The 57536-nt window shown below is 64.2% G+C and carries 53 protein-coding genes (2 of these 53 only partly in view); 20 read left to right on the top strand and 33 right to left on the bottom strand.

The window, feature by feature from the left end:
* A protein-coding gene (locus NZL82_RS09945; RefSeq protein ID WP_261269596.1) for a LysR family transcriptional regulator crosses the window boundary here: on the bottom strand, nt 1-32 show its 5' portion. It extends 841 nt beyond the left edge of the window; 32 of the gene's 873 nt are visible here — the first part of the coding sequence; its start codon is at nt 30-32; the stop codon falls past the left edge of the window.
* A gap of 115 nt (nt 33-147) precedes the next feature.
* On the opposite strand from NZL82_RS09945, the gene NZL82_RS09940 reads away from it, so the two are divergent.
* Genes NZL82_RS09940 through NZL82_RS09925 form a run of 4 tightly spaced genes read left to right on the top strand, consistent with a single transcriptional unit; the run spans nt 148 to nt 4864 of the window.
* The gene (locus tag NZL82_RS09940) at nt 148-2247 is read left to right on the top strand and encodes a malate synthase G (protein ID WP_261269595.1); all 2100 of its coding nucleotides are present in this window, start codon (nt 148-150) and stop codon (nt 2245-2247) included.
* A complete protein-coding gene (locus tag NZL82_RS09935) occupies nt 2247-2816 on the top strand; it encodes a gamma carbonic anhydrase family protein (RefSeq protein WP_261269594.1) in 570 nt (189 codons plus the stop codon). The genes NZL82_RS09940 and NZL82_RS09935 overlap by 1 nt, the downstream gene beginning before the upstream one ends.
* A gap of 9 nt (nt 2817-2825) precedes the next feature.
* Nucleotides 2826-3536, top strand: coding sequence for a response regulator (locus NZL82_RS09930; protein ID WP_230480527.1), 711 nt, complete (start codon nt 2826-2828; stop codon nt 3534-3536).
* Complete coding sequence (locus NZL82_RS09925; protein WP_261269593.1) at nt 3533-4864, top strand: ATP-binding protein; 1332 nt, start codon at nt 3533-3535, stop codon at nt 4862-4864. Before NZL82_RS09930 ends, NZL82_RS09925 begins: the two co-directional genes overlap by 4 nt.
* Before the next feature lie 364 nt (nt 4865-5228).
* Here NZL82_RS09925 and NZL82_RS09920 read toward each other — a convergent pair whose 3' ends face one another.
* The 10 genes from NZL82_RS09920 to NZL82_RS09875 all read right to left on the bottom strand — a co-directional run bounded on the left by NZL82_RS09920 (nt 5229) and on the right by NZL82_RS09875 (nt 19779).
* A complete protein-coding gene (locus tag NZL82_RS09920; protein WP_261269592.1) occupies nt 5229-8345 on the bottom strand; it encodes a PAS domain-containing protein in 3117 nt (1038 codons plus the stop codon).
* Between the two features lie 89 nt (nt 8346-8434).
* Nucleotides 8435-9061 (bottom strand): TIGR02281 family clan AA aspartic protease, encoded by a 627-nt coding sequence (locus NZL82_RS09915; RefSeq protein WP_261269591.1) that lies wholly within the window; start codon nt 9059-9061, stop codon nt 8435-8437.
* Between the two features lie 92 nt (nt 9062-9153).
* The gene (locus NZL82_RS09910) at nt 9154-9342 is read right to left on the bottom strand and encodes a hypothetical protein (RefSeq protein WP_261269590.1); all 189 of its coding nucleotides are present in this window, start codon (nt 9340-9342) and stop codon (nt 9154-9156) included.
* Nucleotides 9343-9436: 94 nt separating this feature from the next.
* Nucleotides 9437-10024 (bottom strand): DNA-3-methyladenine glycosylase, encoded by a 588-nt coding sequence (locus NZL82_RS09905; protein ID WP_261269589.1) that lies wholly within the window; start codon nt 10022-10024, stop codon nt 9437-9439.
* 3 nt (nt 10025-10027) lie between these two features.
* Complete coding sequence (gene treY / locus NZL82_RS09900; RefSeq protein WP_261269588.1) at nt 10028-12433, bottom strand: malto-oligosyltrehalose synthase; 2406 nt, start codon at nt 12431-12433, stop codon at nt 10028-10030.
* A 28-nt stretch (nt 12434-12461) separates the two neighbouring features.
* Nucleotides 12462-14360: a 4-alpha-glucanotransferase gene (malQ, locus tag NZL82_RS09895; RefSeq protein WP_261269587.1), complete on the bottom strand. Its 1899-nt coding sequence runs from the start codon at nt 14358-14360 to the stop codon at nt 12462-12464.
* On the bottom strand, nt 14357-16051 hold the full coding sequence (treZ, locus tag NZL82_RS09890; protein WP_261269586.1) for a malto-oligosyltrehalose trehalohydrolase: 1695 nt from the start codon (nt 16049-16051) through the stop codon (nt 14357-14359). Before treZ ends, malQ begins: the two co-directional genes overlap by 4 nt.
* The gene (gene glgX, locus NZL82_RS09885) at nt 16048-18150 is read right to left on the bottom strand and encodes a glycogen debranching protein GlgX (protein WP_261269585.1); all 2103 of its coding nucleotides are present in this window, start codon (nt 18148-18150) and stop codon (nt 16048-16050) included. Before glgX ends, treZ begins: the two co-directional genes overlap by 4 nt.
* 119 nt (nt 18151-18269) lie before the next feature.
* Nucleotides 18270-18551 (bottom strand): DUF2934 domain-containing protein, encoded by a 282-nt coding sequence (locus tag NZL82_RS09880; RefSeq protein ID WP_261269584.1) that lies wholly within the window; start codon nt 18549-18551, stop codon nt 18270-18272.
* Between the two features lie 91 nt (nt 18552-18642).
* Nucleotides 18643-19779, bottom strand: a complete 1137-nt coding sequence (locus tag NZL82_RS09875) for a Gfo/Idh/MocA family protein (protein WP_261269583.1) — start codon at nt 19777-19779, stop codon at nt 18643-18645.
* Nucleotides 19780-19912: 133 nt separating this feature from the next.
* Here NZL82_RS09875 and NZL82_RS09870 point away from each other — a divergent pair, with 133 nt between their 5' ends.
* Nucleotides 19913-21718 carry a glycoside hydrolase family 15 protein gene (locus tag NZL82_RS09870; RefSeq protein ID WP_261269582.1) on the top strand — a complete coding sequence of 602 codons (1806 nt, stop codon included), beginning with the start codon at nt 19913-19915 and terminating at the stop codon, nt 21716-21718.
* Between the two features lie 528 nt (nt 21719-22246).
* Here NZL82_RS09870 and NZL82_RS09865 read toward each other — a convergent pair.
* The 3 genes from NZL82_RS09865 to NZL82_RS09855 all read right to left on the bottom strand — a co-directional run bounded on the left by NZL82_RS09865 (nt 22247) and on the right by NZL82_RS09855 (nt 24473).
* Nucleotides 22247-22519: a DUF1488 family protein gene (locus NZL82_RS09865; protein WP_261269581.1), complete on the bottom strand. Its 273-nt coding sequence runs from the start codon at nt 22517-22519 to the stop codon at nt 22247-22249.
* 64 nt (nt 22520-22583) lie between these two features.
* A complete protein-coding gene (locus NZL82_RS09860; protein WP_261269580.1) occupies nt 22584-23015 on the bottom strand; it encodes a DUF2147 domain-containing protein in 432 nt (143 codons plus the stop codon).
* Nucleotides 23016-23138: 123 nt separating this feature from the next.
* A complete protein-coding gene (locus tag NZL82_RS09855; protein ID WP_261269579.1) occupies nt 23139-24473 on the bottom strand; it encodes an MFS transporter in 1335 nt (444 codons plus the stop codon).
* A 171-nt stretch (nt 24474-24644) separates the two neighbouring features.
* Here NZL82_RS09855 and cyoA point away from each other — a divergent pair, with 171 nt between their 5' ends.
* The 7 genes from cyoA to NZL82_RS09820 are packed head-to-tail and all read left to right on the top strand — an operon-like array spanning nt 24645 to nt 31446.
* Complete coding sequence (cyoA, locus tag NZL82_RS09850; protein ID WP_261269578.1) at nt 24645-25841, top strand: ubiquinol oxidase subunit II; 1197 nt, start codon at nt 24645-24647, stop codon at nt 25839-25841.
* 11 nt (nt 25842-25852) lie between these two features.
* Nucleotides 25853-27847, top strand: a complete 1995-nt coding sequence (gene cyoB / locus NZL82_RS09845; protein WP_261269577.1) for a cytochrome o ubiquinol oxidase subunit I — start codon at nt 25853-25855, stop codon at nt 27845-27847.
* Between the two features lie 3 nt (nt 27848-27850).
* The gene (gene cyoC, locus NZL82_RS09840; RefSeq protein WP_261269576.1) at nt 27851-28489 is read left to right on the top strand and encodes a cytochrome o ubiquinol oxidase subunit III; all 639 of its coding nucleotides are present in this window, start codon (nt 27851-27853) and stop codon (nt 28487-28489) included.
* Nucleotides 28486-28893: a cytochrome o ubiquinol oxidase subunit IV gene (cyoD, locus tag NZL82_RS09835; protein WP_405051360.1), complete on the top strand. Its 408-nt coding sequence runs from the start codon at nt 28486-28488 to the stop codon at nt 28891-28893. The genes cyoC and cyoD overlap by 4 nt, the downstream gene beginning before the upstream one ends.
* On the top strand, nt 28893-29603 hold the full coding sequence (locus tag NZL82_RS09830) for an SURF1 family protein (protein ID WP_261269575.1): 711 nt from the start codon (nt 28893-28895) through the stop codon (nt 29601-29603). Before cyoD ends, NZL82_RS09830 begins: the two co-directional genes overlap by 1 nt.
* A complete protein-coding gene (locus NZL82_RS09825; protein ID WP_405051359.1) occupies nt 29600-30913 on the top strand; it encodes an ATP-binding protein in 1314 nt (437 codons plus the stop codon). Before NZL82_RS09830 ends, NZL82_RS09825 begins: the two co-directional genes overlap by 4 nt.
* On the top strand, nt 30913-31446 hold the full coding sequence (locus NZL82_RS09820; protein WP_261269574.1) for a response regulator transcription factor: 534 nt from the start codon (nt 30913-30915) through the stop codon (nt 31444-31446). The genes NZL82_RS09825 and NZL82_RS09820 overlap by 1 nt, the downstream gene beginning before the upstream one ends.
* Nucleotides 31447-31463: 17 nt before the next feature.
* Here NZL82_RS09820 and NZL82_RS09815 read toward each other — a convergent pair whose 3' ends face one another.
* From NZL82_RS09815 to NZL82_RS09795, 5 genes are all read right to left on the bottom strand, one after another.
* Nucleotides 31464-33287 carry a DUF885 domain-containing protein gene (locus tag NZL82_RS09815; RefSeq protein WP_405051358.1) on the bottom strand — a complete coding sequence of 608 codons (1824 nt, stop codon included), beginning with the start codon at nt 33285-33287 and terminating at the stop codon, nt 31464-31466.
* 138 nt (nt 33288-33425) lie between these two features.
* Nucleotides 33426-33881 (bottom strand): hypothetical protein, encoded by a 456-nt coding sequence (locus NZL82_RS09810; protein WP_261269572.1) that lies wholly within the window; start codon nt 33879-33881, stop codon nt 33426-33428.
* Between the two features lie 53 nt (nt 33882-33934).
* A complete protein-coding gene (locus NZL82_RS09805; protein ID WP_261269571.1) occupies nt 33935-34186 on the bottom strand; it encodes a phosphatase in 252 nt (83 codons plus the stop codon).
* On the bottom strand, nt 34183-34536 hold the full coding sequence (locus NZL82_RS09800; protein ID WP_261269570.1) for a phage holin family protein: 354 nt from the start codon (nt 34534-34536) through the stop codon (nt 34183-34185). Before NZL82_RS09800 ends, NZL82_RS09805 begins: the two co-directional genes overlap by 4 nt.
* Complete coding sequence (locus NZL82_RS09795; protein WP_261269569.1) at nt 34533-35072, bottom strand: hypothetical protein; 540 nt, start codon at nt 35070-35072, stop codon at nt 34533-34535. The genes NZL82_RS09800 and NZL82_RS09795 overlap by 4 nt, the downstream gene beginning before the upstream one ends.
* Before the next feature lie 156 nt (nt 35073-35228).
* Here NZL82_RS09795 and eno point away from each other — a divergent pair, with 156 nt between their 5' ends.
* Together eno and NZL82_RS09785 are read left to right on the top strand one after the other, a co-directional pair.
* Nucleotides 35229-36509 carry a phosphopyruvate hydratase gene (gene eno / locus NZL82_RS09790; RefSeq protein ID WP_261269568.1) on the top strand — a complete coding sequence of 427 codons (1281 nt, stop codon included), beginning with the start codon at nt 35229-35231 and terminating at the stop codon, nt 36507-36509.
* A 56-nt stretch (nt 36510-36565) separates the two neighbouring features.
* Entirely contained in the window at nt 36566-36856 is a 291-nt protein-coding gene (locus NZL82_RS09785) for a septum formation initiator family protein (RefSeq protein ID WP_261269607.1), read from the top strand.
* A 37-nt stretch (nt 36857-36893) separates the two neighbouring features.
* On the opposite strand, the gene NZL82_RS09780 is transcribed toward NZL82_RS09785, so the two are convergent.
* Nucleotides 36894-37718, bottom strand: a complete 825-nt coding sequence (locus NZL82_RS09780) for an alpha/beta fold hydrolase (RefSeq protein ID WP_261269567.1) — start codon at nt 37716-37718, stop codon at nt 36894-36896.
* 238 nt (nt 37719-37956) lie between these two features.
* On the opposite strand from NZL82_RS09780, the gene NZL82_RS09775 reads away from it, so the two are divergent.
* On the top strand, nt 37957-40074 hold the full coding sequence (locus NZL82_RS09775) for a prolyl oligopeptidase family protein (protein ID WP_261269566.1): 2118 nt from the start codon (nt 37957-37959) through the stop codon (nt 40072-40074).
* Nucleotides 40075-40166: 92 nt separating this feature from the next.
* On the top strand, nt 40167-40526 hold the full coding sequence (locus NZL82_RS09770; protein WP_261269565.1) for a hypothetical protein: 360 nt from the start codon (nt 40167-40169) through the stop codon (nt 40524-40526).
* A gap of 51 nt (nt 40527-40577) precedes the next feature.
* Here NZL82_RS09770 and NZL82_RS09765 read toward each other — a convergent pair whose 3' ends face one another.
* Nucleotides 40578-41138 (bottom strand): glycine zipper 2TM domain-containing protein, encoded by a 561-nt coding sequence (locus NZL82_RS09765; protein ID WP_261269564.1) that lies wholly within the window; start codon nt 41136-41138, stop codon nt 40578-40580.
* Between the two features lie 115 nt (nt 41139-41253).
* Nucleotides 41254-43545, bottom strand: coding sequence for an ATP-dependent helicase (locus tag NZL82_RS09760; RefSeq protein ID WP_261269563.1), 2292 nt, complete (start codon nt 43543-43545; stop codon nt 41254-41256).
* Nucleotides 43546-43836: 291 nt separating this feature from the next.
* Here NZL82_RS09760 and NZL82_RS09755 point away from each other — a divergent pair, with 291 nt between their 5' ends.
* Entirely contained in the window at nt 43837-45399 is a 1563-nt protein-coding gene (locus tag NZL82_RS09755; protein ID WP_261269562.1) for an inorganic phosphate transporter, read from the top strand.
* A 69-nt stretch (nt 45400-45468) separates the two neighbouring features.
* A complete protein-coding gene (locus NZL82_RS09750; RefSeq protein ID WP_261269561.1) occupies nt 45469-46740 on the top strand; it encodes an MFS transporter in 1272 nt (423 codons plus the stop codon).
* Here NZL82_RS09750 and rsmD read toward each other — a convergent pair.
* Nucleotides 46731-47267, bottom strand: coding sequence for a 16S rRNA (guanine(966)-N(2))-methyltransferase RsmD (rsmD, locus tag NZL82_RS09745; protein WP_261269560.1), 537 nt, complete (start codon nt 47265-47267; stop codon nt 46731-46733). The genes NZL82_RS09750 and rsmD overlap by 10 nt on opposite strands.
* Nucleotides 47267-48511, bottom strand: a complete 1245-nt coding sequence (locus NZL82_RS09740; RefSeq protein WP_261269559.1) for a pseudouridine synthase — start codon at nt 48509-48511, stop codon at nt 47267-47269. The genes rsmD and NZL82_RS09740 overlap by 1 nt, the downstream gene beginning before the upstream one ends.
* Nucleotides 48512-48620: 109 nt before the next feature.
* Between NZL82_RS09740 and NZL82_RS09735 the strand changes: the two genes are divergently transcribed.
* Both NZL82_RS09735 and NZL82_RS09730 read left to right on the top strand, forming a co-directional pair.
* Complete coding sequence (locus tag NZL82_RS09735) at nt 48621-49052, top strand: response regulator (RefSeq protein WP_261269558.1); 432 nt, start codon at nt 48621-48623, stop codon at nt 49050-49052.
* 72 nt (nt 49053-49124) lie between these two features.
* Nucleotides 49125-50453, top strand: a complete 1329-nt coding sequence (locus tag NZL82_RS09730; RefSeq protein WP_261269557.1) for an AmpG family muropeptide MFS transporter — start codon at nt 49125-49127, stop codon at nt 50451-50453.
* Here NZL82_RS09730 and NZL82_RS09725 read toward each other — a convergent pair.
* From NZL82_RS09725 to NZL82_RS09685, 9 genes are all read right to left on the bottom strand, one after another.
* Nucleotides 50443-50871: a DUF6628 family protein gene (locus NZL82_RS09725; protein ID WP_261269556.1), complete on the bottom strand. Its 429-nt coding sequence runs from the start codon at nt 50869-50871 to the stop codon at nt 50443-50445. The two genes, NZL82_RS09730 and NZL82_RS09725, sit on opposite strands and share 11 nt — an antisense overlap.
* A 93-nt stretch (nt 50872-50964) precedes the next feature.
* The gene (locus NZL82_RS09720; RefSeq protein WP_261269555.1) at nt 50965-52284 is read right to left on the bottom strand and encodes a folylpolyglutamate synthase/dihydrofolate synthase family protein; all 1320 of its coding nucleotides are present in this window, start codon (nt 52282-52284) and stop codon (nt 50965-50967) included.
* A gap of 103 nt (nt 52285-52387) precedes the next feature.
* Nucleotides 52388-53242, bottom strand: a complete 855-nt coding sequence (gene accD, locus NZL82_RS09715; RefSeq protein ID WP_261269554.1) for an acetyl-CoA carboxylase, carboxyltransferase subunit beta — start codon at nt 53240-53242, stop codon at nt 52388-52390.
* Nucleotides 53239-54051, bottom strand: a complete 813-nt coding sequence (gene trpA / locus NZL82_RS09710) for a tryptophan synthase subunit alpha (protein WP_261269553.1) — start codon at nt 54049-54051, stop codon at nt 53239-53241. Before trpA ends, accD begins: the two co-directional genes overlap by 4 nt.
* Nucleotides 54048-55280: a tryptophan synthase subunit beta gene (trpB, locus tag NZL82_RS09705; protein ID WP_261269552.1), complete on the bottom strand. Its 1233-nt coding sequence runs from the start codon at nt 55278-55280 to the stop codon at nt 54048-54050. Before trpB ends, trpA begins: the two co-directional genes overlap by 4 nt.
* A 47-nt stretch (nt 55281-55327) precedes the next feature.
* Complete coding sequence (locus NZL82_RS09700) at nt 55328-55969, bottom strand: phosphoribosylanthranilate isomerase (RefSeq protein ID WP_261269551.1); 642 nt, start codon at nt 55967-55969, stop codon at nt 55328-55330.
* Nucleotides 55970-56009: 40 nt separating this feature from the next.
* Nucleotides 56010-56684: an orotidine-5'-phosphate decarboxylase gene (gene pyrF / locus NZL82_RS09695; protein ID WP_261269550.1), complete on the bottom strand. Its 675-nt coding sequence runs from the start codon at nt 56682-56684 to the stop codon at nt 56010-56012.
* 7 nt (nt 56685-56691) lie between these two features.
* Nucleotides 56692-57009 (bottom strand): hypothetical protein, encoded by a 318-nt coding sequence (locus tag NZL82_RS09690; RefSeq protein WP_261269549.1) that lies wholly within the window; start codon nt 57007-57009, stop codon nt 56692-56694.
* Between the two features lie 98 nt (nt 57010-57107).
* Nucleotides 57108-57536, bottom strand: the 3' portion of a protein-coding gene (locus tag NZL82_RS09685) for a patatin-like protein (RefSeq protein ID WP_261269548.1). It continues 1854 nt past the right edge of the window; the window shows 429 of its 2283 coding nt (coding positions 1855-2283); its start codon lies off the right edge, out of view; it ends in the stop codon at nt 57108-57110.

The following is a 57536-nucleotide window of genomic DNA, read 5'->3' as shown; positions in this document are numbered from 1 at the left end:
ACATCCACGAACAGCGCAACGTCCGGGTCCATTCGTTCCTCCGGCGATCGACAGCACTTCGATTATGCCCACTACCGAAGGGTATGGCGACTCCCTATCACCGGCATGAGAGCAGGGCGGAGTGAAGCTATGGTTGAGGAGAGCAACATGATCGATCGCTACGGCCTGTCCGTCGCACCCGCGCTGGTCCGGTTCCTCGAGGAGAAGGTGCTGCCGGGCAGCGGAATCGAACCGCGGCAATTTTGGGAAGGACTGGCCAGCATCCTGGAGTGCTTCGCGCCCGAAAACGCCGACCTACTGCGCCGTCGCGATGCTCTCCAGCAGCAGATTGACGACTGGTATCGGCAGGGTGGCGCCACCGACGGCGAGGCGCAGCGGCGTTTTCTGACAGATATCGGCTATCTGGTGCCCGAACCCGAACCCTTTGTCATTTCGCCGACCGGGGTTGATGACGAAGTCTCCCGGCTGGCGGGGCCGCAACTTGTCGTGCCGATGCTGAACGCCCGGTTCCTTCTCAACGCGGCCAATGCGCGCTGGGGCAGTCTTTACGACGCGCTTTACGGCACTGACGCGATCGCACCGCCTTCCTGTGCTCCGGGGTACGACCAAGATCGGGGAGCCGCCGTCATTCGTTGGGTGCGCGCCTTCTTGAATGACGCTCTGCCGATCGAGGGGGATTGGGCGACCATATCCGACCTGCAAACTGCGATCGGCCTGTTGCGAGAGCCAGGGCAATTTCGCGGGCGCAGCGAGAAAGGATGGCTGTTCCGCCATCATGGCCTGCACATCGAGATCGTCGTCGATGCAGCGCACCCGATCGGAAGCACCGATCCGGCGGGCATTGCCGACGTGCTGCTAGAATCCGCGCTGACCACCATCTGCGATCTGGAGGATTCCGTGGCGGCGGTCGATGCGCAGGACAAGGTCGCGGGCTATGCGCATTGGCTCGGCTTGATCAAGGGGACCCTTACCGCCCCGGTCGGGAGGGGCGGCAAAGTCGTGACCCGGCGGCTGGCACCGGATCGATCCTATCAGGGGCCGGGCGGCGAAGCGTTCACACTCCCAGGCCGCAGCCTGTTGTTCGTGCGCAATGTCGGGCATTTGATGACCACGCCCGCCATTCGCCTTCCGAACGGTGGCGAGGCCCCGGAGGGTATTGTCGACGCCGTCGTCACCAGCCTGATCGCGATGCGCGATGGGCGGAGCGGCCAGCCGCCCCGTAACGGGCGCTTCGGTTCCATCTACATCGTGAAGCCCAAGATGCATGGCCCCGAAGAGGCGGCCTTTGCAAATCGGCTGTTCGATGCGGTCGAGGATATGCTGGGGCTCGATCGACATCGAATCAAGATTGGCGTGATGGATGAGGAACGCCGGACCTCCGCCAATCTGGCGGCGTGCATCCATGCGGTGCGGCACCGGGTCGTCTTCATCAATACCGGTTTCCTCGACCGGACCGGGGATGAAATACATAGCGCGATGCAGGCCGGGCCGATGATCCGCAAAGGCGCGATGAAGGAGGCGGACTGGATCGCGGCCTATGAGGACCGGAACGTCCAGATCGGTCTGGCGTGCGGCTTTGCGGGGCGGGCGCAGATCGGGAAGGGCATGTGGGCGGCACCGGACCGTATGGCCGATATGCTGGCGCAGAAGGAGGCGCATCCGCGTTCCGGCGCGACCACCGCCTGGGTGCCGTCCCCGACCGCAGCGACGCTCCACGCGACGCATTACCACCGCGTCGACGTTTCGGCCCGCCAAGCCGCGCGAGGCGCCGAACCGGTGGCGGCGATCGAACGTCTGGTGACCCCGCCGGTGGCGCTCGCGCCCGACTGGGCCGCGCAGGATATTGCCGACGAACTCGACAACAATGCGCAAGGGCTGCTCGGCTATGTCGTCCGCTGGATCGACCAGGGTGTGGGATGTTCGAAGGTGCCCGATCTGCACGACATCGGCCTGATGGAGGATCGCGCCACGTTGCGCATCTCGTCCCAGCATATCGCCAACTGGCTGCATCACGGCATCGTCACGTCCGATCAGGTCGAGGCGGCGCTGGCCCGGATGGCGGCGAAGGTCGATGAGCAGAATCGTGACGACCCCGGCTATCGTCCGCTGCTCGGTTCCCAGGGGGACAGCCTGGCCTTGCAGGCCGCCCGCGCGTTGATTTTCGAGGGGCGCGAGCAACCGAACGGCTATACCGAGCCGCTGCTTCATCGCTATCGTCAACTCGCCAAGCAGCAGGGAACAGGCTGATGCCGCTTTACGCTATGGGCGAACATCGCCCGGTCATCGATCCGTCCGCCTGGATCGCCCCGTCGGCGGATGTCGTCGGACAGGCGATTGTCGCCGAGCAGGTCAGTCTGTGGTTCGGCGCGATCGTGCGCGCCGACAATGGCCCGATCCACATCGGCGCGCGGAGCAATGTGCAGGACGGCGCGGTCCTCCATTCCGATCCGGGCAGCCCGTTGACCATCGGGGCAGACTGCACCATCGGGCACCGCGCCATCCTGCATGGCTGTACGGTGGAGGATGGCTGCCTGATCGGCATGGGGGCGACCATATTGAACGATGCGGTGATCGGCAGCGGGTCGCTGGTCGGGGCGGGCGCGTTGGTTACGGAAGGAAAGATATTCCCGCCCCATAGCCTGATCGTCGGCGTGCCCGCCCGCGCGGTGCGAACGCTGGAGCCCGATCAAGTCGCCCGGCTTGGCCTGTCGGCGGAGGGCTATGCCGCCCGCGCCGCGCGATATGCCGTGCATCTGCAGCGGCTTGACGCGGATCAGGCCGAGCCGGTCGTTGACGTGCGCGGCCCGGCTGCCTAGCCAAGCACGGTGACCCCGCCTACCATCCTGATCGTCGAGGACGATCCCGCCCTTCGCACCCTGACCGCCCGCGCGCTTCAGGAGAACGGATTCGCCGTGAAGCTGGCCAATGCCGCGCCCGAAATGTGGCAGGCGCTTGAGGTCGGGCAGATCGACCTGATCCTGCTCGACATCATGCTGCCCGGCACCAGCGGCATCGATCTGTGTCGTCAGGTGCGTCAGAAGAATGCCGTTCCGATCATTTTCATCAGCGCCAAGGGCAGCGAGGTCGACCGCGTCGTCGGGCTGGAACTGGGGGCGGATGATTACCTCGCCAAGCCGTTCGGCACGCGCGAACTGGTGGCGCGAATTCGGGCGGTGCTGCGTCGCGGCGGTCTGGAGAATGCACCGGGCGAGCGAGAGGCGGGTATATTGGGCTTTGACGGCTGGACCGCGAACCTGCCGCGTCGCGAGCTGATGTCGCCCTCGGGCGCGCAGGTGGAATTGACCGGTGCCGAGTTCGATCTGCTGGTCGCCTTCCTCGACAATGCGCAGCGGGTCGTGGCGCGCGAGCGGCTGATCGAATTGTCGCGCGCGCGGATCGGGGACAGTTCGGATCGCAGCATCGACGTGTTGGTCAGCCGTCTGCGTCGCAAATTATCGGGGGCTGGGGGAGCCGCCCCCATCGTCACGGTCCGCGGGGTCGGCTATATGCTCAACGTGCCGGTGGAGCGGCGGTGATCCGCCCGTCGGTCGGCCTGCTCGGCCGGATCGTCGCGATCCTGCTGCTGGCGGTGACGATCGAGTTTGCGGTCTCCACCTATCTCTACGAGCGCGCCAGCCATGTCTCGGTCCGTGACGACGAGGCACGGCGGCTGGCGGAGCATCTGATCGTCGCGCGCCGCGTCCTGAACGAGCGTCCCCGGATCGAGCGCCCCGAAGTGGCCGGGGAGCTGACCACCGACCGCTATATCGTCAGCTGGTCGGCGGAGGCGCCGCCCCGGCCCACCATTGCGCCGGCGATGGACAGCATGCGACGCCAGATCGTCGACTGGGAACCGTCGCTGGCGGCGACCGACATTCACCTGCGCCTGACCTCGCCGGGACGGACCTCGGTCGTGTCGGGGGATTTGCGCCTGGACGATGGCTCGTTGCTCAGCTTCCGAATGCGGGAGGGGGTTCGCACCCTCGACCTCGCCTTCGGGCGCGTGCTGCTCGCGCTTATCCCCGCGATCGCGTTGATGTTGCTCAGCGGGGCGCTGATCGGGCGTATCCTTCATCCGCTGCGAACGCTCGCTCGCGCCGCCGACACATTGGGACGCGGACAAAGCGGGGGCCAGGGAGCGGCCCTTCTCGTCCCCGAACGTGGGCCCGGCGAGGTTCGTCACGTCACCCGCGCGTTTAACCGGATGCAGGCACGAATCGGTCGGTTGATCGACGAGCGAACCCGTGCCCTGGCGGCGGTCGGCCATGACCTGCGCACGCCGCTCGCACGATTGCGTCTTCGCGCCGACGCGATCCAAGACGACGACGTTCGCGAGGCCATCGGTACCGACATCGAAGAGATGGAGGCGATGGTTTCCTCGCTTCTGGCCTTTCTGGGCGGCGAGGGCGATGCCGAGCAACCCGAACTGACCGACTTGGCGATCCTCTGCGCCAATCTCGCCGATGATGCCGCGGATCATGGCCGGGACGTTCGCTATGTCGGTCCCGACCATTTCGACTGTCGCCTGCGCCGCTTCGGCATGAAGCGCGCGCTCACCAACCTGGTCGAAAATGCACTCCATTACGGCGAGCACGCGATCATCACCTTAAGGGCCGATCCGGCGGACGATGTATCTATCCGTGTCGAAGACGACGGCCCCGGCATCCCGGAAGAGTCGCTTGAACTGGTGCTGGAACCCTTCGTCCGGCTGGACACCGCGCGGCGGCGCGACACCGTGGGGTTTGGTTTAGGTCTGTCCATCGTCGCGCGGGTCGTCGCGGCGGAAGGCGGCGAACTGACCCTCGCCAACCGCCCGGAGGGGGGGCTTTGCGCGGAAATTCGACTTCCGCATTGTCGGACATGATTTGTCACGTTTTCGCTGCACGACAGCAAAACTCGCAGCGTATCTACTGAGTGCAGAAGCTGGACGCCGTCGCAATGGCGCGATGGAAGGTCCGGCTTCGCCGGATAGGTGTTCGCCGCCCGCCAACGAAGCGGTGACGGACAGCGTTTTGGGTTGTGACATCACTCGGGAGATAGCCGATGACGATGGAGTTCGATTTGACCGCGCTGGAATTGCAGGGTGCCCTGCTCGTGTTGGCGGTGATCATCACCTTCGCCGCTATCGAGGGCTGGAAGGCCCGCTAACCGACTTCAAGGTTTCGCAAGGGTTCCGCTGCCGCCCCCCTCCGGCATGAACCCGACCGGAAAGGGGTAGGCGACCCGGCTCACGGCCGGGTCGTCTGCTCCATAATCTCCAACTGATCACGAATGGCGGCAATCAGCCGATGCGACGAATAGGGCTTGGTCAGTAGTGCGGCGCCCATGTCCGCCGCTTCCACCGCCATGCCGCCATCCCCCGTCGCGAAGACCACCGACAAGGTCGGGCGGAGCTGGCGAGAGCGCTTGGCAAGCTCGATACCCGACTCGCCGGGCAGGTTGAGGTCGGTCACGAGCACGTCGATCTGCGCGGTCTGAAGCGCGGTCATCGCCTCTTCCGCCGTGACCGCATGCACCACGACGAAACCCGCATCCTGCAAGGCTTCGGCGGTGTTGGCGCGGATCAGATCGTCATCCTCGACTAGCAGGATCGTGCGCCCGTCGTGCATTGGTCGGGGGGAGGGTTCTTCCGGAGCCCTAACCTCACGCCCACTTTTGTCCTGCGATACGCCGGGCGAGGCCATCCGGCGCTGCTTCTGGTTGCCCAGCACATGGCGGAACTTCCGCGCTAGGGCTTCGCGGGTATAGGGCTTGGACAGCAGCTCGACACCCTTGTCGAGGCGACCGCCATGAACGATCGAATTTTCGGTATAGCCAGAGGTAAACAGAACCGCGATGTCGGGTAGGCGTTCGCGCGCCTTGCGGGCCAGTTCGGGGCTTTTGAGCGTGCCGGGCATGACGACATCGGTAAAGAGCATGTCGATCGGAATGCCGCTTTCGATGACGTTGAGCGCACTTTGTGCGTCCACCGCCTTCAAGACGCGATAGCCCAGGTCGGACAGCAATTCGACCACGGTGGCGCGCACTTCCGCATCGTCCTCGACGACCAGCACTGTTTCCGAACCGCCGGTGATCGGGCCGGTGTCGACCGCGACCTCGACGTCCTCCGCTTCCATCGCGCGGGGCAGATAGAGCTTGATCGTCGTGCCATGGCCGATCTCGGAATAGATCTTCACATGGCCGCCCGACTGCTTGACGAAGCCATAGACCATCGACAGCCCGAGCCCCGATCCCTTGCCCTCGCCCTTGGTCGAGAAAAAGGGTTCGAAGACCTTTTCGATGATGTCGTCCGACATGCCGCTGCCTGTGTCGGACACGGCGAGCATGACATATTGCCCCGGCGTCACCTCGTCATGGCTGCGGGCATATTCGTCGTCGAGATGGGCATTGCTCAACTCGATGGTCAGCTTGCCCTGACCCTCCATGGCATCGCGTGCGTTGATCGCGAGGTTCAGCAGCGCATTTTCGATCTGGTTGGGATCGATGAAGGTGTTCCACAGACCGCCACCGACGATCGTCTCGATCTCCACGCCTTCGCCGATCGCGCGGCGGAGCATATCGTCCATCCCCTGGACGAAACGGGTGACGTTGACGACCTTGGGCTCCAAGGCCTGCCGCCGTCCGAGGGCCAGCAATTGCGCCGCGAGCTTCGACCCGCGCGAGACGCCGGCCATCGCATTGGCGACCCGCTGTTCGGCGCGGTCGTTGCCGGCGACGTCCTTGCCCAGCAGTTGAAGATTGCCCGAGACGACTTGGAGGAGATTGTTGAAGTCGTGCGCGACGCCGCCGGTCAGCTTGCCGATCGTCTCCATCTTCTGGGCTTGGGCCAGCGCCTGTTCAGCCTGGCGGCGTTCGCTGATCTCTTCGATGACGCGGGTCTCCAGCGTCTCGTTGAGCTGGCGAAGTTGCGCCTCGGCACGCTCGCGGTGATGGACCTGTCGAGCCAGCACATTGGCCTGGTCGCGGAGCGCCTGCTCGGCGGCGCGCTGTTCGGTGATGTCGGTATGGACGCCGACCCATTCGATCAACTCGCCGTCCGCCCCGATGATCGGCAGCGCACGGATCGCATAGGTACGCCATTCGCCATCGTGACGGCGGACGCGATGTTCGTGGACGAACATGCCCTTGACCGCGACCGCCTCATTCCAGGCGACGATCGAAGCCTCGGCATCGTCGGGGTGAACCGCGTTCGCCCAGCCGAAGCCCTGATAGTCTTCATAGGTCTGCCCGGTGATCGCCGCCCATCCGGGTTGTTCGCCGACCATCCGACCATCCGCGCTGTTGGTCCACAGCACGCCGTGCACCGCATCCATTGCCGCGCGAAAACGGCGATTGCTGCGCTCGATCGCTTCGGCGTGGCGCATCCGTTCGTCCACGTCGAAGACCAGGATATGGAAGCCGATCACGCTGCCCGCCGCATCGCGGCGCGGGATGTAACGCGTCTCTGCGCGCCGCCGAGTGCCGTCACGGTGGTGCAGATGCACATCGGCCACCACGTCTTCACCGGCAAGCGCACGCTCGATCAGCGGCAGACGATCGGCATAATCAGCCTCTGTCAGGACATCGCCGATCCGCGTGCCGACCATAGCCTCGGGATCGATGCCGAGAAATTCGCGATAATGGTTGTTGGCGAAGCGATAGCGCTGGTCCCGGTCCACGAACGCGACCAGCACCGGCATCGAATCGGTGATCGTCCGCAATTCCGCTTCGCTCTCGGCCAGCCGTCGCTCCGCCGCGACCCGGCCCGTATTCTCGACGACGGTGCACATAACCCCGCCGACATCACCCTCGTTGAAATAGACCGGCGTGTAATAGAGGTCGAACACCACCTCTTCCTGAACGCCCGCCCGCGTGACGATCATCTTCTGATCGCGATAGGCGATCTCCTCGCCCTGGAAACCGCGCTCCAATATGTCACGGTTCCAGTCCCAGATTTCCGGCCAGACATCCGCCACGAGGCCGCCGAACGCTGCCGGGTGACGGGCACCTGCGATGGCCCGATAGGCGTCATTATAGATCATGACATGGGAATCGCCCCACATCAGTACCTTGGCGATGGGCGAATGCACGATGTTGGCGACCGTAGTCCGCAATTCACCCGGCCATTCGCACATCGAGCCGAGCGGCGTCGTCGACCAATCAAGGTCGCGCACCCGCTGCCCGCATTCGCCGCCACCGACCAGCCAGGCCTTCAGGTCCGCGGGCACGCTTTCGGCGCGCAGCCGGTCGATCGCGGCGAGCAGCAACGCCTGCTCACTCGGAAACTGGCCCGTATCCAAGGCGTGGGTAACATATCGGTCGAGCTGCGGCGGGAGCGACAGCATGCGCGACTGGGAAGTGGTCATGGTTTCCGGCATGAGAAAGCTACATCTTCAAGTCAATCGGCACGGAGGCCAATCACGCTGATTTCCGTCAGATTTCAGCCCGGTGAACCTCATGCGCGCTCGGCGGGCATTTGGGGATGATGGGGCTCCAGGATCAGGGTCGATCCCTCCACCCGCCAACTTTTCAGTCGGGAAAGGAAGTTCATCCCCAGGACATCCGTCTCTCCGAATGCCGCCGACACCACCACCGGCACATTATCGGCGCGGATCGTCCCGATACGTAGCGACTGGACGCGCCCCGTCTGCGCCCGGATCATGCCGTTCGCGGTATTGAGCACCACCGGAAAGACGGGCGCGGAGGGGCGCAATCCGGCGGCGCGCGCGGTTTCCGTCGACAGCGCGGTCAGGGTCGCGCCGCTATCCACGAGCATCCGGCGGGTCACGCCATCGATCGTCACGCGCGCCCAGAAATGACCGTCCGGCGCCATGCGAATGCGCACGGTATCCCCGACGACGCTCTGATCCTGAAGATTGAGGATCTGCATCGCCCGCTGGATATAGGGATCGAACTGCTCGCGTTGTTGCAGCACGACGAACAGCAGGCCCGCCAGCAACACCCAACTGACCAGATTGATCGCCACGCGGAGGACCGGCACACGGCGTGCGACGATACCGGCGACGACGACCGCGATGACGATGATGACCAGGGGCGTCGGAACGCCCAGATCGGCAAACATGATTGTCCGAAGTCCTTGATCGACCCGAAGACCGGGTCCTGAGGACAGATGTTTAGCCGATCCTGTGTGTACAATAGCTGACCGCGGGAAAATCAGCCCTGGTCGTGCATGCCCACTTCCGACGCGCTGAAACGACGCCCCCCGTACCAGCGGCGAAAGCTTCCATCCGGCTGCCGGTAATATAGGGCACCGTCATGGCGGACCGGTGCGCCGAGAGAACGATAGGCTGCCCAAATGCCATAGACCATGGCGACCACCGCCAGGACCTTGATCCACTCCATCGACTCGCCCTTTTTCTTGTTATGAAGCGAGGCTGATTAGAAATATGGTCGGTATCAAGAAAATAAGTTTTTGCAGTGCGGCCAAAATATGGCTTCAGTCATGGTGCAATGCAGCGCTTTCATCAGGGAACTGGCGGCTGAGCCAAGGCGAATGTTTCAGACCATAGCGTCGCATCCGGTCCGCGGCCTTGGAAATCCCGATCCGCGGTCCGGTCATGATCTGGGGCGATTCACCGGCATCCGTCAGGAGGAACGGCAGCTCGTTCAGCGAGGCACCGTCGAGCGTCAGATCAATAGCCAGCGCGGTACAAAGCCGTCCGGGACCGGAACATAGGAGCCGGGACGCCATCTCCACGCCCCGTCTTTGCCGCATCACGTCCAGACCGAAACGCGGCTCGATCGCGCGGATGAGGACCGCGCTACCCGGCGTGCCGCAAACGATGTTCAGGCAGCGATGCAGGCCATATATGCGATAGACATAGGCGCGGCCGACCGGCCCGAACATCGCCGCATTGCGCCGTGTTCGGCCGACAAAGCTGTGCGAGGCAGGATCGGCCGCGTCATAGGCTTCGGTCTCCACGATCGGGCCGCCAACGCCATCGACGGTCAGGATCACCCCGATCAACGCCTGGGCCACGGCGTCGACATCCTGCGTGTAGAAATTCGGGGGCAGGGCCTGCACGACTTAGCCTGGATTGGAGAGCGAGCGCATTTCGTACCACACGGGCTTGTCCCTCAAAAGGTCAGCGACACGCTTCGACCCTTCGGGCAGCAGGACCTCCGTATCGCGCCAATCCACAAATCCATCCGCGTCCGCCAATCCCGCCAGCCGCAATCCGAAGACGCAGAGAAGCGTGCTGTCTTCACGCCGCCGTTCGAACCCGATTGCGCAGTCGCGACCATGGCCGGTGATCGAAAGAGGCCGATATTCGCCAGCGGTGAAGAGTTCAGGGTTCTTGCCTCTCAAGGCAAGAAGATCGGCGATCAGCGCTTGCTTGGCGACGCTGCAATCCGTCAGCGCGGCTTCGCGGGCTTCATAATCCACCGGTCGGCGATTGTCCGGATCGACGAGGCTCAGGTCGGCGAATTCGGTTCCCTGATAGCAATCGGGAATGCCGGGCGCCGTATAGCGCAAGGCGACTTGAACCAATGAGTTTGCCTCCGCCGCCGCACCGATACGGGTCAGCAGGGCTTCAACCCCTTCGCGGAAAGCGGCACCCGCCTCCTCCTCGATCAAGGTCTTGGCGAGCGCGTTGCAGCGGGCCTCATAATCGGTATCGGGCGCTTCCCAAGAGGATCGCAGCTTGGCTTCGCGCAGCGCCTTTTCCTGCCATGCTGCGATACGCTCGGCGAAGTCGCCCATGTCCTCGGGGGCAGGCCATGCGCCGACCAGCGTCTGGATCAGCATATACCAGTCGGCGGGATCGATCCCTTCCGAAAGCGACAAGGTCTGTCGCTGCCAAAGCTCGATCTGCTCGCGCCATGTATCGGGTATTGCGCTCAGCACTGCCAATCGTGCGCGAACATCCTCGCCGCGCTTATGGTCATGGGTCGCGGTGGTGAGCATGGCGTGGGGAAAGCGCTTGGCCCGACCCGCCATGCGATCATGAAAGGCGGCGACCGACAGGCTCAGCCGCCCGGCGTCGAAGCCCACATCATTGCGCGAAAGCAGAATGGCGTGGCGATAAAAGGCGGTGTCCTCTACCGCCTTTGCCGCGATGGGCGCGGACAATTGCTGGAACCGCCTGACGGCGTCCGCCAGCAGGACGCGGTCGCCCGGCCCGCGACCGGACAGCCATTCCAGCACGCGGTCCACGACAAACCCCTCACCCGGCGGCACGTGGCGCTCGACGCGCTGGCGAACTGCGGCACGAACCGGTTCATCGGTGGCGGGGGCGTTCGGGCCATAGGTTCGATAGACCGGAAAGACCCAGAGCAATCGTTCGATCGCCCGACGCAGCATCGCAGTAGTGATCGCGCCGGTCAGATCGGGCACAGAGGCAAGCAGCGCCGCGAAGGAGGCAACGCACTGATCCATCTGCCCCGCAAATTGCCAGACCAGCAGATCCTGCCGCGCCTGTAGTTCCTCGGGCCTGAATTCGACCGGTCGACCGCTCAACTGGCCCCATAATTCGCCGAGCGGGCGCGTCCCTTCCGGGGCATGGAGAAGCGCGGCGACCTCTTCCATGAAGTCGTATCCGCTGGTTCCGTCGACGCCCCAATCATCGCCCATCGCCTCGTCGGCGGCGAGGATTTTCTCGACCACGATATAGGCGCGATTGCCGTCGTCTCGATCGAGGGCGTCGAAGCGTGCACGCAAGGTTCGGCAATATCCGATCGGATCATTCAGCCCGTCGACATGATCGATCCGCACGCCATCGATCAGCCCCTCGCGATAGAGGCGAAAATACAGAGCGTGGCTTTCCTCGAAAACCTCGTCATCTTCGACGCGCAGTCCGGCAAGATCGTTGATCGTGAAGAAGCGCCGCCAGTTGAGTTCGTCATTCGACACCCGCCATGAGGCGAGGCGGTAATGCTGGCGCTCCAGCAATTCGGCTAAGTCCGCCGTCTCTGCCCCGTCCTGATCCTCGTCGCGGATCGGCAGCCTGTGTTCCCCATAGGCGACGATCCAGGCGCGTCCATCCTGGCGTTCGACCATGATCTGTCCGTCGGCGATGACCTTCGCCAGGGGATCACCCAAGATCGGCAGAACGAGTTTCCTCGACCAGTCTATATCGAAGAAGCGCGCATAGCGGCTGGCCTGGCCATGGGTCAGCACGTCGTCCCACCAGCGATTGCCGCCGCCCGCCACGCCCATATGGTTCGGAACGATATCGATGATGACGCCCATACCGCGGCGGCGGGCCGCTTCGGACAGGCTGCGGAACGCCGCTTCGCCACCCAGTTCGGGGTTGATCCGTGTTGGATCGATCACGTCATATCCATGCATCGACCCGGCCGCCGCGGTGGTGATCGGCGAGGCATAGACATGGCTGATTCCCAGCCGATCCAGATAGGGTAGCAAGGCCTCCGCCCTCGCGAAGGGGAAGTCCTTGTGGAACTGGAAACGATAAGTGGCGCGCGGCGTCATGGGCGCAATCCTTTGGGCAAGAAGCGGATCAGCGGGCGTTGAGAGTGGCGATACGGCGCGCCGCATCGGGGTCGGCCAGGCAAGTGGCGAGATCGCCGGGGAGGCGACGGCGCCAATTGGGATGTTCGTCCGTGGTGCCGGGCAGATTGGGCTGCTCCTCCAGCGCCAGCAAATCCTCGACCGGCACGATGGCAAGTGGACAGGGCGTCGAGGCCACCGCGTGGATCGCCGCTTCGACGACCGGGGTCGCATCGTCGGGCTGAGGTGTGCCCTGACCAACCATATCCCAGAGTGACGTTCGTTCCTTGCCGCGGTTTTGTTCGTCGTCGGGAGAAACGGGCTTTCCGGCGATCCGAGCCCGCCACGTCAGGTCGCGGCCCTGCCACCAACCCGCGACGGTCGGGATGTCATGGGTCGCGGTCATCGCAATCGCCTGTTCGTCCCAGCGTTCGGGAGGCGTGAACCCGCCATGCTGATCGCGTTCGAACGGCAGGACGCGCATGCCCAGCATCCCGGCACCAGCCATCACGTCGCGGAAGCCGGGTGGGACGGTGCCCAGATCCTCACCGATCACGATCGCACCGCGCCCGCCATTGGCGCGGTGCGCCTCGATCTTCAGGATGCGCAGCATGTCGGCGAACGGCATCGCCAGATAGGCACCCTGATCGGCAGGGGCTCCATCGGGAACGACCCAGAGGCGACAAAGCCCCAACGCATGATCGATACGAATGCCGCCAGCATGGGCGAAGACGGCGCGGAGGGTGTCGATGAAGGGCGCGAAACCCTGACGCCGCAGCGCGAAGGGGGAGAGGGCGGTAATCCCCCAATTCTGCCCGTCCGGCCCCAGGGGATCGGGGGGGGCGCCGATCGACAGGCCGGTCAACAAATCCTGTGGTCGGCTCCAGCCGTCGGCGCCGTTGGCCGCGACCCCGATCGCAAGGTCGGCGATCAGCCCGATCGCCATGCCGCTTTGTCGTGCCGCTTCCGCCGCTGCCTCCAGCGCGCGCTCCGCATGCCACTGCGCAAAGGCATGGAAGCGGATGGCATCCTCATGCTCCTCGGCGAAGCGCGCCACGGCGTCCCCGTTTGGATCGCGATAGGCGACTGGCCAGTCGGGCCAGCCGGCGGCGCGGTCGCGCTGATGGAAATAGGCGTGCAGCGTGTCGTAAAGCGCCTGCGCCGCCAGCCGTTCGCCCGCCTGTCGCCGCCATTCGGCAAAGGCCTGCTCTTCCGACCCCGAAAGCCGATCATAGGCCAATCGCAAATCCCGCATCCGGTCGGGCGCGGCGCTGGGCCAGTCGATCAGGTCATCGTCTTGCGGGACGGGCTCGCCAGCGGGCGCGAGCCAGATGTTCCGGAACAGGCGGCTCGACGGGGCATAGGGGCTGAACCGGCTCGCATCCGCCGGGAACAGCGCATGAACCGGACTGATCGCCAGCGCGGCGGCCCCGGCCCGCCCCAATGTCGAGGCGGCGGCGGCGAGGCTGGCGAAGTCGCCATAAGTCCCGCCCCCTTCGCGCAGGGAAGGGATCTGGACCGCGCTTCCCCAATGCCGTCCCGACGGGGGAGCGGGGCATCGCGGCGGCGCGATGGCGAGCGTCAGCGCACGCCCCGCCTGTTCCAGTCTGTGATAGCCGCATATCGCCTGCACCGGCAGGCGAACGCCATCTTGATGCTCTTCCAGCATCACCGACAGGGTCGCACCGTCTTCCCGCGTCAACTGCGCGGCTCCGGCCCGCCACCCATGCGGCAGTGCGACACTCTGTTCCGCATCGCCCGAGACGAAGGTCACTTCCCCCGTTTCGATGTCCAACCGTTCGAGGATGGCCGACAGCACATCGTCGGATACGCGTTGTGTCTTCCCCTTGGCGTCTTCCCATTCGAGCGACAGTCCAGCCGCCTCGGCGCGGGCGTGAAGATCGCTCATGTCGCGATCCATGCCGCGAAGCGATCGGCTTCACGGAAGATCAGGTCGCCGTCATCGCCATTGGGGAGGACGGGCGTATCGCTGAGGTCGATGGCGATGGTCAGGATCGCGCCGCCCGCCATTCGCCAGCGCGCCTTGACCCCTGCGGTGCCATGGACGTCCGCCGCCAGACCGACCGCGCCTTGCAAGCGCGGTACGATGTGGGCGCAACGCAGGCTCAGCAATTCGCGATACAATGCACGCCATTCGCCGGCGGCAGGACCCGGTTTGGGGATCGACGCCTCGAAGGTTGCGAGGGCGTTGGGGTCCGGGATTTTCTCGCGCGCTTTCGCGTCGGCAAAGGCGTCGAATTTGGCGAATTCGCGGCGTCGCCCTTCACGCACCGCGTCGGCAAGTTCGTCGTGGAAATCGGTGAAGAACAGGAACGGGCTCTCGCTCCCTTCATCCTCGCCCATGAACAACAGGGGTATCTGTGGGCCGAGCAGCAGTAAGGCCGTGGCGGCGCGCAGCTTGTCACGGTCGGTCAGGTGGATCAGCCGCTCGCCCATGGCCCGGTTGCCGACCTGATCGTGATTTTGCAGAAAGGCGACGAAGGCCGTGCTCGGCAAATGGCCGGAGGGCTTGCCACGGGGCGCGCCGTCATGATTGGCCGAGCCTTCGCCCTGATATATGAACCCGTCTTTCAGACAGCGGGCGAGGCGTTCCGCCGGGCGATCCGCAAAGTCGCCATAATAGGCGCTCGTCTCGCCGGTCAAAAGGACGTGCAGGACATTGTGGAAGTCGTCGTTCCACTGCGCGTCATAGCGTCCCGGCCCCAGCCGCTCGGCATCGTTCTTCTCGTTCTCCAGCACCAGATGGACATGGCGTTCGGGCAGGGCAGCACGGATTTCGGTCGCCATGCGATCAAGAAAGCCGTCATTGGCGATGGCATGAACCGCGTCGAAGCGCAGTCCGTCGATCCGATAGTCGCGCAACCACATCAGCGCGTTATCGACGAAGAAGCGGTGCACCGGGTCCGCATCGACCGCCACCGCCCCGCCCCAGGGCGTGTCCACGTCCGGGTCGAAGAAGGCGCTGGCATAGGCGTTCAGGTAATTTCCGTCGGGCCCGAAGTGATTATACACCACGTCGAGGAAGACGGAGACGCCCAGCGCATGGGCGCTGTCCACCAGCGTCTTCAACTCGGCGGGTGAGCCATAAGGCTCCGCCACGGCATAAGGCAGCACGCCGTCATAACCCCAGTTGCGCGTGCCTCCGAACGTGTTGACCGGCATCAGTTCGATCGCGGTGATCCCGGACGCGGCGATGGCAGGCAGGCTATCGCGGATGCCCGCAAAGCCGCCTAACGCGCCCGCATGGACCTCCAACAGGACCGTTTCCTCCCACGGCCGTCCGCGCCATTCGGTCGCACTCCAGGCAAAGGCCGGGTCGACGACCACGCTCCAGCCATGGACGCCGCCGGACTGTAGACGCGAGGCGGGATCGGGCACCGCCAGCTCGGCATCCAGCCGGAAGCGATAGCGCGTCCCCGCTCCGGCAGGCGCGTCGGCGTGGAACCAGCCTTCGCCATCGCGGCGCATGGGAACCGAGGGAGCACCATCGATTTCCAGCGTCACCGCGTCCCGGTCCGGCGCCCAGAGGCGAAAGACGGTGTCCGCGCCCTCGCGTAGTTGGGGGCCCCAATGCGTCATGCCGCGACCACATTGCGCCAGGTGATCAGCACCGCGCTCTGCGGCCCGACTTCATAGCTGTCGTCAATCTCGACTTCGCCCTGTTCGGGCTTGGCGCTGTCGATCAGGACGGTGCGGGTGGCGTGGGGCGGGGGCAGGGTGAAGGTGATCGGATCGGGCGAGGCGTTGAGCAGCAGCGATACCGCCTCCACCGATCCATCCTCGATCGCGGTGGCGCGCCGCATCATCAGCGCGCGGCCCTCGGGATTGTCCCAATCCTCTGGGCTCAGCTGTTCACCGCGCTCGTCCCACCATTCGATGTCGTTGATGCCATGGCCCGGCGTATCCTGACCGTACAGGAAGTGCGGCGCGCGCAGGACCTGATAGCGGCGGCGCAATTCGGCCAGCCTGGCGGTGAAGGCGATCATCGTCTCGCCCTCCTCCGACGCCGCGGCCTTCCAATCGAGCCAGCTGATCTCGTTATCCTGGCAATAGGCGTTGTTGTTGCCCTGCTGAGTCCGGCCGAACTCGTCCCCCGCCACGATCATCGGCGTTCCAAGCGACACGAACAAGGTGGTCATCATCGACCGCATCACGCGCCCGCGTGCGGCGTTGATGCTTTCGTCCTCGGTCGGCCCTTCGGCGCCCCAGTTGCGGGAATAGTTTTCGGAATGGCCGTCGCGATTGTCTTCCTTGTTCGCTTCGTTGTGGCGCTCCTCGTACATCACGGTATCGGCCAAAGTGAAACCGTCATGCGCCGCGAGCATGTTGAGGCTGGCCCAGGGGCGCCGCGCCCGGCGGTCGAACAGGTCGCCCGAGCCGGACAGCCGCGCCGCGAGTTCGCCGCGCTGCCCCGCGTCGCCGCGCCAGAACTTGCGGACGGTGTCCCGATATTTGTCGTTCCACTCCGAGAAGCCAGGCGGAAAGTTGCCAAGCTGATAGCCGCCCGGGCCCACATCCCATGGTTCGGTCAGGAGCTTGAGACGGCCCAGAACCGGGTCCTGCCGAAGCACGTCGAAAAAGGCCGAGCCGGGGTCGAACCCGTCCGCCTCACGCCCCAGCGTCAAGCCCAGGTCGAAGCGGAAGCCGTCCACGCCGAAGCTGGTCGCCCAGTAACGCAGCGAGTCCGCCACCATCTGAATGACCCGCGCCTTGGACAGGTTCAGCGTGTTGCCGGTACCGGTATCGTTGATGGTGTAGCGTGGCTGATCCTGTACCAGCCGATAATAGCTGGCATTGTCGAGGCCGCGCCAGGACAGGGTCGGGCCCTTTTCCGAGCCTTCGCAGGTGTGGTTGTAGACGACGTCGAGGATAACCTCGATCCCCGCCTTATGGAGCCGGTGCACCGCCCGGCGCAGCTCGTCCTGGGTATCGCTCGCAAAATAGGCCTGCTCCGGGGCGAAGAAGCCCAGCGTGTTATAGCCCCAATAGTTGCGCAGCCCCTTTTCCTGAAGGAAGCGATCCTGTGTGAAGCTATGGATCGGCAGCAACTCGATCGCCGTGACGCCGATCCGCTTCAGATGCTTGATGACCGCCGGGTGGCCGAGTCCGGCATACGTGCCGCGCTCACGCGGGGGCACAAGGTCCATCAGCTTGGTCAGGCCCTTGACATGCGCTTCGTAAATGACCGTCTCGGACCAGGGGGTGTTCGGTTTGACGTCGCGCGACCAGTCGAAATGATCGTCCACCACGACCGCCTTGGGCATGGCGGCGGCACTGTCCCGCTTGTCGAAGCTGAGATCTTCCTTCTTGGACCGGATCTGATAGCCGTGCAGCGCATCGGTCCACTTGATCTCGCCATGCAGCTTGCGCGCATAGGGGTCGAGAAGCAGCTTGTTGGGGTTGAAACGATGGCCCGCCTCCGGCTCATAGCGGCCATGCGCGCGGTATCCGTATAATAGGCCGGGGCCGACATCGGGCAGATAGCCGTGCCATACCTCATCGGTGCACTCAGGAAGCGTGTAGCGCTTGAGTTCGCGCTTGCCCTGGGGATCGAACACGCAAAGCTCGATCCTGTCGGCATTGGCCGAGAATACGGCGAAATTCACGCCTTCACCGTCGAAGGTGGCGCCCAGCGGATGGGCGGAACCGGAAAGAATCTGGTCGGGCAATGCGGTCAAGGAAGCTCTCCGGCAAAAGTCGGACGACTATGCGACAGGTCAACACGGCAGGATTGCGGAACACGCGGGGAGAGGCCCCGACGACCGCCGTTAAGGTGGCGCATCATCGGGGCAAATCGTCAGCCCGGTTTGGCGACCCGTGGCTTTCGCGTCTTGGGCTTGGCGCCAGGTTCCGAAGTTTCCGCCTCCGACGGGGCGGACGCAACGGCCTTTTTCCGACGTGGCGCGGCCGCTTTCGGCTTGGCGGCATCCTCCGTCACCGGTGCCGAGGTCTCGTCGGAAGCCGGCGTGAACTCGCGTTCGGCCATCTCCCAATGTTCACGGTCGCGCCCATGCGGCTCGCCCTCAGCCTGCCAGATGTCATAGGCCCGTTGGCGAAGCTTTTCGTCCCGATCTTCCACCGTCACCTCCCTAACGTAACACCAGATATGTCATCGCGAGCGTAACGATTGATGCCGTTATTCCGCTCCGCGTAAAATGGCCTAATTGCGATCAATGCGCGCCGGTCGGCGATTTCGCCTTCACGGGCTCCGGCGGACTGACTGCCGATAGGGTCTGGCGCTGGCTCGCCGGGTCGATACGGCGGGTGCGGGTGAACGGCGGCAGCTCCACGCGCCCACCGGTTTGCAACGCCTTGACGATGCCTTCGATCACGCGAAGGTCCGACAATCCCTCTTCGGCGTCCGGCTCGGGATCGCGATCGTTTAGGATACAATCGGAGAAATAGCGCATCTCGCCGCCGAAGTGATCGGTATGCTTGAATTTCTCATGGCTCTGCTTGTCGCCGATCGTGACATTCTGTTCGATTGCCGACTGAAAGCCATAGGCCGGACTCATATGGATCGAGCCCTTCATGCCCGCCACGATCAGGCTGTCGATATTGTTCATCACATAGCTGACGGTGAAGCTGGCCAGCTTGTCGCCCGGCATCCGCAATACCACCGCAAAGGTATCGTCGAGGTCGCCCAGCCCGGCGCTCGGCTGTCGCGTGGCGACCGCGCTCTCGACCGCGACGGGCTCGGCACCGAAGAGATAGCGGATGGCGTTGATGGGGTAGGGCGCCATGTCGAGCAACGGCCCGGCTTCCAGCCCATGCTTGGCGCGGTGATTGTCGGGATCGAGCTTCTGCCCGAAGCAGGAAGTGAAGCCGACCAATTCACCCAGTTCGCCGTTCCGGATCTTCTCGATCGCATCCAGCGTGCCGGGCTCGAAGTGGAGGCGATAGGCGGTCATCAGCTTTGCGGTCGAGCGGCGCTCTGCATCCTGAATGGCGCGTGCCTTCTCGACCGAAATCTCGAGCGGCTTTTCGCAAAGGACGTGAATGCCAGCTTCCAGCGCCGGTATCGCGAACTCTGCATGACGCCAATTGGGAGTGCCGAGATAGATGGCGTCACAGACATTGGCGGTCAGCAGCTTGTCGAACTCGGCATAGGAGTAGACATGCTCGACGCCATATTTCTTGGCGAGAAGGCGACCCTTTTCGGCGTCGCCGGTGACGATGGCGGTCAGTTCGGAGTTGCCGGTGTGGCTGATGCCGGGGAGCATCGCCGACTGAGTGATGTCGCCCGCGCCGACAACGGCATAGCGAACTTTTTTCGAACCGAATCCCAATGCCGATGCCAGGCTCATGCCGATGCTCCCAAATGTCGATACGGATGCTGCAACGCGCAAATGCCAGGAAGGTCCCACGGAGACTTAATGCATTTGGCGAGTTTCCAGAGACTAACCTGCATCATTACCCATATCTGGAGCGAGCATCCCCGTGACATTGCCCGATCAGCATGCCGATCCGCTCCGTGACGCCGACGGGTTCCTGGATCTGGAAAATTATGCCGCGCTGGGCGATGGGCGCAGCGTCGCCTTGAGCGGTGCGGACGGTTCGATCGACTGGTGGTGCGTGCCCAATATGGACTCCGCGCCGTTGTTCGACCGACTGCTGGATGGTGAGCGTGGCGGATGCTTTTCGATCACCCCGGTCGAGCCCTTCACCGTCGCGCGCACCTACCGCCCCGACAGCAATGTGCTGGAGACGATCTTCACCACCGCAAGCGGTCGCGCCAAGCTGGTCGAGTCGATCAACAGCGGGCCGGCGGGGCGTTTGCCTTGGGCGGAATTGGCGCGGCGGGTGGAAGGGCTGGACGGACATGTCCGCTTCGCGATCACGCTGCGCTTCAGCCGAAGGGCGGACACGGTCAGCCCTTATTTCGCGCCGGCGGGTGGGCATAATGTTTTTCACGTCGACCGGGTGCTCGGCATATTTCGCCACTGTGCGCATGTGACCATCGACCGGGTCGAGGATGGGTTGGTGACCGGCACGGCGGCGGTCGGGCCGGGTGACCGGGCCCGCATCGCGATCATCGCGGGCGAGGACGAGCCCCTGGTCTGTCAGGACATCGAACAGATCGACGCACGGATCGACCTCTCGGACTTCGAATGGCGGCAATGGTCGGGCAATTTGAAGGTACCGGACCTGCACCGCGACCGCATCCTGCGGAGCGCGCTCGCGCTCAAACTGCTTCTCTACTCACCGACTGGCGCGATCACCGCCGCGGCGACGACCTCTTTACCGGAGGGGATCGGAGGCTCCAAGAACTACGACTATCGCTACGCGTGGGTCCGGGATGCAGGCTATACGATCAAGGCGTTCCTGCGCATCGGCGCTTATGGCGAAGCGAAGGCGGCGTTTACCTGGTTGCTCAAGCGTCTGGGAGAGGGCGAGCCGCAGGTCTGCTACACGCTGGAGGGGCAGCCCGTGCCCGCCGAGCAGGAGATTGCGGTATCCGGTTATCGCCATTCCCGCCCCGTCAGGGTCGGAAATCTGGCCGGCAGCCAGCATCAGCACGGCATTTACGGCGATATTTTCGAGACGGCGAGCCGTTTCGTGGCGTGCGGCAATTTTCTCGACACTTCCAGCGCCGAGACCTTGTCACATTTGGCGGACAGCTGCGCCGATCGCTGGCGCCTGCCCGACGCTGGCATATGGGAACTGCCCGAGCAGCGCCACTATACCATGTCGAAGATCAGTTGCTGGCAGGCGCTGGCGCGCGCGGTGGAACTGGCCGACGAGGGGCAAATCCCCACGACCTGCCGCGACCGATGGGCACGCGAACGCGACAGGATCGAAGCGTGGATCGGCGAACATTGCTGGTCGGAAAAGCGCGGCGCCTATCTGATGCATCCCGACAGTGACGCTCTCGACGCCAGCCTGGCGCTGGCGGTGCGGTTTCGCTTCGACGGGCAGGACCGTTTGGCGCGGACGCTCGACGCACTCGACCGGGAATTGGGTGAGGGGGCGTTCCACTATCGCTATTCCGGCGTCCATAAGGAGGAGGCGTGCTTCCTCGCCTGCACCTTCTGGATGATCGAGGCGCGTGCGATTCTGGGCCAGCATGACGCAGCGAAGGCTGCGTTCGACGCCGCGACAGAGGCGCTCGATAGCCGGGGCTGCGGGCTCTATGCGGAGATGATCGATGCCGGGACCGGCCATTATCTGGGCAACATGCCGCAAGGATTGACCCACCTCGCCGTCATCCAGGCGGCTGCGACTCTGGCTGGCGAAGAGCTCTGAGATATGGCGGTCGGCTGTGGGATAGTAGCGAACCGAGTTCACAATCGTCGGGAACAAGCCCTTCCGGACGAAGGGAGAGGCCGCATGCGTAAGCCTCGCGCGACTGGTCAACCTCGGATTTAGCGTCCCATTTGGCCGGAATCGATGCTTCTGATCTAGGCCACCGCGCGCTCTGGCCCCTTCCACCCGCTTCGACGCAATCTGGGCGGATGCGCTGGCCTTCTCTCGATACGCAGGTCATGTCGGTCGGCAGCGGAATCTCGCGTATCGAACCTCGCACGCGCCGTGCGAAGCGATGCCGTGTGAAGGGTCTGGATCATCGGATCACCGCATCCAAAGTCCTCGCGGTCGGTCGGCACATCATCCGATAAAGGGCAGCGAGGGCGCGCTGCGCGCGACCAAAAACAGCTGTAACACCGTCTAAAACATAGGGCTATCACCAGTTGACGACCAGCATCGCGCACATTTGCCGCAATTTGCTGGCCGTCATTCGCGTCTTGATCGACCCGCTGGCCCGGCGGGCGTGCGTCAGTCGAGATCGTTCTCGCTGACGACAATCAACGTTTGCTCCATATTCCGACCGAGCGCCGTCAGGGCTGCCTCCAATATGTCATCGGAATAGCGTTCAAACAGTTCAACGGCATCGCCATCCGGGACGTCGCCGCTCAGTGCTTCGAGCAAATCATATTGCACGGCGAACTGGTATTCCTCGCCCTCCACCTCTCCGACGAATTCGACCTGCCGTTCGGAGACATTGTCCTCGACCGTATCCTTGATGACCGTTAGCGCATCGTCAGCCATGGTGTTCCTTCCCTATTGCCTGGGTCCGGGACGCGGCAGACGGGCTCCGGTTCCATCGCCTTCATCATTTGACGCGCTGCCAACGTTGCTCGCGGCATCCCAGCCGGCCGAAAAGGCAACCCTCGCCGACCAGTGTCCTGGCGTCGATCTGGGTGATGGTACCCTCGACCTCGCGCCCGATATCGGGGATGAAGACGGTCCCGGCCCAACGACCCGGTTCCTCCTCCTCGAAGTCGGCGAATAGCTGTGTACCGACCAGCCGGTCGGTGCCGCCACGCGCGGCGTCGGCCTTGGCCTGCTCGCTGGCCCAGACGACCGTTCCGCACATCAGCTGCGCGTCCCGACCACGCCCGCATGGCGCGAAGCGAACCTGTACAGTCTTCGAAGGGTTGGCCCAGATACCGGCCGGGACACGCGCATCCGCCACGCCCGAGATCATCGCCACACCGGTGGTCGCCACAGCGAGCAAGGCGATGCGCCAGTTGCTTATCCTCATATCGGCTCTACTCCCAGCCCAGTCCCATTCGTCGGGAATGTAGGAAGCGAAACGCACAAAGCAAAACGGCCAGTGGATCGCTCCACCGGCCGTTTCTTTGGAAAGCGTGCTAGAGGCGCCCGATCAGGAAGCGCGCTTGGCCAGTTCCTTGTTGATACCCAGCGCGGCCAACGTGCCGACGGCCCCCGACAGCAGATAGACGCCGACCGACAGCAAACCGAAATTGCTCGACAGCAGCAGCGCGGCCAGTGGGGCGAAGCCGGCACCCAGCAGCCATGCCAGGTCCGAAGTGATCGCGGCACCGGTATAGCGACGCAACGGCGAGAAGCCCGAGTTGATGACGCCCGACGACTGACCGAAGCCCAGACCAAGAAGCAGGAAGCCGAGCACGATATAGATCGTCTCGCCGATGCCGCCCTGATCCAGAAGCTGCGGCGCGAAGCCCGCATAGGCAGCGATCGCGGCGGCCGAGAAGCCCAGCAGGGTGCGACGCCCGACACGGTCGGCGATCTTGCCCGAGGCGAGGATCGCGAACACACCGACGATGCTGCCGATGATCTCGATCATCATGAAGTCTTGCGGCTTTTCGCGGTTGAACAGCACGACCCAGGACAGCGGGAACACCGTCACGATGTGGAACATCGCGAAGCTGGCGAGCGGCGCGAACGCGCCGAGGATGACGGTGCGACCCTCGGTGCTCAGCGTCTCGCCGACCGGCGCGGGCTGAAGCTCGCGGGTCTCGAACAGGCGCTGGAATTCCGGCGTCGCCACGATCCGCAGGCGGGCGAACAGCGCCACGACGTTGATCGCGAAGGCGACGAAGAACGGATAGCGCCAGCCCCAATCCAGGAAGTCTGCGGTGCTCAGCGTCGTCAGGAAGAATGCGAACAGCCCGTTGGCGACCAGCAGGCCGAGGGGGGCGCCCAGCTGCGGGATCATCGCGTACCAGCCGCGACGGCGCTCCGGCGCGTTCAACGACAGGAGCGACGGCAGGCCGTCCCAGGCGCCGCCCAGCGCCAGCCCCTGCATGATCCGAAAGATACCGAGCAGGACGGCGGCCGACGTGCCGATCTGCGCATAGCCGGGCAGGAAGGCGATCGCCATGGTCGATCCGCCCAGCAGGAACAGCGCGATGGTCAGCTTGACCCCGCGTCCCAGATTACGATCGACCGCCATGAAGATGAAGGTGCCGATCGGGCGCGCGATGAACGCCAGCGAGAACAGGGCGAACGAATAGAGCGTGCCGGTCAGCGCATCGACATAGGGGAAGATGAGCGACGGGAAAACCAGCACCGAGGCGATGGCGTAGACGAAGAAGTCGAAGAACTCCGACGTACGCCCGATGATGACGCCGATGGCGATGTCGCCCGGTGCGACATGGTGCGGATCGCGGGCATTGACCAGCCGCGCGTCCCGCTCAAGGGGCGTCGAGGTCGATGCGGTTAACTCTGCGCTCATCGGCTGCCAGTCCTGACTTCTTCCAAGTTATTGAGGCAGGTCGGTTGCGGTGCAAAAAGACCGCGCATGACCGCCATTCTGCTGCGCCTATGCGCCTTTCGATCGTCCGGGGGGATTGGACAAACTGTCCAATGTGCGCAGGTGCAGCAAAGGCGTAGCGGCCCTTCCCATATGTCTCATTCGTCGAGCCTTGCGCGCCTGCGCCCTCTTCGCTGGGCCGCCTTGCCCCTCCTGGCCATGCTGGGGGGATGCGACGCGGTCGTGCTCAACCCTGCCGGTGACGTCGCCGTGCAGCAACGCGATCTGGTGCTGATCGCAACTGCCCTGATGCTGCTCATCATCATTCCGGTGATGGCGCTCACGGTGCTGTTCGCCTGGCGCTATCGCAAGAGCAACACGCAAGCCGAATATGATCCCGAATTCGACCATTCGACGATGCTCGAACTGGTGATCTGGTCGGCCCCGCTGCTGATCATCATCTGCCTGGGCGCAGTGACGTGGACGAGCACCCATCTGCTCGATCCCTATCGCCCGATCGAGCGGACCGCGCCGGGCCAGGCGATCGCTGCGGGCGTCAAGCCGCTGGAGGTCCAAGTCGTCGCGCTCGACTGGAAATGGCTGTTCATCTATCCGGAGCAGGGTATCGCGACGGTCAACGAACTGGCGCTGCCGGTCGATCGCCCGGTCGAGTTCCGCCTGACCGGAACCTCGGTCATGAACGCCTTCTACATCCCGGCGATGGCGGGCATGATCTATACCATGCCCGGCATGGAGACGAAGCTTCATGCGGTCCTGAACCGCGAGGGCACGTTCAAGGGCCTGTCGTCGCACTATAGCGGCGCGGGCTTCTCCGGCATGCACTTCCCGGTCTACGCATTGCAGTCGAGCGGCTTCGACCAGTGGGTCGACAAGGTCCGGTCTTCGCAGGCAGGGCAGCAGAAGGGGCAGGGGCAGTTGACCCGCGCGTCCTTCCTGACCATCGAAAAGCCGAGCGAATATGTGCCCGCCATGTACTTCAACGGCGTGCAGGGCGGATTGTTCGACCGCGTGGTCAATCGCTGCGTCGCGGACAACACGCCGTGCATGTCGGACGTGATGATGCACGATCGGATGACCGGTGGCGGCGATCCCCACAAGATGAAGGTCGGCGAGGGTAATCCGCCGGTCAACAACACCGGGCCGATGCACGGTGAGCGGACCAAGGGCGCGCTCGAAAAGTCGCCCGAGGAAATCCAGACCTCGCCGCATCAGAGCAAGGAGCCTGTGCCCTCGAACGGCGTGCAGGAACCGGGCGAGATGAAGAATCGCCGCATGTCCTTCCTTTCCATCCCGCAGACCCCCGGCCATGCCGGCGCGGGTCGCGGCTGAGGCACGCCATCATGGACAACATCATAAAGACCATCTTCGGACGGCTATCGATCGAGTCGCTACCGATCCACGAGCCCATCGTCGTCGGCACCTTCCTGGGTGTCGCAGTCGGCGGTATCGCGGTGTTGGCGCTCATCACCAAGTTCAAGCTGTGGGGCTATCTCTGGAAGGAGTGGTTCACCACCGTCGATCACAAGCGCATCGGGATCATGTACATGATCCTGGGCATCGTGATGCTGCTGCGCGGCTTTGCCGACGCGCTGATGATGCGCGGGCAGCAGGCGATCGCCTTCGGTGACAATCAGGGCTTCTTGAACTCGCACCACTATGATCAGGTGTTCACCGCCCACGGCGTCATCATGATCTTCTTCGTGGCGATGCCGATCATCACCGGCCTGATGAACTATGTGGTGCCGCTCCAGATCGGTGCGCGCGACGTGTCCTTCCCGTATCTCAACAATCTGAGCTTCTGGATGACCGCGGGCGGCGTTGTGCTGGTCATGGCGTCGCTGTTCATCGGCGAGTTCGCGCGGACCGGCTGGCTGGCCTTCCCACCGCTGTCGGAACTGGACTTCAGTCCCGATGTCGGCGTCGATTATTATATCTGGGCACTCCAGGTGGCCGGTGTCGGTACGACTCTGTCGGGCATCAACCTGATCGCGACCATCATCAAGATGCGCGCGCCGGGCATGACCATGATGAAGCTGCCGGTGTTCTGCTGGACCTCGCTGTGCGCGAACGTCCTGATCGTCGCGAGCTTCCCCGTGCTGACCGCCACGCTCGTGCTGCTGTCGCTCGACCGCTATGTCGGCACCAACTTCTTCACGAACAATCTCGGCGGCAACCCGATGATGTACGTGAACCTGATCTGGATCTGGGGCCACCCCGAGGTTTACATCCTGATCCTGCCGCTGTTCGGCGTGTTCTCGGAAGTCACCTCGACCTTCTCGGGCAAGCGTCTGTTCGGCTATACGTCGATGGTCTACGCCACGATCGTCATCACGATCCTGTCGTACCTAGTGTGGCTGCACCACTTCTTCACCATGGGTTCGGGCGCGAGCGTCAACTCGTTCTTCGGCATCACCACTATGGTGATCTCGATCCCGACGGGGGCGAAGATCTTCAACTGGCTGTTCACCATGTACAAGGGGCGCATCCGGTTCGAGCTGCCGATGATGTGGACCATCGCGTTCATGCTGACCTTTACCATCGGTGGCATGACCGGCGTTCTGCTGGCCGTTCCGCCCGCCGACTTCGTGCTGCATAATTCGCTGTTCCTGATCGCGCACTTCCATAACGTGATCATCGGCGGCGTGCTGTTCGGCGCCTTTGCCGCGATCAACTACTGGTGGCCCAAGGCCTTCGGGTTCAAGCTCAACCAGTTCTGGGGCAAGGTGTCGTTCTGGCTGTGGGTCATCGGCTTCTGGGTCGCCTTCACGCCGCTCTACATCATGGGTCTGATGGGTGTGACGCGTCGCCTCCATCACTTCGACGATCCGTCGCTGCAGATTTACTTCGTCGTCGCGCTGCTGGGTGCGCTGATGATCGCGGGCGGCATCGGGGCCTTCCTGGTTCAGATCGGCGTGTCGATCTGGAAGAAGGAAGAACTGCGCGACGTGACGGGCGATCCCTGGGACGGCCGTACGCTGGAGTGGGCGACCTCGTCGCCGCCGCCGGATTACAACTTCGCGTTCACGCCCGTCATCCATGAGCTGGATGCCTGGTACGACATGAAGGACAAGAAGGCGCAGGCACCGATCGAAGGCTACCGGGCGATCCACATGCCCAAGAACACGGGCACCGGCGTCATCATCGCCGGCCTGTCGACCGCCGCCGGTTTCGGCATGATCTGGTACATGTGGTGGCTCGCCGCTCTCGGCCTGATCGGTGTCGTCGTCGTCGCCATCTGGCACACGTTCAACTATGACCGCGATTACTACATCCCCGTCGATGAAGTCGTGGCAACGGAAAACGAGCGGCGCCGCCTGCTCGGTCAGGGGGCCTGATCCATGTCGACCGACGTTCTGAGCGCCGATCCGGCAAAGAACCCGACCTATTATCTGGTCGAGGACGAGGTTCATCATCACGAATCCGGTGGCTCGACCGCCATCGGCTTCTGGATGTACCTGATGAGCGACTGCCTCATCTTCGCCATCCTGTTCGCCACCTATGGCGTGTTGGGCACCAGCTATGCGGGCGGGCCGACCCCGCGGGAGATTTTTGAGCTCCCGCTGGTTGCGCTCAACACCTCGATGCTGCTGCTGTCGTCGATCACCTATGGCTTCGCCATGATCGCGATGGAGAAGAACCAGAAGTCGAACACCCTGATCTGGCTGGGCATCACCGGCCTGTTCGGTCTCGCCTTCTTGTCGATCGAGCTCTACGAATTCGCCAACCTCATCCATGAGGGCGCGGGTCCGCAGCGTTCGGCCTTCCTGTCGTCCTTCTTCACGCTGGTCGGCACGCACGGTCTGCACGTCACCTTCGGTTCGATCTGGCTGGTCACGCTGATGGTCCAGGTCGGCCGCTTCGGCCTGATCGAGGCGAACAAGCGGCGCCTGATGTGCCTGTCGATGTTCTGGCACTTCCTGGACGTTGTCTGGATCGGCGTCTTCACCTTTGTCTATCTGCTGGGAGTTCTCCGTTGAGCGCTCATCCTCCCCATGGTCATGGCGATCACGCCAATCTGGACCATGACCTCCACGCACATGGCGACACGCATGGTCACGGCTCGATGAAGGGCTATATGATCGGGTTCGTGCTGTCGGTGATCCTGACGGCCATCCCGTTCTGGGCGGTCATGACCGGCGCGCTGGGCGATACCCAGACGACCGCGCTCGTCATCATGGGTCTGGCCTTCGTCCAGATCGTCGTCCACATGATCTACTTCCTCCACATGAACACCAAGTCGGAGGGTGGCTGGACGATGATGGCGCTGGTGTTTACCGCCGTGCTGGTCGTCATCACGCTGAGCGGGTCGATCTGGGTCATGTATCACATGAACAGCAACATGATGCCGGACATGGCCGCCCAGATGGGCGGTGGCATGTAATGACGGAGGCCGGCACGAGTGGTGAGCGGCGCGGCCGCTCGCCGCTGGTGTTGGCGATCCTGACCGCGATCGGTGTCGCGCTGATCGCGGCGTTTGTTTCTCTCGGCGTATGGCAGTTGCAGCGCCGGCTATGGAAGCTGGACCTGATCGCCAAGGTCGATGCACGGCTCCACGCACCCGCCGTCATAGCGCCCCCTTTCGCTGATCCTGAAGACGTTTATCGACGGGTGACCGCAACAGGCGTCTTTCGCAACGATCGGGAAAGCTTCGTTCAGGCAGTGACCGAGCGGGGCCCAGGTTACTGGGTCCTGACGCCGCTGGTGACCCCGCGCTTCACCATCCTCGTCAATCGCGGTTTCGTGCCAGCTGAGCGCCGCAAGGCGCATGACCGGCCCGGCGGAACGGTTCGCGTCACAGGGTTGATCCGGATGAGTGAGCCCAAGGGCGCATTCCTCCGCTCGAATGATCCGGCTGCCGATCGCTGGTATTCGCGGGATGTTCCGGCCATCGCGGCGGCCAAGGATTTGGGTCGGGTCGCGCCCTACTTCATTGATGCCGATGCGATGGCCAATCCCGGCGGGTATCCGGTCGGCGGGCTTACGGTCGTCGCCTTTCGCAACAGCCATCTGTCCTACGCGCTGACCTGGTTTGCGCTGGCCATCCTGACCGGTGTCGGTCTGGTCATCCTTTGGCGGCGAGGACGGGAGTGACACCCGGCGTTCCGCCGTTCCTGCCCTTCACGGTCCGCCCGCGAGAACCGGACGTGACCGCCGGGACGGCCAATATGCGGCAATTGATCCACCTGCGCTGGATGGCGGTGGTGGGACAGTTGGTGACGATCCTGATCGTCAATCGGGTCATGGGGGTTCAGCTTCCGGTCGCGGCGATGATGGGCGTGCTGGCCATGGCGGTGGCGATCAACCTGCTCAGTCATTTTCGCCTTCGCTTCCACCGCATCACCAATACCGAATTGCTGTTCGCGCTGATGTTCGATGTGGGCACGCTGACGTTGCAGCTCTTCCTCGCGGGCGGGGCGACCAACCCGTTCATTTCGCTCTATCTGATCCAGGTGGTACTCGGTGCCGTCCTGCTGGAGACATGGTCCGCCTGGGCGCTGGCGGGGATAACCGGTGTCTGCTTCGGGCTATTGTCGCTCCATCATCGGCCACTGGCATTCCCGCCATGGCTGTTTGGGGATATTGCGGGGCTTCACACGCTGGGCAATTGGCTGGGCTTTGCGTTGGTGGCCGGGCTGCTGATCCTGTTCGTCACCCGGATCAGCCACAATTTGCGCCAGAGCGCGGCGCGCCTTGCCGACCTACGCGAACAGGCGTCGGAGGAGGAGCATATCGTACGCATGGGCTTGCTCGCGTCGGGCGCGGCGCATGAGCTCGGCACCCCGCTTGCCAGCCTGTCGGTGATCCTCAGCGACTGGCGGCGAGTGCCCAAGCTTCGCGACGATAGCGAACTCATGGGAGAGATTGCGGAGATGCAGGCGGAGGTGCAGCGCTGCAAGGCGATCGTGACCCGCATCCTGCAATCGGCCGGGGAACCGCGCGGCGAGGCCGCGGAACTGTCGGAGGTCGGGCGGTTCATCGACGCGATCGTCGGCGAATGGCGGCAAAGCCATGCTCAGGTCGTGCTGGATTATCAGCGGACCGACGACGATGCCACGATCGTCTCCGACCCGGCGATCAAACAGGCGGTCTGGAACGTCCTCGACAATGCGGCGGAGGCATCACCGCGCTGGGTCGGGCTGACCGTTGCGCGCGAAGGCGGCGCGGTGGCCGTGCGGGTCACCGATCGCGGGCCGGGCTTCACCTCCACGACGCTATCGCAGGTCGGACGCCCCCAGCAATCGACCAAGGGTGAGGGGCATGGTGTCGGCCTGTTCCTGGTGTCGAGCGTCGTTCGCAAGCTGGGTGGGCGGGTGGAAGCCGGCAATCGCCCGGAGGGTGGCGCGGTCGTCACGCTGACACTACCTCTGAGCATGATCGGCTTATCGGATCGGGAGGCATGATGGACGAAGAACGATCGCTCGTGATCGTCGAGGATGACGAGACCTTTGCACGCACGCTGCAGCGGTCTTTCGAGCGGCGCGGCTATCGTGTCTGGGTCGCGCAGAGCCCGGATGCGCTGGTCGCCATCCTGTCGGAGACGACACCGCGTTATGCCGTGGTCGATCTGAAGCTCGGACAGGCGTCCGGTCTCGCCTGCGTGCAGACATTGCACGCGCATGATCCGGAAATGCTGATCGTGGTCCTGACCGGCTTTGCGAGTATCGCGACCGCTGTCGAGGCGATCAAGCTGGGGGCATGCCACTATCTCGCCAAACCCTCCAATACCGACGACATCGAGGCGGCCTTTCACAAGGCGGCAGGCGATACGACCACGGCGATCACCGACCGCCCGAGCTCGATCAAGACCCTTGAATGGGAGCGGATCAACGAGACGCTGGCCGAAACCAACTTCAACATCTCCGAAACCGCGCGGCGGCTCGGGATGCACCGGCGGACGCTGGCTCGGAAGCTGGAAAAGCGCCACGTCCCCTGACGTGGCGCTCTTGCCGATCAGCCGCGCCGCTTCTCCGCCGCGATCCAGTCCGCGATCTTCTTTTCCAGGACCGGCATCGGCAGTGCACCCGTGTCCAGTACCTCCGCATGGAACCGACGCGGATCGAATTTCGAACCAAGTTCCGCCCTGGCCTGCGCCTTGAGGCGGCTGATCGTCAGTTGGCCGATCTTATACGCCAGCGCTTGACCGGGGATGGCGATATAGCGCTCGACCTCGGCAGTCGCGTCGGTGCGGGCCATGGGGGAGTTGGCGAGCATATAGTCGATCGCCTGATCGCGCGTCCAACCCTTGGCATGGATACCCGTATCGACGACCAGGCGCATCGCGCGCAGCATCTCGTCATTCAGGCCGCCCATACGCTGATAGGGGTCGGTCTCCATACCCAGTTCCGGCCATAGGGTTTCGGCATAAAGCGCCCAGCCCTCCGCATAAGCGGTATTGCCACCGAACCGCATGAAGGCGGGAAGTGCGGCATTCTCTTGCGCCAGGCTGATCTGAAAGTGATGCCCCGGCACTGCCTCGTGCAGATAGAGGGTCTCCATCTCCCACATATAGCGCGAGGGCAGGTCGTAGGTGTTGTAGTAGAAGACACCGGGCCGTGCGCCATCCGGCGTGCCGCCCTGATAGGAGCCGCCCGCGTCGGTCTTTTCCTTGAAAGCTGGAACGGGGCGAATTTCGAGCCGCGTCTTGGGGATCAGCGAGAATTGCTCGCGAATGCGCGCGTCGACACGCCGCCCGATCGCCTCGTAACCCTCGCGAAGCTGTGCGGCCGATTTGGGCTGGAAGCGCGGATCGGTGCGTAGGAAAGTGAAGAATTCGGGCAGGCTGCCCTTGAACCCGACCGCCTGTTTCTGGACTTCCATGGCCTTCAGGATGCGGGCGACTTCGGACAGGCCGAGCTGATGTACCGCGTCCGCCTGGAGGGGCAGGGTGGTGTTCTGTTCGATCAGATATGAATAAAGCTTGGCACCACCCGGCATTCCGACGAGACCGACCGACTCTCTGGCGGCGGGAAGATAGGTGTCGGCCAGGAACGTCCGCATCCGTTTCTCGGCAGGAATGATGACGTCGCGAATCTGAGCGGCATAGGTGGCCTTGAGGCGCGTCTGCTCGCCCGCTGGAATGGCGGCGGGGAAGCGCTTGACCGGGCCATAGAAGGTCGAATCCTCGACCGTTCCCGCCAGCAGATTGTCGAACTGGGCGATCATGTTGCGCACGACCAGCTTGGGCTGGACGACGCCCGTCGCCATGCCTTGCCGGAACCGCCCGATCGCCTCGTCGAGCAGATGGGCATATTCGACATTGCGCTTCAGATTATTGTCATAGTCCGCCACCGTATTGAACGGGGCCGCGCCCTGGCCCGTTGCGAATTCGGGATAGAAGGTCTGGATGCCGAAGAAATGGTCCATCGGCCGCACGATGATCAGCGCGACCAGGGCGGGGTCAAAGCCTTTCAGCGTCGTCTCGGTCTGCTGGCGAAATACGTCATAGGCGATCTGGTTCGTCGGCGTGAGCTTGGCCCGATCGATCTGATCCAGGCGCTTTAGGTCGTTCTCGGCCGCCGCGCGTTCCGCAGCGATATACGCGTCCGAGAAAAAGTCGCCGATGCGATCGGCCCGCCGCATATCGCCCCGGAACAACCCGTTGATCGGGTTGCGCGCCAAGCTGGCTTCGTCGCTGTCATGGAAAAGCTGCTTCAGCCGGGCGTCCTGTTGACCTTCGCCGGGCTGTGCGGGAGAGGGGGGAATGGCTTGCGCCGCAAGCGGCGTGGCAGGCAGCGCCAAGGAGGCGAGAAGGGCGGCGAGGGGGAGGTGGCGCAAACGAGTATCCCGTTCAAAAGCTGACGAACCGCCTTGGTAGAAAGCCCGTCCGTCGCCCGCAAGCCACCGTCTGCCGCCCTTCACCGCAAAGGGCGCACCGCGTCCATCGTGGATCGCGAGGCGCCCTTCATGGCATCATCAGATGGCCGGTTCGGATGACGACTTGTTCGTTGCCGCCTTGGCCGCGGCCGAACCTGCGTTGCTTGCCGCCTTGACGACATCGTCGAACAACGAACGGGCGCGATCCTTCGCTGCGTCCTTGGTGAGCCCTGCATCTTCCAGCTCGCGCAGGCCGGCTTCGCGTGCCGCCTGCGTCGCCTGACGCACGGTCTCGCCCAGCTTCTTGCCAAGCGGGGCCAGCAATTCCTTCTCGCGCGACGAACGGGGGAGCAATGCCCCCGCGATCACACCGACGGCGAGACCGCCGACCAGAATGCCGAGCGGGTTGGCTTCGATGGTCTGCGCGGTCTTATGCGCCAGTTCACCTGCCTTGTCCTTGGCATCGTGATAGGCCTGCGATGCCGTTTCGCGACCATGATCCAGCTTCTCGCGGAAGCGGTCATTTTGCTGTTCGTTCTGGGTTTCGGTGGTCATTGCGAACATCCTTCTGGGCTATGTCGCCGATGGTTGCCCATCGGCGGGCCAAATCAGCGCTTGCGCTTGAACAGGCGGGCGATCCGCCGACGATTGAGCAACAGGCCAAGAACCGCGACTCCGCCGGCGACGGCCGCCGGGTTGCTCTTTGCGCAGTCCAGGCTCGACTTTACGGCGGACATCCCGGCTTCCTTGGCTTGCGACGCCAGGGCATGGGGTTCCAACCGGGCCTGCAAGCGAGAGGCGGTCTGGTTCATCCGCTCACGGGCGGCAGCGGCGCGAACCTCGGCTTCGACGACGGTCATGCTGCTCCTCCCGTCAGGCGGGACTTGCCGATCATGGCCAGCACACCCGCCGCAACCAGCACCACGCCGACGACGATCAACGTCGCCCCCAGCGGACCGGTCGCCGGTGCCAAGGCGAAGATCAGCCCGACGAGCAGGGCGATCAGTGCCGCCAGTGCCAATACGGCCGCGGCCCCAATGAAGATCGCGGCGCTACGATAACGCGCGATCTTGTCCGAGGCCCGTGCCTTGGCCAGATCGATTTCGGCCGTGATATAGGACCGGCCGTCATCAACCAGCTGTGACACCAGCGACGTCAGCGTTTCCGGGTCCTGCCGCGTTGCCGACAAGGGGGCGGTGACCCTGGTCACGCCGCAGTGTCGGCCGATGGGCGGGCTTCCACGCCCGACTGAACGACGCGCGCCAGCACGAAGCCCAGCGCGGCGGCAATGCCGATCGCGACCGCCGGGCTCTTCGCCACGAAGGCGCGGGCGTCGCCGATCAGTTCCTCGACATCCTTGTCCTTGATCGCACCCGAGAAGGATGTGACGGTATCGGCGGCCGAACGGGCATATTGACCATATTGGGCGCCCAGCTTTTCATCGACCTGACCGGCGGCATCGTTCAGGAGCTGCGCGACCTGATCGAGCGCGGAACCGGCCTTGGCCTTGCCGTCGCCGGCGAGTGCGTAGACCTTGTCCACCGCCTGCTGCTGGACCTTGGAGGCGCCTTCCTTCACCTGCTGCTTGGCATCCGACAGGGTCGCCTTGCTCTTTGTGGAATCTTCGGCGTCGAACGTGCCGGGCGCCGCGTCGGGCGCGGCCACTTCGGGCGCGACCGCGACGTTGCCGCCGAAGTTGGGCGTAACGTCCTGCGACAGTGGGAAGTTATTGTCCGTGTCGGCCATGGGAAACCCTTTCCTCTTTGGCCCGGATGACCGGGCAGTGCGCCTCTTAACCCCGGCAGCGGAACCACGGTTCCATGCTTTCCCGCAATTGCCCTTCGCGCGGTCACACGATAGAGCCCGCCGGGACCTTCAAGGCTGATGTAGGAGCATCGTTACGTGACCGCAATCATCGACATCCATGCGCGGCAAATCCTGGACAGCCGGGGCAATCCGACCGTCGAAGTGGACGTTCTGCTCGACGATGGCAGCTTCGGCCGCGCCGCCGTCCCCTCGGGTGCATCGACCGGCGCGCATGAAGCAGTCGAGAAGCGCGACGGCGACAAGAGCCGCTGGATGGGCAAGGGCGTCGAAGCCGCCGTCGAGGCGGTGAACGACGAGATCGCCGATGCGATCATCGGGCTGGATGCGGAAGACCAGGCCGATCTGGATCGCACGATGATCGAGCTGGACGGCACCGAGAATAAGGGCCGGCTGGGCGCGAACGCGATCCTGGGCGTCAGCCTTGCGGCGGCCAAGGCCGCTGCCGAGGCACGCGGCCTGCCGCTGTATAAATATGTCGGGGGCGTCTCGGCCCACCTGCTGCCCGTACCGATGATGAACATCATCAACGGTGGCGAGCATGCCGACAATCCGATCGACTTCCAGGAATTCATGATCATGCCGGTCGGCGCGACCAGCATCATGGAAGCGGTCCGTTGCGGTTCGGAGATCTTCCACACGCTGAAGAAGGCGCTGCACGACAAGGGTCTGGCGACCGGCGTGGGTGACGAGGGCGGCTTCGCCCCGAACATCGCCTCGACCACCGAAGCGCTCGACTTCATCATGGCGTCGGTTGAGAAGGCCGGGTACAAGCCCGGCGACGACGTGATGATCGCGCTCGACTGCGCCGCGACCGAGTTCTTCAAGGACGGCAAGTACAATATCTCGGGCGAAGGCAAGATCCTGTCGAGCCATGAGATGGCCGAATATCTCGCCAATTTGACCCGCAACTACCCGATCCTGTCGATCGAGGACGGCATGGCCGAGGACGATTGGGAAGGGTGGAAGGCGCTGACCGACATGATCGGCGACAAGGTTCAGCTGGTCGGCGACGATCTGTTCGTCACCAACCCCAAGCGTCTGAAGCAGGGCATCGACGGCGGCTACGCCAACTCGCTGCTGGTCAAGGTCAACCAGATCGGCACGCTGACCGAGACACTGGAGGCGGTGTCGCTGGCGCAGCGTTCGCGCTACACGGCGGTCATGTCGCACCGTTCGGGCGAGACCGAGGATGCGACCATCGCCGATCTGGCGGTGGCCACGAACTGCGGTCAGATCAAGACGGGCTCGCTCGCTCGCTCGGACCGGCTCGCCAAGTACAACCAGCTGATCCGTATCGAGGAAGAGCTGGGCGATTCGGCGCGCTATGCGGGCCGTGACGTGTTGATACGCGCTTGAAATTGAAGGGTGTCGGTACGACAATGGCGATCGTGACCAGAAAGCCGACGCCCTTCATGCGGACCATGCGGCGGGCAGCCCTGCCCGCCCTTGGGTTGACGATCGTTGCGTTCTTCGGCGCCTATGCGGTGCTGGGGCGCAACGGTCTGCTCGCTTATGGCGAGTATCAGCGCCAGCTGGTGAAACGCGAACAGGATTATGCCGCGCTCGACAAGAAGCGGACGATCCTCAAGAACCGCGTCGCCTTGCTCGACCCGGACCATGCCAATCCCGACATGGTCGACGAAATGGTGCGCAAGGAACTGAACGTCGCCCATCCGGACGAAGTGATCGTCCCGCTGAAATAGGAAGGGCGGCCTGGGTATCCGGGCCGCCCTTTTGCTGTCAGCGGCCCAGGAACGTCAGCAGATCGCCGGTCAGGCGATCGCTATGCGTGACGTTCAGGCCGTGCGGCGCACCGTCATATTCGACCAATTGCGAATGGGCGATCCCGGCCGCCGCTGCCCGGCCCGCCGGATCGATGGGCACGGTCTGATCACCCGTGCCGTGAACAATCAGCGTCGGCACGCGGAAGGCCGACAGGTCCGGCCGGAAATCGGTCTGGCTGAACGCTTCGGCACAGGCCAGGGTAGGCTTCAGGCCCGCCTGCATCGCGACGCTGGTCGCCCAGTCCAGCACCTCGTCGCTCACCGGGCTGGTGATATAGCCGACACCGAAAAACTGCTTGAAGAAGGTGTGGCGCAGGAAATGCGCGCGATCGTCACGCAGGCCCTGACCGATCTGGTCGAACACCGACTGGTCGGTACCCTGCGGATTATCGTCGGTCTTGGGCATATAGGGCACGACCGAGGCGATCAGTCCTGCGGCGATGACGCCCTTTCCGTCATGACGGCTCATATAGCGCGCAACTTCGCCACCGCCCATCGAGAAGCCGATGATCGCTGCGTCGCGCGCGCCGGTCGCTTCCAGAACATCGGCCAGATCGTCGGACAACGTGTCATAGTCATAGCCCGACCAAGGCTGTCCCGAGCGCCCGAAGCCGCGCCGGTCATAGGCGATGGCGCGGAAACCAGCTTCCGCAAGCGCCATCATCTGCGCATCCCACATATCGGCGGACAGAGGCCAGCCGTGGAGGAGGACGACCGGACGACCTTCGCCCCAATCCTTGACATAGATGTCGGTACCGTCGCGGGTTTTTACATATGGCATCGTCTGCTCCTGAGCATTCGTGCGGGGAATGAGCAGGCTGAACGGACCGGTGGGTAAGCCGTTCCGTCTGCGTGACGGAAGCACACTGCCCCAAATGCCATCGATTTCAGCGGCTTCGCCTGTGGAATAACGGAACGCCAGCGAGCGACATAATTGGGAAAAGCCTTGGGGAAGCATTGCCAGCCCCGCGTGATGAAGTCACATTCCGCCCACCAGAGTGTAGGACGGAGCATAACGAATGCGGGGATGGCGGTGGATGCTGGCGGGCTCGATGCTGGCCAGCCAGCTTGTGACGGGAGCGGCGATGGCGCAGACGAACCAGATGACCGAGAATGATCCCTATATCTGGCTGGAGGACAAGGACGGGCCCAAATCGCTCGCCTGGGTGGAGGCTGAGAATGCCAAAACCCTGCCGCGTCTTCAGAACGATCCGCGCTACCAGAGCTTTTATGGCGAGGCGCTCGCCATCGCATCCGCCAAGGATCGCATTCCAATGCCGGGCCAGATGTATGGCCGGATCGTCAATTTCTGGCGCGATGCGGACCATCCGCAGGGTCTGTGGCGCTGGACGACGGAGGAGGATTACGCCTCGGCCAATCCACATTGGACGACGTTGCTCGACCTCGACGCGCTCAGCAAGGCGGAGGGAAAGAAATGGGTCTGGAAAGGTGTCAATTGCCTCAGTCCCGAAGATCGCCTGTGCCTGGTCGCCTTGTCGGAAGGCGGTGAGGACGCGATCGAATATCGCGAGTTCGACATGCAGACCGGGCACTTCGTGCCGGGTGGCTTCCGCCTGTCGACGTCCAAGCAAGGAGCGGCATGGCTCGACAAGGATACGCTGCTGGTCAGCCGCGACTGGGGAGAGGGCACGCTGACCAAGTCCAGCTATCCCTTTGTCGTGAAGATGGTGAAGCGCGGGACGCCGCTGTCGCAGGCGACCGAAATCTTCCGGGGCGCGCCGACGGACGAACTGGGCACCTATGCGGGTGTGCTCACCGACGCCAAGGGCAACCGTGCCGTGGTGATTGAGCGGCGGCAGACCTTCTTCGGCGGCGACAAGCTGCTTTGGACGCCCAAGGGCGGCGCCAAGCCGCTCACGATGCCGGCGCGCGCGTTCCCCGCAGGCATGGTTGATGGCCGCGTGATCTTCCAGACTAGCGACGCCTGGGGTGACCATCCCGCCGGGTCGGTCGTCTGGGCGCCGCTGTCGGAACTGGAGTCCGGGACGATCGCACCTCAGGCGTTGTTCACGCCTACCGACCGTCAGGCGGTGGAAGGCGTCTCCACCACCAGGGATCGGGTGGTCGTCTCCTATATCGACAATGTCCGCGGCCGGGCGAGCGTCTTCGCGCCGCAGGAAAGCGGATGGTCTTCGGCGACGGTACAGGTGCCGGACAATATGGCAGTTGATGTGGTCAGCACCAGCGACCGCTCCGACATCGTCTACCTGTCCACGGCGGGCTTCACCACGCCGACCGTCCTATCACGCTTTGACGCCAGCCGTCCTGGCGCACCGCGGGTGTTGAAGACTCTTCCTGCCCGTTTCGACGCGGCCGGTACCACGGTCCACCAATATGAAGCGACCTCGACCGACGGGACCAAAATCCCCTACTTCGTCGTGCTGCCCAAGGGTGCGAAGCTGGACGGAAGCACACCGACGCTGATGACCGCCTATGGCGGGTTCGAAATTGCGCGGCTGCCCACCTATCTGGGATCGACCGGCAAGATCTGGACGGAGCGGGGCGGCGCCTATGTGCTGGCCAATATCCGGGGTGGTGGCGAGTTCGGGCCCAAATGGCATGATGCCGGTCGCAAGACCAAGCGGCAGATCATCTATGACGATTTCGCATCGGTGGCGAAGGATCTGTTCACGCGGAAGATCACCAGTCCCCAAAAGCTGGGTATCTATGGCGGCTCGAACGGCGGCCTGCTGATGGGGGTCGAACTGACCCAGCATCCCGAATTGTGGAAGGCGGTGACCATCCAGGTCCCGCTGCTCGACATGGTGCGGTACCAGAAGATTGCGGCGGGCGATTCGTGGAAGGACGAATATGGCTCGATCGACGTCCCCGAAGAAGCAGCGTTCCTCCGCAAGATTTCGCCCTATGCCAATATCCGCAAAGGCGTGGCCTATCCCGAGCCCTATATCTGGACGACGACCAAGGACGACCGGGTCGGGCCGCAGCATGCGCGCAAATTCGCCGCGCGCCTGTCCGAATATGGCATCCCCTATCTTTTCTATGAGGATACGGCGGGTGGTCATTCGGGCGACGCCGACATCGCGCAGGGTGCCCGGTTGAGCGCCCAGCAAATGGTCTATTTCGCGCAAAAACTGATGGATACGCCCAAGCAGTGAGGGCCGGAGGCCGGGCGCTGGTGCCGCCCGGCCTTTGCCTGTATGACCTATGCGTAAATATAGGTCTTGCTGCGGTGCGGCAGGATGGGCAAATGCAAGGCATGACCGATATGACGACGACCGAGCGCCGTCCGGCTGAGCCGGCGGCAGGCGCTCCCGCCATCATCTTCGAAGCGATTGTCAAGATGCAGGCAGTGTCTGCCATGTACAATCGCGGGGAAGTGGTGCTGGCGCCTCATGTGATCTTTACGCGTCACGATGAGCTATATGTCGATGCGACGACCATCGAGCGTGATGGAAAGCCACCGCGCGAGGAAAAAATGGGGACCTTCAAGCTGGCGGGGCTGGGCTCGTTGCGGCTGACACCGCGCCGCTTCACCGCCAGCGCCTTATTCGAGCGCGATGCGGACAAATATCGTGACGCCGCACTGATGATGGTAGAGCCCGCCTGATCCTTTCCGGGCAGCGCCGCCCCACACATGATGGGAGCGGCGGCGATCCCGTCAGCGGCAGCGAACCTGATTCTGGTCGATCGAACGTCCGGCCAGCGCGCCGCCTGCCGCGCCGAGCAACGTCGCGATGGTGCTGCTCCGCCCGCCGACGAGATTGCCCAGGATACCGCCCGCGGCACCGCCGATGATCAGGCCGGTCGTCCCGTCCGAACGGCGGCAGTAATAGCGTCCATCGGTTCCTGCATAGACACGGTCCTGCGGCTGCAGCACACGTTCGCGATATTGCGGACCGTCGCGATAATCGCCCACGGGATCATAATAGGGCTCGGCATTGCTGTTATAACCATCGGCCGGGATCGGGGGCGCGACACGATAGCCGCCGGGCCCGCCGGGTGGCGGAGCGGGGCGATAGTCGCCGTCATCATAGCCGCCCCGTTCACGACGGGACTGGTATAGGTCGACCTCTTGCCGATAGATTTGATATTCGCGATCGAAACGGGCCTGCGCCGCGCGGAACCGCGCATCGTCGGCGGCAGATTGCGCGGCGGCGGGAACGGCCGTAGTGATGACGGCGGTCGTGATTGCAGCGATGGCCAGATGACGAAAGCCCATCGATCCTATCCTCCATGCCCGGACAATCGGGCGATGCGACCGATACGGCTGCGAATTGATATGGTTCCTGAACGGGCTTCCGCCCCGGTCGCCGAAGATTACCTACGCCGATCGCTCATCCCTTGGTGACGAAGCTGTCCATCACGCGCTTGCGGCCCGCTTGTTCGAAATCGATCTCCAGCTTGTTGCCCTCGATCGTCGCGATCTGTCCGTAACCGAATTTCTGGTGAAAGACCCGTTCGCCCAGGCTGAGGTCGTCGCGGCCCTTTTGGCCCAGTCCCACGGAGGGCGCCCGCGACTCAACCACGCGCGCGTTCCGGCCCGGCACCCCCTGCGGGCTGGCGGCGGCGCGCTGCCACCCCGGCCCCCGGCCGGTCCCTCGTGCAACATCGGCAAAGGGATCGGCATGTTCGGACCAGTTGGCCCGCCACAGGCTTTCGCCCCCGGTCATGCTGGTTTCGCTGTCGATGTGCTCCGGCGGGAGTTCGCCAACGAACCGGCTGGGCAGGCTGGAGGTCCACTGGCCATAGATGCGGCGGTTGGCCGCATGCAGGATCACCGCCTTGCGACGCGCGCGAGTGATGGCGACATAAGCAAGCCGTCGTTCCTCTTCCAGACTGCGGGTGCCGCCTTCGTCAATGGCGCGTTGCGAAGGAAACAGCCCTTCCTCCCATCCCGCCAGGAAAACGGTATCAAATTCCAGGCCCTTGGCGGCGTGGATCGTCATGATCGTCACCTCGGGTTCCCGTTGGTCGCCGTCCCGGTCCATGACCAGCGAAACATGCTCCAGAAAGGCGCCGAGCGACTCGTAATCCTCCATGGCGCGCACGAGTTCGGAAAGATTCTCCAGCCGCCCGGCCGCTTCGGCGGATTTTTCATTCTGATACATCGCGGTGTAGCCGCTCTCGTCCAGCATCTGCCGGGCAAGTTCGGGATGGGCAAGGTCGCGGGCCATGTCGCGCCACCGGGCGATGTCGCCGACCAGATTGCCCAGACTGCGGCGCGCCTGCGGCGTCAGTTCGTCGGTGTCGAGGATACGGGCCGAGGCGATCGTCAACGGCAATCCTTCCGTTCGGGCAAGTTGGTGAATCTTTGCCAAAGCCTTGTCACCCAGGCCGCGCTTGGGGACATTGACGATCCGTTCGAACGCCAGATCGTCCGACGGCTGGTTGACGATGCGCAGATAGGCGAGCGCGTCGCGGATTTCGGCGCGTTCGTAGAAGCGGAAGCCTCCGACGATGCGGTACGGCATGCCGATCGCGATGAAGCGATCTTCGAATTCGCGTGTCTGGTGCGACGCGCGAACCAGAATGGCGATGTCGCCATAGGATGTGCCGGAGCGCTTCGCCGCCTCGATCTCCTCACCGACACGCCGTGCTTCCTCGGGACCGTCCCATACGCCGAGCACGCGAACCTTTTCGCCCACATCCAATTCAGTCCAGAGGGTCTTGCCCAAACGCCCGCCATTGTTGGCGATCACGCCCGATGCTGCGCCCAGGATATGGGGCGTGGAACGGTAATTCTGTTCCAGCCGGATGACCTTTGCGCCGGGAAAATCCCGCTCGAACCGCAGGATATTCTCGACCTGCGCACCGCGCCACGAATAGATGGATTGGTCGTCATCGCCCACACAGGCGATATTCTTGCGCGCCTGCGCAAGCATCCGAAGCCAGAGATATTGGACGCTGTTGGTGTCCTGATACTCGTCGACCATGATGTAGCGGAAACGCTGCTGATAATGCTCCAGCACGTCGTGATGGGTCTTCAATATGGTCAACATGTGGAGCAGCAGATCGCCGAAGTCGCAGGCGTTCACGCTGCGCAGCCGCTCCTGATACTGCCGGTAGAGTTCGGCGCCTTGCCCGTTGGCGTAACGCTCTGCCTCGCCCGCGTCGATGTCGCCGGGCACCAGCCCCTTATTTTTCCATTCGTCGATCAGGCCGCCCAGCGCGCGGGCGGGGAAGCGCTTTTCGTCGATGTCCGCGGCGACGATCAACTGCTTGAGCAGACGAAGTTGATCGTCGGTGTCCAGGATCGTGAAGTTGGATTGCAGCCCGACCAGTTCGGCATGGCGTCGCAACATCTTCGCGCCGATGGCGTGGAACGTGCCTAGCCACGGCATCCCCTCCACCGCGTCGCCGACCAGCCGACCGACCCGCTCCCGCATCTCGCGCGCCGCCTTGTTGGTGAAGGTGACGGACAGGATCTCAAAAGGCCAGGCTTTGCGCGTGTAGAGCAAATGCGCCAACCGCGCGGTCAGCGCCGCCGTCTTGCCCGTACCCGCCCCCGCCAGAACCAGGACCGGTCCGTCCGTGGTCAGGACCGCCTCTCGCTGCGCCGGGTTGAGTGTCCGCAGATAGGGATAATCGGCGAGCTGGGCGGCGGTATCGGGGTGGGCAGGAGTCATCGCGAACAGTTAGGGAACGTTTGCAGGCGGGGCAACCATCCAGTGCGCATCGGAAGAATTGTTTCCCCGGCTGCGAGCCTTACCGAACCCGATCCTTCTGGGCATTGCCGCTTCAGAATGCGACCTGCAAACTCCGCGACACGTTCCGGGATGGGAATACGCCAAGTCTGGCGTCATCAAAGTGTCACCGGAGAAGCGCAACGGGGGATCACCATGACATCCTTTGCACTCGCCGGTGGCCAATCCGAATCGCGCGCTCGTGGTCCCCGTCTCGATGCCAGCCTTCATCCCATGGGGCGCTGGATATTCGCGGGCCTGTTGGTCGGCGGGCTGGCCTATGCCGGCTACAGCATCGCGCTGGACACGGCGCGGGTCGGAGAGCCGATGGCGATCGGCGTCTTCGCCTTCCTGGGCCTTGCGCTATTGATCGCGCTGGGGTTCGAATTCGTGAACGGCTTTCACGACACCGCGAATGCGGTCGCGACGGTGATCTATACCCATTCCATGCCCGCGCCGCTGGCGGTGGTCTGGTCCGGCTTCTTCAATTTCCTTGGGGTGCTCTGCTCGACGGGAGCAGTGGCCTATTCGATCATCACGCTTTTGCCGATCGATCTGATGCTGCACGTCGGGTCGGGGGCGGGCTTTGCGATGATCTTCGCGCTGCTATTGGCGGCAGTGCTGTGGAATTTGGCGACATGGGCGGTCGGCCTGCCCAATTCGTCCAGCCATGCGCTGATCGGATCGATCCTGGGCGTAGGGCTCGCCAACCAGATGCTGTCCACCATTCCCGGCACGTCGGGGGTGGACATGGCACAGGTGCAGAAGGTGCTATCCGCGCTGCTGTTCAGTCCGCTGATCGGTTTCGGTGCTGCCCTGCTGCTTCTGCTTGTCATGAAGCGTTTCCTGCGCAACGAACGGCTGTATCGCGAGCCCGAAGGCGATACGCCGCCGCCGCGTGGCATTCGCGCACTGTTGATCTTCACCTGTACGGCGGTCAGCTTCGCGCATGGCGGCAATGATGGGCAAAAGGGCATGGGTCTCATTATGCTCATCCTTATCGGCTGCGCGCCGACCGCCTATGCGTTGAACCGGACGTTGCCGGAAAGCGCTATGCCCGCATTCGTACGAAGCGCGCAGACCGGCTCCGCTGCCTATGCCGCCCATGGCGCGGGCGGAAATCCCACCATCGACCAGGCTCGTGCGATCGTCGTCGCCGGCGTCCGCGCCAAGGCGGTAGACAAGCCCGAAGTCTATACCGGCCTTTCCGTCCTTTCCCGCGACATTGGCGAGCGGATCGGCAATTACGGGGCGCTCAGCCGCGTGCCCGCCGCAATCGTACCCAATTTGCGCAACGACATGTATCTCGTCCTCGATACGACGCGCATGATCACGAAGAGCGAGACGGCCAAGAGCCGCTTCACCGCAACCGAGATCGAATCGCTCAACGGTTATGCCACACAGCTGGAGCGAGGCACGCGGTATATTCCCCTGTGGGTAAAGGTGACCGTCGCGCTGGCGCTTGGCCTTGGCACCATGGTGGGATGGAAACGGATCGTGACGACGGTCGGAGAACGGATCGGCAAGACGCATCTGACCTATGGCATGGGAGCCGCGGCCGAGTTGACCACCGCCGCGACGATCATGATCGCGGAGTTTATGGGGCGGCCCGTGTCCACCACCCATATCCTGACGTCCGGCGTGGCGGGCGCGTCGGTCGCCAACGGAGCGGGGCTTCAGGTTCGTACGATCCGCAACATGATCCTGGCCTGGGTCCTGACCCTGCCGGCCGCGATGCTGCTTTCCGGCTTGCTCTACTGGATGCTGCTGGGTTTGGCTGGCGTGGTCGCGCACTAAGTCCGCGATCGAGGCGTTCTGGTCGGGATAGGCCTTTACGTATTCGTTTCGTTTCTGCACGGGCGAAGCATGACTCACGCATCGCCACCGTCGCACCGCCATATCCTGCTGGCCAGCCTGACCGGTACGGCGGTCGAGTTCTATGACTTCTACATCTATGCGACGGCGGCGGCGCTGGTCTTCGGACCGCTATTCTTTCCGGCGTCATCCGCGACCGCCCAGTTGCTGCTATCCTATGCCAGCTTCGGCCTGGCCTTTGTCGCGCGCCCCGTGGGTGCGATTGCCTTTGGTCATTTCGGCGACCGAGTGGGCCGCAAGTCGACCTTGGTCGCCAGCCTGATGCTGATGGGGGGATCGACCGTCGCCATCGCCTTCCTGCCGACCTATGCGCAGGCGGGTTGGATCGCGCCGCTACTCTTGTGCATCGCGCGATTGGGGCAGGGGCTCGGTCTGGGGGGCGAATGGGGTGGTGCTGCCCTGCTGGCCGTCGAGAACGCGCCGCCGGGGCGCCGCAACACCTGGGGCATGTTTCCTCCGCTCGGCGCGCCGGTAGGCTTCATCCTGGCCAATGGCTTCTTCCTGTTGCTGGGCCTTGTCCTGACTGACGCGCAGTTCCGCGCCTGGGGCTGGCGGCTGCCGTTCCTGGCAAGCGCGGTGCTGGTGATGCTGGGGCTTTGGGTTCGGCTTCGTCTGACCGAAACGCATGACTTTACCGAGGCCAAGCGGTCCGAAGCCTTGCCCCGTATTCCTTTCGCGACATTGGTGCAGGATCATGGCCGCGCGCTGCTGGCCGGGACCGGCGGCGTGGTTGCCTGCTTCGCGATCTTCTATCTCGCGACGGCCTTCGCGCTTGGATATGGCACGACCGTCCTGAACTATCCGCGCGAGGCATTTCTAGGCATTCAGCTCATCGCGATCCTGTTCCTGGCGCTGGGGGTCATCATCTCCAGCGTGATGGCGGACCGTCGCGGAGCCCCCGCCATGCTGACCTTGGGCTTTGCGGGTTGCGTTCTGGTCGGCCTCGTCATGGGGCCGATGCTGGGTGCAGGATCGCTGGTCGTGGTGTTCGTTTGGCTCGCGCTCGCGCTGTTCGTAATGGGCTTTGCCTATGGTCCGCTCGGCGGATGGCTGCCCGCGCTGTTCCCAGCCGGTGTGCGCTATACGGGGGTGTCGATGACGTTCAATCTGGGTGGGATCATCGGCGGCGCGCTCGCCCCCATCGCCGCGCAGGCTCTGACCGAGCGTGGCGGGCTGAACTTTGTCGGCGGCTATCTGGTCGCCGCCGGTCTGCTCAGCCTCGCCGGGCTTGCCCTGATGCGCGGGAAAAGCGTTCAGGCCTGACGCAGCAGGGTCAGCCGAGCCTTGCCGTGGACGCGTGAGGCGTCGACGGTGAAGCCCGCCAGTTCGACTTCCTCTTGCTTGGCGGTTTCGATGCTGATCCACGTTCCGGCACCGACCCAGCCGAGCCGCGCCAGCTTGTCGAGCGCCACGCTCCCCGCACCGGTGCCATAAGGTGGGTCCATCAAGATCAGGTCCAGCGGCTGGCGAGCGGGCCCCAGCGCCATGACCGAGGCGGCGCGGACGTCCGCCTTGGCACCCAGCTTTTCGAGATTGGCGCGGAGGGCGTCCAGCACGCCGCGATCCTGCTCGACGAACAGACAGGACGCCGCCCCGCGCGACAAGGCCTCGATCCCCAGCGCGCCCGAGCCCGCGAAGAAATCGCCCACGGCCAGGCCGTCGAAATCACCCAGCCGAGCCGTCAGCATCGAGAACAACGCCTCCCGCGTCCGATCGGCGGTCGGGCGGGTGACGTCACCCTTTGGCGCGACGAGCGGGCGACCCCGCCATTGTCCAGCAATCACCCGCATCAACGATCTCCCCGCGGGCGGCCGGGCCGCGATCCGCCGCCGCCGCCCGGTCGACCACCAGGCCGCCCGGAAGGCCGATCGCCATTCCGCCCGTCGGATCTGGGACGCGCTGGACCCCGTGGGCTGGGGGAAGCGCCGCGCTCGGTCCGGTCCCCACGCTCCATACGACCTTCGGTCGGCCGCTTGCCGTATGGCTTTCGTTCGCCGGAATTTGCTCGGCCCGTCGGGCGGTCGCCACCGCGCTCATTCGGGGCAAACCGCCCTTGACGTGCATTCGGCGAGGCGGCGGCGCGTCCCGGACGCTCGCTGCGGTCCTGGCGATCATCGGCCCGTGGGGGGCGCTTAGCGAAGGGTTTCGCCCGGTCGCCCTGGTTTGCGGAGGGGCGTGGGCTGCGCGCGGGGACGGCGTCCCGGCGTACCTCGCCGTCCCGCTCCGTGCGGGCACGCGCCGGTGCGGTTCGTGTCGGGGGCGTGCGGAAGCCTGCGCGTGGTGCCGGCCGTACGGCATCGGCAGGGATGCCGCCCTCCAACGTCTTGCGGAACTCGACGATCTCGTATCCCTTCACCTCACCGATTTCACCGGCCGGGAGATCGCCGAGCAGGAACGGGCCATAGCGTAGCCGAATCAACCGGCTGACCTGCAACCCCAGATGTTCGAGAACGCGGCGGACTTCGCGATTCTTGCCCTCTCGCAGGGTCATCTCGATCCAGACATTGGCCCCGGTCCGTCGTTCCAGATTGGCGTCGATCTGGCCATAGCGGATCCCGTCGATCTCGACCCCGTGGATCAGTTCCTCGAGCTGCGCCTGCGTGATGTCGCCATAGGCGCGCGCGCGATAGGTCCGCTCGACGCCGGTGGCGGGCAGCTCCAACTGGCGCTTGAAGCCGCCATCGGTGGTCAGCAGCAACAACCCCTCGGTATTGAGGTCGAGCCGTCCGACCGGCACCAGCCGGGGCAGGTCCGCGGGCAGCCGGTCATAGATGGTCGGCCGCCCCTTGGGATCGCGTTCTGTCACCAGCAGGCCGTTAGGCTTGTGATAGAGGAACAGTCGGGTCGGCTCGGGCGCGGCGACCGGCTGTCCGTCGACGGTGATGCCGTCGAGCGAGGAAAGCAGGGTCGCTGGCGTGTCGATCGCGACGCCGTTCAGGGCGATACGCCCCTCGGCGATCATCCGCTCGACCTCTCGACGCGATGCGACACCGGCCCGGGCCAGCAGCTTGGCGATACGTTGATCTGATGTCATGATCGACGCTGATACATAGGGTGTAGGCCAAAGGAAATTAATTGCGTCGTTTCTGCCGGACAAAGCGTTACGGCGATGAGTGGGGCAAGAAAGACGGGCCGATAGAGGGATGAAATTCTTCGGGCGGAAAAAGCGGCAGCTGGTCAGGCTGCTTGTGGTCGAAGACGAACCGCTGGTCGCCTTCGACACCGAGCATGTGCTGAGCGATGCCGATTACGAAGTGGTGGGGACGGTCGACCGGGTCAGCAAGGCCATCACGCTCATCGAAGGCGGTACCGCGATCGACCTTGTCTTGGCCGATGTGCAATTGGCGGACGGCAGTGGCGTCGATGTCGCCAGGGCGGCGCACGAACGCGATATTCCCGTCCTGTTCCTTACGGGCACGCCGCCGGATGGCGTGGAAAATCTCGCCGAGGGGATATTGATGAAGCCTTATGGCGCGCGGGACTTGCTTGGCGCCATTGCCGCGATCGAGGAACGCCGGACCGGCAAGGCGCCCAGTCGCTTGCCCGCCGGTTTCCGATTGTTCGCCCGCGCCTGATCCGCGCCCCGTTGCCCGGCGAGGGCAAGCGCATTACGGTCCGCGCTTTGCGATAGGGCGGGTCTGTTTCATATGGCGAGTGCGCGTTGGCTGGACGGAGTGCGGCCCTATGTCGAGGCGGCCCCGCTGGCCTCTCTGGCACTCGGCATATCCTCCGCCTTCCCGCTGACGATGATCAACGCGACGCTGGCCAGCCGGTTGGCGGAAGCGGGGATCGAGAAGAAGAGCGTCACGGCTTTCGCGCTCGTCATCCTGGCCTATAATTTCAAATTTCTCTGGGCCTGGATCGTCGAGGGCGTGAAAATCCCCGTGCTGCATCGGCTCGGCCAGCGTGTGTCCTGGCTGTTCGTCGTCGCGGCACTGGTCTGTCTTGCGGCGGTCGGCCTGGGGCTGACCGATCCGCGCGTTTCCCTAGCGCAAACGGCCTTGGCCGCCATCGCACTGGGGGTTGCGGGCGCGACTTTCGACATCGTGATCGACGCCTATCGCATCGAACTTCTCGAACCCCGTCAGCTCGGCGTAGGGGCGGGCATGGGCCAATATGGCTGGCGCATCGGCTCTGCGCTGGTGGCATCGCTGTCGCTGGTCGTGGCAACGCGGGCGGGATGGAGCGTCGCCTATCTCGTCAGTTGCGCCTTCGCCTTGCCCGCGATCCTGACCGCCCTCGTCATGGGTGAGCCCGCGCGTCATAGCGAGATCACGGCGAAACGACCGACCGAAGGAATCGTCCGGGCCGTGGTGGGCCCATTCGCCGAATTCTTCCGGCGTCAGGGCGCGGCCATCATCCTGGCGTTCATCCTCGTCCACAAGATCGGCGACACGTTGGCCAATCTGACGTTTCGGCTGCTGTTCAACGACTTGGGCTTCAGCAAGGACGAGATTGCGCTCTATGACGTCGGGGTCGGTTTCTGGGCGCTCTTGGTGGGTGTCTTCGTCGGCGGCGTTCTATACGCGCGGCTGGGCATGAAGCGGTCGGTCATCATCAGCCTGATCCTGATGGCGGTGTCCAACCTGTCCTTTGCCGGTCTCGCGGCGCTCGGCCATTCCAATTGGGGCATGGCGGGCGCGATCGGGTTCGAGAATTTCTCCAGTGGAATCGGCGGCGTGACGGTAGTGGCCTATTTCTCCGCCTTGACCGATCTGCGTTTCACCGCTGCGCAATATGCCCTGATCTCCGCGGCGGCTAGCATCGTCGGGCGAATCCTCAGTGGGACGACCGCCGGGGCATTGGTCGAGCGGTTCGGTTATGTCGACTTCTATCTACTTACGACCATCGCCGCGGTGCCGGGGGTCATCCTGTTCTGGTGGATGGCGCGCTCCGGCCTGGTCGACCGCTCAATCGGTAGCGCGGGCGTCGCAGGAGAGGGCGACGCCCGTCGCGAGGTGCCCGTTACCCAGTGATCGGGCGCCCCTCATCGGCAAAGGCGGCGCTGACGGCGGCCGCGCTGGCGAGTACGCCGTCCACCCGCCGCACGCCGAGCAGGTCGCTCATCAGATAGCGCGCCTTGTCCGGCGCCCTTTCCATCTGCGCCAATATGGTGATGAGCGCGGCTTCGGCAGCGGTCATTCGGGCGCAGCAGCACGGCGCGATCGCGATCTGGCCCGAAGCATGCGCGGCGAGATCGGCCATCAACGTCCGCATGAGCAACAAGGGCCGCCGGAAGTCCTGGCCAAAGACGGTGAACAGCGTATGCGCGGCGCGTGCATCCCCCAGGCCGTGGGCGCCCATCCGACGTACCGCGAACAACGCTATCCGCGCATAGGGGCAGGCCGGCAGCATGTGGGGAAGCGTGGTGGAAAGGGTCGTGGTTTCGGCCATCGGCTGGGACTCCGTGATGATGGAGCCCATGCTAATTGCTCGCTATTGATAGTCAATCGCAAATAAAGGGGTTTGCTGCGGCGCTTCGTCGCATCATTGCGGCACTTCGTCATTGAGCGCCAACACATGCCCTGCGAGATACAACGACCCGGCGATCAGAACACGGACCGGCTTCTGAAAGCGATGGGCGATCACCTTCAGAGCCTCTGCCGGATCGGCTGCCGCGAGCGCCTCGATACCAAGTTGCCGCGCTTGGCTTGCCAGTTCCTCGGGGGCGTGGGTGGCGTGATCGGGGACTGGTACCGTCACGATGAAATCGACCATCGCGCCCAGCTTCTGCAGGACCGGCCCTGCTTCCTTGTTCGCCAGCATTCCCAACACCAGAGCGCTCGGCCCCTGCGATTGCCAGTGCATCATGGCACGGGCGACGGGGCCGGCCGCCGAGGGATTGTGCGCGCCATCGAGCCAGCAGCTGCTCCCCCCGGGGAGGCGGGCGGTCAGAGGGCCATCATCCAGGGGCTGCATGCGGGCGGGCCAGTGGGTTTGCGTCGCCGCAGCCTGCAAAGCTTCGTCGGGAATGGACAGCTTGTCCTGGTGCCGGATCATCGCCGTCGCCAGCGCGAGATTCCGCGCTTGATGCCCGCCGATCAGGGCGGGGCGGGGCAGGGTGATCTCTCCCCGCTCGTCGCGATAATCGACCTTGCCCGGCCGGGAACGACTGAACCAATCCCGACCACGCGACACCAAAGGCGTACCGGCGTTTGCCGCCACCTGCGCGATCGCCTCGTGGAGAGATCGTGGATAGTCCATCGTGACGAGCGGTGTCCCGGCCTTGGCGATGCCCGCCTTCTCCCGCGCGATGCCGATCAGACTGCGGCCCAGAAACGCCTCATGATCGATGCCGAGCGCCGCGATCCCGCAGACGGCGGGCGGAGGCAGGATGTTCGTTGCGTCCAGACGCCCGCCCAGACCGACCTCGATGATCGTCGCAGCCGCCGGCGTACGCGCGAAGGCCAGAAAGGCCGCCGCCGTCGTCACCTCGAAGAAGCTGGCCCCGATCCCCTCGGCCTGGCCAAGCACCTCATCCAACAGGGCGGCGAGGGCGTCGTCCTCGATCAAATCGCCTGCGATGCGAATACGCTCGTTGAAGCGCACCAGATGCGGGCTCGAATAGACATGGACGCGCCGACCGGACGCCTCGATCGCGGTACGCAGAAAGGCGCAGGTCGAACCCTTGCCGTTGGTACCGGCAACGTGAAAGACGGGGGGCAGATGGTTCTGCGGATCGCCCAACCGTGCCAGCAATTGCGTGATCCGCTCCAGCCCCAATATGTCCGCTCCGGGCGACAGCGACCACAGTCGATCGAGCTGCGCCTGTACGGCCGGGTTTTGGGAGCGGGCATGATCGGGCATCGGCCGGTCTCGCATAGGGGCGGGGGATATGAAAGGGGCGGACCTCTCGGCCCGCCCTTCTAAAGACATCGCCCTTCAAAGGCGACGCTCGCGACTGTTCGGATCAGGCGGCTTTGCGCGATCCCGTCAGATAGCCGATGACGGTCGCCAGACGCTCGCGCAGATCGTGGCGGTGGACGACCATGTCGAGCATGCCGTGGTCGAGATAATATTCGGACGTCTGGAAATCGTCGGGCAGCTTTTCGCGGATCGTGTTCTCGATCACCCGGCGGCCGGTGAAGGCCAAGGTCGCCTTCGGCTCGGCGATCTGGACGTCGCCCAGCATGGCATAGGCGGCCATCACGCCGCCCGAGGTCGGATCGGTCAGCACGACGATATAGGGCAGGCCCGCATCGTGCAGCATCTGGATCGCGACAGTGGTGCGCGGCATCTGCATCAGGCTGAGGATACCCTCCTGCATCCGCGCGCCGCCCGATGCGGTGAAGATGACATAGGGGCATTGGTCGGCAATCGCCGCCTCGACCCCGCGCACAAAGGCTTCGCCCACCGCAAGGCCCATCGAGCCGCCCATGAAGGCGAAATCCTGTACCCCAATCACGACCTTGTGACCCAGGATCGTGCCACGCGCATTGACGAGCGCGTCATTCTCCGCCGCATTGGCGCGGGCGGCCTTCAACCGGTCGGCATAGCGCTTTGAGTCGCGGAACTTGAGCGGATCCTCCGGTACCTTGGCGGCGGGAAGCTCGTTGCAGCTCCCTTCGTCCAGCAGGTGACGGAAGCGTGCCTTGGGACCGATACGATCATGATGGTCGCACTTGGGGCAGACGTTCAGATTGTCTTCCAATTCCTTGGTGAAGACCATCTGCCCGCATCCCCTGCACTTGTGCCAGAGATTGTCGGGCGTTTCCCGCTTGGCGACGAAGGGGATGACGTTACGGACGCTGTTGAGCCAGCTCATGCGAGTTCCTTGCGTGCATCGGCCAGTGCCGACGACAGAGTTTCGATATAGGCCCGGACCGGTGCCGGTGCAGCGGCACCATGTTCGCCGACCAGATCGACGATGGCGGAACCGACCACGACGCCGTCCGCCACGCGACCGATCGCCGCGGCCTGTTCAGGCGTGCGGACGCCGAAGCCGACCGCGACGGGCAACTGCGTCGCCGCCTTCAACCGGGCAGCCGCCTCTTCGATCGAGGATTGCGCGGCCTGTTGCTGTCCGGTGATCCCCGCGACCGAGACATAATAGAGAAAACCATCGGCGCCGGTCAGGATCGTCGGGAGACGGGCGGCGTCGCTGGTCGGGGTGGCAAGCCGGATCGACGCCACACCCTCGGCGCGCAGCGCGACGCCCAAGGCATCGTCTTCCTCGGCAGGAACGTCGACGCAGATCACGCCGTCCACTCCGGCTTCGGACGCAGCCTTGGCGAACCACTCGGGGCCGCGCACCGTCATCGGATTGGCATAGCCCATCAGGACCAACGGCACGTCCGGATGACGTTCGCGAAAGGCCGAAGCGATCGACAGGACGTCGGCGGTGCGGGTGCCAGCGCCCAGGCTGCGGATGTTCGCCTTCTGAATGGCGGGCCCGTCCGCCATCGGATCGGTGAAGGGCATGCCGAGTTCGATCACATCGGCTCCGCCCTGGACCAGGGCGTCGAGGATCGCGGCAGTATCGCCCGGCGTCGGGTCGCCCGCCGTCACGAAGGTCACCAACGCGGCGCGGCCAGACTGGGCACAGCGCGCGAAGCGGTCGGCGATCCGGCTCACATCTTCACTCCCATGGCATCGGCAACGGTGAAGATGTCCTTGTCGCCACGCCCCGAGATGTTGACGAGTGCGATCTGGTCGCGATCCATCGACGGCGCGCGCTTGATCAGACCCGCCAGCGCATGGCTGCTTTCGAGAGCGGGAATGATCCCCTCAATCTTGCAGCAAAGCTGGAATGCCTCCAGTGCCTCGGTATCGGTGATCCCCTCATAGACCACGCGGCCGGTATCGTTCAGCCAGCTATGCTCGGGCCCGATGCCCGGATAGTCGAGACCTGCCGAGATCGAATGCGCCTCAGTGATCTGGCCATCCTCGTCCTGAAGCAGATAAGTCTTGTTTCCGTGCAGTATGCCGGGCTTGCCGCCGGTCAGGCTGGCGGCGTGTTGCGTGGTGGCAAGGCCATGGCCTGCCGCCTCAATCCCGAGCATCGCGACGTCGGGATCGTCGAGGAACGGATGGAAAAGGCCGATCGCATTCGACCCGCCCCCGACCGCCGCGATGAGCAGGTCGGGGAGGCGGCCTTCCGCCTCCATGATCTGACGGCGCGATTCGGTTCCGATCACCGACTGGAAGTCGCGCACCATCTCTGGATAGGGATGCGGTCCCGCCGCTGTGCCGATGATGTAGAACGTGTCATGGACATTGGCGACCCAGTCGCGCAGCGCCTCGTTCATCGCGTCCTTGAGCGTCTGTGCGCCCGACGTCACCGGGCGCACTTCCGCGCCGAGCAGCTTCATGCGGAAGACATTGGGCGCCTGCCGCTCGATATCGCGTGCACCCATGAAAATGGTGCAGGGCAGGCCGAAACGCGCGGCAACCGTCGCGGTGGCGACGCCATGCTGGCCGGCGCCCGTCTCGGCGATGATCCTCGTCTTGCCCATCCGCTTGGCAAGCAGGATCTGGCCGATGCAGTTGTTGATCTTGTGCGCGCCGGTGTGGTTCAGTTCCTCGCGTTTGAAATAGACCTTGGGCCCCTTGCCTTCGGGCGCGGTCTCGCGGAGCATCGCGGTCAGCCGTTCCGCATAATACATCGGGCTGGGACGCCCGACATAATGGGTCATCAGGCCGTCGAATTCGGCCTGGAAAGCCGGGTCGACCTGCGCCGCGCGATATTCGCGTTCGAGGTCGAGGATCAGCGGCATCAGCGTCTCGGCGACGTAGCGGCCGCCGAATTCACCGAAATGGCCGCGCTCGTCGGGCTGGGCGCGGAAGGAGTTGGGGGCGTTCATTTCGTATCCCTTGAGCATCTGCGGGGCGAGCCCTGCAAACGATCCTGTCACTGATTTGTCGCAACGGCTTTAAGGAACGCGGCGATCTTGTCCATATCCTTGACGCCGGGCGCGCTTTCCACGCCGGACGAAACATCGACCAGCGGCGCGCCCGTACGGCGTATGGCTTCGGCAACGTTGCCCGCATCCAGTCCACCCGACAGCGCCCAGCGCAAGGGATGCCGAACGCCGTCGAGCAGGCTCCAGTCGAACCGCAATCCCATGCCTCCGGGCAGCGAGGCCTCGTCCGGCGTCTTCGCGTCATACAGGATCAGGGTGGCGGCACCGGCATAGTCGCGCGCCTTGTCCACATCGTCACGCACCTTGATGGCGACCGCGGCCCAGACCTCCTTATCGAACCGGGCACGGATCGCCGCCACGCGGGCGGGGGCCGTGCGATGAAGCTGGATGGCGTCGAGAGTCCCTGCCCGAACGGCGGCTTCGAGCAATTGGTCGTCGGGATCGACGAAGACGCCGACTCGTCGGACGTGATCCGGCACCCGCCCCGCGAGCCCGGCGGCGGCATCGAAGGTCAGATGCCGGGGCGAGGCCGGGAAGAAGACGAAGCCGACATGGCTCGCCCCGCCGCCCAGTGCCGCGTCGAGCGTCGCGGTCGTGGTCAGTCCGCAAATCTTGGCAGTGGTCGGCATGGCCTGTTCCGGGATGAGAGGAAATCGACGGAGAAAGGCGTCAAAGCGTGGCGGCAATGGCCCGTGCGGCGGCGTCGGGATCATCGGCCTGGGTGATGGGGCGACCGATGACCAGGATGGACGCGCCCGCGTCCACCGCAGCACGCGGGGTAACCACCCGCTTCTGGTCGCCGACCACGCCATTGGCCGGGCGGACGCCCGGGACCACGAAGAAGCCCTTCGGCCAAGCTTTCCGTGCCGCTGCGACTTCTTCGCCGGAGCAGACGATGCCGTCTACGCCCGCCTCCGCCGCCAGATCGGCGAGGCGACGGACATGATCGGCGGGGCTCCCGGTCACGCCGGTATCGGTCAGGTCGGTGGCATCCAGGCTGGTGAGCATGGTGACGGCCACGACCTTGGTTCCCGTCGGTGCTGCCGCCTTGGCATCCTCCAGCATCGCACGACCGCCCGCCGCATGAACCGTCAGGATCGCAGGCGCGAGCGGACCCAGCGACTGCACCGCCTTAGCGACGGTATTGGGAATGTCGTGCAGCTTCAGGTCGAGGAAGATCGGCAGGCCGATATGCGCCATCTCCCGCACGCCCGTGGCGCCATGCGCGCAGAAGAACTCCAGGCCGAGCTTCAGGCCGCCGACATGATGACGCACCTTTTGCGCCAGCGCCTGCGCGCGGGCCAGATCGGGCGTGTCGATCGCGACATAGATGCGATTGCTCATAAGGGGATCAGACCATGGGCTGGGTGGAAAGGGGGGCGGGCTCGACCGGGGCGGCATAGAGGCCGGTCTCGGTCGAGGAGGTGGCGGTCGCCAGCGCGCGTTCGGTTGCGTTCAACCGCTGCCGCAAGCGCCAGCGCGCCGCATGCTGCCAGATGAGCGTGGGGACCAGCCCGAGCAGAAAGGTCAGGAACAGCAGAAGCGGCAGGTTCACATCCGCCACCAGGCCGCCAACCAGCCGGATCGGCACAGTCGTCCAATTGCCCAGCGTGAAGGCCGCGGCCAGGAAGGCCAGCAGGCACCAGAACAGCATTTTCAGGAACTGCATGCGCTTCTCCGCCTAACCTATAACCGAACCGCCCAAGAGGCGGCCGGACATCGCTTGCGCGACGCGGTCTAGCCGCGTTGGTCCGGCATGACCAGCCTTCAGCCGATCTCGCGGCGAAGCGAGGCGATCAGCGGTGCGATCGCGGTGAGGCGATCCTCTTCTTCGTTCAGGATCGCCACGAAAGCTCGCCGCTTGAAGGCCGCGACCGCACCGGGTTTGAGGCGGATGGTCGGGGGGAGGGTGGAAACGGCGATGTCGATCATCCTCTCCGCGCCATGCAGCCGTCCCCAGAGATAGTCGTTCTCGCGGTAGCTGCGACTGAAGAACGCCCCGAAGGTCAGGAATTGAATGCCCTTCAGCGTCGCTTCCGCGCCGCCCGAGCGGATCGCGGTCGCGTCGTCGGGGGATATGCGATCGACCTTGATCGGGTCGAACTCGTCCAGACCCTCGCCCTGCAGAAGCGGTAGGGTCGCCACGTCGAAATAGGGGAAGCCAAGATAGGTCAGCAACAATGTGCGCCGCGCCGC

The sequence above is a fragment of the Sphingomonas sp. LC-1 genome, assembly GCF_025371035.1.
In the GTDB taxonomy this organism is placed as follows: Bacteria; Pseudomonadota; Alphaproteobacteria; order Sphingomonadales; family Sphingomonadaceae; genus Sphingomonas; species Sphingomonas sanguinis_E.
This window is presented reverse-complemented; position numbering and strand designations above follow the sequence as displayed.

Coding starts and splice junctions, on each gene's coding strand:
- NZL82_RS09810 (WP_261269572.1), bottom strand. CDS start 33,881: ATGACCACCGAAACCCAGAACGAACAGCAAAATGACCGCTTCCGCGAG.
- NZL82_RS09770 (WP_261269565.1), top strand. CDS start 40,167: ATGCAAGGCATGACCGATATGACGACGACCGAGCGCCGTCCGGCTGAG.
- NZL82_RS09875 (WP_261269583.1), bottom strand. CDS start 19,779: ATGAGCCTGGCATCGGCATTGGGATTCGGTTCGAAAAAAGTTCGCTAT.
- NZL82_RS09690 (WP_261269549.1), bottom strand. CDS start 57,009: ATGCAGTTCCTGAAAATGCTGTTCTGGTGCCTGCTGGCCTTCCTGGCC.
- malQ (WP_261269587.1), bottom strand. CDS start 14,360: ATGAGCGATCTTCACGCCCGCGCCGAGGCGGCTGGACTGTCGCTCGAA.
- NZL82_RS09730 (WP_261269557.1), top strand. CDS start 49,125: ATGGCGAGTGCGCGTTGGCTGGACGGAGTGCGGCCCTATGTCGAGGCG.
- cyoA (WP_261269578.1), top strand. CDS start 24,645: ATGTCTCATTCGTCGAGCCTTGCGCGCCTGCGCCCTCTTCGCTGGGCC.
- NZL82_RS09830 (WP_261269575.1), top strand. CDS start 28,893: ATGACGGAGGCCGGCACGAGTGGTGAGCGGCGCGGCCGCTCGCCGCTG.
- NZL82_RS09820 (WP_261269574.1), top strand. CDS start 30,913: ATGGACGAAGAACGATCGCTCGTGATCGTCGAGGATGACGAGACCTTT.
- NZL82_RS09935 (WP_261269594.1), top strand. CDS start 2,247: ATGCCGCTTTACGCTATGGGCGAACATCGCCCGGTCATCGATCCGTCC.
- treY (WP_261269588.1), bottom strand. CDS start 12,433: ATGACGCCGCGCGCCACTTATCGTTTCCAGTTCCACAAGGACTTCCCC.
- cyoB (WP_261269577.1), top strand. CDS start 25,853: ATGGACAACATCATAAAGACCATCTTCGGACGGCTATCGATCGAGTCG.
- pyrF (WP_261269550.1), bottom strand. CDS start 56,684: ATGAGCAATCGCATCTATGTCGCGATCGACACGCCCGATCTGGCCCGC.
- NZL82_RS09785 (WP_261269607.1), top strand. CDS start 36,566: ATGCGGACCATGCGGCGGGCAGCCCTGCCCGCCCTTGGGTTGACGATC.
- NZL82_RS09915 (WP_261269591.1), bottom strand. CDS start 9,061: ATGTTTGCCGATCTGGGCGTTCCGACGCCCCTGGTCATCATCGTCATC.
- NZL82_RS09920 (WP_261269592.1), bottom strand. CDS start 8,345: ATGACCACTTCCCAGTCGCGCATGCTGTCGCTCCCGCCGCAGCTCGAC.
- NZL82_RS09760 (WP_261269563.1), bottom strand. CDS start 43,545: ATGACTCCTGCCCACCCCGATACCGCCGCCCAGCTCGCCGATTATCCC.
- NZL82_RS09725 (WP_261269556.1), bottom strand. CDS start 50,871: ATGGCCGAAACCACGACCCTTTCCACCACGCTTCCCCACATGCTGCCG.
- NZL82_RS09775 (WP_261269566.1), top strand. CDS start 37,957: ATGCGGGGATGGCGGTGGATGCTGGCGGGCTCGATGCTGGCCAGCCAG.
- NZL82_RS09860 (WP_261269580.1), bottom strand. CDS start 23,015: ATGAGGATAAGCAACTGGCGCATCGCCTTGCTCGCTGTGGCGACCACC.
- NZL82_RS09750 (WP_261269561.1), top strand. CDS start 45,469: ATGACTCACGCATCGCCACCGTCGCACCGCCATATCCTGCTGGCCAGC.
- NZL82_RS09910 (WP_261269590.1), bottom strand. CDS start 9,342: ATGGAGTGGATCAAGGTCCTGGCGGTGGTCGCCATGGTCTATGGCATT.
- treZ (WP_261269586.1), bottom strand. CDS start 16,051: ATGACGCATTGGGGCCCCCAACTACGCGAGGGCGCGGACACCGTCTTT.
- NZL82_RS09855 (WP_261269579.1), bottom strand. CDS start 24,473: ATGAGCGCAGAGTTAACCGCATCGACCTCGACGCCCCTTGAGCGGGAC.
- NZL82_RS09755 (WP_261269562.1), top strand. CDS start 43,837: ATGGGGCGCTGGATATTCGCGGGCCTGTTGGTCGGCGGGCTGGCCTAT.
- cyoC (WP_261269576.1), top strand. CDS start 27,851: ATGTCGACCGACGTTCTGAGCGCCGATCCGGCAAAGAACCCGACCTAT.
- NZL82_RS09805 (WP_261269571.1), bottom strand. CDS start 34,186: ATGACCGTCGTCGAAGCCGAGGTTCGCGCCGCTGCCGCCCGTGAGCGG.
- NZL82_RS09720 (WP_261269555.1), bottom strand. CDS start 52,284: ATGCCCGATCATGCCCGCTCCCAAAACCCGGCCGTACAGGCGCAGCTC.
- NZL82_RS09735 (WP_261269558.1), top strand. CDS start 48,621: ATGAAATTCTTCGGGCGGAAAAAGCGGCAGCTGGTCAGGCTGCTTGTG.
- trpB (WP_261269552.1), bottom strand. CDS start 55,280: ATGAACGCCCCCAACTCCTTCCGCGCCCAGCCCGACGAGCGCGGCCAT.
- NZL82_RS09865 (WP_261269581.1), bottom strand. CDS start 22,519: ATGGCTGACGATGCGCTAACGGTCATCAAGGATACGGTCGAGGACAAT.
- accD (WP_261269554.1), bottom strand. CDS start 53,242: ATGAGCTGGCTCAACAGCGTCCGTAACGTCATCCCCTTCGTCGCCAAG.
- NZL82_RS09740 (WP_261269559.1), bottom strand. CDS start 48,511: ATGACATCAGATCAACGTATCGCCAAGCTGCTGGCCCGGGCCGGTGTC.
- NZL82_RS09940 (WP_261269595.1), top strand. CDS start 148: ATGATCGATCGCTACGGCCTGTCCGTCGCACCCGCGCTGGTCCGGTTC.
- NZL82_RS09795 (WP_261269569.1), bottom strand. CDS start 35,072: ATGGCCGACACGGACAATAACTTCCCACTGTCGCAGGACGTTACGCCC.
- NZL82_RS09765 (WP_261269564.1), bottom strand. CDS start 41,138: ATGGGCTTTCGTCATCTGGCCATCGCTGCAATCACGACCGCCGTCATC.
- NZL82_RS09780 (WP_261269567.1), bottom strand. CDS start 37,718: ATGCCATATGTAAAAACCCGCGACGGTACCGACATCTATGTCAAGGAT.
- rsmD (WP_261269560.1), bottom strand. CDS start 47,267: ATGCGGGTGATTGCTGGACAATGGCGGGGTCGCCCGCTCGTCGCGCCA.
- NZL82_RS09700 (WP_261269551.1), bottom strand. CDS start 55,969: ATGCCGACCACTGCCAAGATTTGCGGACTGACCACGACCGCGACGCTC.